The following is a 57,671-nucleotide window of genomic DNA, read 5'->3' as shown; positions in this document are numbered from 1 at the left end:
GATTTTTCTTTTTTTGGGCATTCTGTGGCGATGGGGGTGTCGCCTGTGAATAGCGAAGAAATGCTTCTTCGTCCTTCGAGAAAAGGGTTATTGCGAGGACAGCCACTGAAGCTGTTGCTCGTGCTTACGCTGTTCAACAGTGCGAATGCGCTGTCCGGTATATTCGTTCCAGTATATCTATTTAAAACGAATCAGTCCTACCTATTGGTCGGCGTGTTTTCATTATTGCAATATGCCGCTGGTGGATTGTGCGTGTGGTTGGTGGGCCCCTGGGTCAAGCGTAAAGGATTAGTCTCCTCACTACGAACTGGGCTTGCGCTGTCGGGAGTCTTTTATTTGGCCGTGCTGCTACTGGGGCAGCGGGCGGTGGATTGGGCGGCCGTCCTCGGCCTGGTTAGCGGTACCGCCAGCGGTTGTTTTTGGCTTGCTTACAATGTTCTCTATTTTGAAATTACCGAGAAAAATAACCGCGACGCCTACAACGGCATGGCTGGCTTGTTAGCCTCCGCCGTTGGCATGGCAGCCCCATTCCTATCGGGATTAATTATCGGCGCTAGTCGGGGGAATGTCGGTTATACGTTTATTTTCAGCATATCGCTTGCCCTGTTTGCAACCGCGGCAATTGTCAGTGCAAGCATCCGCAAACGACCCCCACAAGGCAAGTACAGCTGGAGCTTCCCGATTAAGGAGCTTCGCATTGGGAACAGTCCTTGGCGGAGGTTTACACCTGCCATCGTTCTTCAAGGGCTGAGGGATGGTGTATTTATGTTTGTACTTGGCTTGGCGGTTTATGCCGCAACTGGTGCGGAGCAAAAGGTCGGTACGTTTTATCTCGTCACGTCGTTAGTTGCAATGGCGACCTTCTGGCTGTGCGGGCGCTGGCTGAAGCCTTCTCGCCGCAAATGGGCAATGCTTGGCGGCACGCTGGCGCTTGCCGGAGTCATCCTACCTTTGCTGGGAGGCATGTCCTATTCCAACCTGCTCCTGCTTGGCATCGGCACCTCACTGTTTGCGCCGTTGTACATGATTCCGATGACATCGTCCGTCTTCGATCTGATGGGAAGAAATGAAGAGGCCGTGCAGAGCAGGGTGGAGCTTACTGTACTTCGGGAAGCAGCACTGACAGTCGGTCGGCTGATTGGGACGACGGTTTTTCTGATTGTGGCCGGATCGGCTGCAGGAGAGAGTGGATTCCCCTGGCTGCTGTTAGCGCTTGGATCGGCTCCGATTTTCGGCTGGTGGTGGATTCGGAACATGCTGGATACCGGAACCGGTTCCGGTTCCGGTTCCGGCACAACAGCAGGCGGGACGCGGAGAGCATAAAGCCAAATGTTTGTATCCGGGTCATCCCTCAATCCCTTTTACACGAACGCGCGCCGGCATTACGGAAGATAGAGCGCCTTGCCAACGCTTAAGCTCATGCAAAATAATGAGCTTTCTTTCCTCCATGTAGCGGCGGATGAACAGTGTTTCTTCGCTGAATAAGCTTTTTGTTGCGAAGCGACTGGAGTCTACACGAACCGCCGGCGCAAGTCGCCTATGCAGTTCGTCGATAACAGGTCCGACCTGCTCGTTCGTAAATTCCTCCTCCAGCATTTTTTCCAGCTTAAGTGCATAGTCGCGCTTCAAGTCTGGAAATTGAAGCAGGCGGCGTGTCAGGCCGTTGTAACCTTCAATACGCACCGTCCCGGCAGAGCAAGGTTTGCCGTAACAGTTGCGGCCCCATGTGCCCTCGTAATCCCAAGGTAGGATGTTGTATTTACGCTCTCCCGCTTCCTCATACAGCGCATAATTCTGCTCGAAGCCGTCAAAGTTGCCGGTGAGCACAACTCCAGACAGCCAGTTGAAATAAGCCGGAATGTCCACATACTCCTCCAGCAGATCGCGGAGCTTATCTCCCTTCTGACGGTGGATGTCACGAATGAAGGTGCATAACCGAGAAATCGTTTCTCCGTCACCTTCCATGAACTCATAGCCCTCCGAGAGATCCTGTTTGCGTCCTCCCGAATCGCTGTGGGTACGCTCGAAGTTGGCGCTGTCATTGGCTGCATAGAGCAGAGAGCGATAAGGAATGTTCCGCAGGGCAAAAAAACGCGAATTCACGGCCTCAATCTCAAGGTAGAGTCCCATCGTTTCTCCATTGATGTCCAGCCAAACATGCCTTGTACGAGGGGCCGGCACGCCGATCTGCTCCATGAAGCGGAAAGATAGAGCGTTGCGAATCATCGAGGGATCATCCGATTCGGCATTCCAATGCAGCACGAGTCCTCCATCCAACTGAATTTCATAGGATTTCTTAGGATACTCGCGGGTGTGTCCCCCCCGATACCGGATCCGGGCTCCGGTAGTTCGACCTCCTGCTGTTAACTGTACGGGAATAAATCTGCGGCTCCACGCGTCTTTGGCCAGCTCAGCCTGACCATTGGCACTAATATAGACTGATCTGACTGGCAATCCAGCTCTCATACCCGTCTGCCTCCCTTGCCTATGCCTGCCCTGGCATTTGCCTATGCGATAAACTATTCTGCAAGGCTCCAGTTGGTTCGGATGCAAAGCAGGCCAAGAGTTCGCGGCAAATCCCCATGCGGGCGGCAGACAGGCTGCATAGAATGGGGCAAAGGAATGGATGGCGGCGCTGCAACCTGAGGAGCGCTTGTCTGTGGAGGAGCGATTGTTTTGAGCGTAAAAAATGTATGGCTGCATAGGCGGATAAAGATTCAATTAGAAGGCTGGGAAACGGAAGGGATCTTGAAAGCATGGCATAAGGATCTGCTCGTGCTGGATGACGAAGTAAGGGGCAGAGAGGTTTTCATCCCGCTTCATCAGGTCAAAGACATTCAGATGCTGGAGCCGACGGAGATCGGAGCTGAGACTGATGCTGCCGGAGTGGGAGGTAAAGAATCATCAAGCAACAGCGAAGGGAGCAACAAAGGAAGCGGGTTAGAAAGCAGTGCAAGCCATAGAGGTAAAAGTTTTTCCGGGTACCGCCCGGCACTAATGGCTGCCAAAGGAGTCTTTTCTGAAGCGAGGCTGTCTGCTTCCCATGTACTGCATGGTTATTTGGCTGGTTTGATGACCGATTTCGTTATCTTCTGTACGCCGCTGCATGGAGCTGTGTTAATTCCGTTGCAGCATTTGCAGGCGCTATCCCTCTATTCTCCAGGGATGTCTCCCTACGGGCTCAGTCCCGAGCAGTTCCCGCTCCGTCCTCTTTCGCTCGGTCTGGCGAGGCAATTCGAGCAGCAGTTAATAAGGCTGGAGGGTGAGATGGCGGTCATTTGCCGCGGAGCGCTACCGGATGTAGCAGGGGTGCTTGGTCACGTCGAGGAAGGATTCGTTTTTATGACTGGAGCCGATGGTCAGCAGTTGATGCTGCCTCTATCCGCAATTCATGCTTTATTCATTTGAAGCCGCGGAGGCGATGAAAGCGCCTGTTCCGCGTACATATCCTTTCCCTGCCTGGGCATGCTATCCCTTGGAAACTTAAACCTTGACCTAAGGGAGGCACTACCATGCTGCAGCCGATATCCGGAAAAGAACTGGAGTACATCGCCGACTCCATGTCCAATGAAGACCTTCTCATGAAACAATGCGCTTGCGCTGCTACTAGCATCAGCGATGCCGGAGTTAGCCAACTTTTGTCCCAAATGGTCACGACGCATGGGCAGAACTACAGTACGCTGATGAACGCCTTGAACCAGCATCAATCGCTTGCCCCGACATCTCCACAAAATTGAACTATTCCAACACTAGGAGGTCTTACTTATGAATCAACAGAATGGGATGCAGCTGCCTAAGCTTCCGGATGCTGACTGGGCGTACACCGTACTCTCTGATTTGAAGCGGGTCGTTCGTGAATACGCAACGGCGGCGACGGAATCAACCTGTCCCGATGTCCGCAAGATGTTCACGGATCTGACGAACAGCAGCCTGCAGATGCAAGGTGACCTCTATAACGCCATGCAATCGGCCAATATGTACGATACTTCCTCGCCGGTGCTCCGTCAGGAGATTCAAAAGCAAATTCAGACGTACACGCAAACGCAGCAGCAGACGCAGCAATTCATCGGGCAGCGCCTTAGCGGTCTGAATCCGACGCAGCCGTTCATGGCGCAGCCGATGGGGCAGCAGCAATCCGACGCGCCGCTTTATAACTAAAAGTCATTACAAAAGGCCGGATGCCCCCATCCGGCCTTTTGTACATAACACGGGTTGTAAGGGCCTACAGCCGTTGCCTTTCCTTATTTCGCTTTCCAAACGACTTGTTTACGTTGTAAAATGTTCTTTATACCGCTTCAGGAAGGGAGTTATAACGACGATGGATGATAAGAAACTTAAGGTGCTCGAACTGCTGAAAGAAGACGCGCGCAGGAGCCCACAACTGATCGCAACAATGCTCGGACAACCACAGAATGAGGTGGAGCAAGCGATCGCGGAACTTGAACAGGATCACGTCATCGTCAAATACGCGCCCGTAATTAACTGGAGCAAAGTGGACGATCAGAAGGTCACCGCCTTAATCGAGGTTCAAATTACGCCGGAGAGAGGACGCGGCTTTGAAGGCATTGCCGAGCGCATTTACCTGTATCCGGAAGTAAAGAGCGTATATTTGATGTCTGGAGCCTACGATCTGCTCGTTGAAGTGGAAGGACGCACGCTCAACGAGGTCGCCAATTTTGTATCGGGCAAGCTTTCGCCTATTGATTCCGTACTTTCCACAAAAACCTTTTTTATTTTGAAGAAATACAAGCAGGACGGCATAATCTTAGAAGAAAAAGAAGGCGATCAGCGGCTGCTGGTTACGCCATAACGAGGGTGAGCCGACATGAGTCTATCCAAAGAATTCATTAAAAGCAGCCCTCAGGGAACGGTCGTGCGCAGCATGTCCGAATACTTATCCCCGCAGGTGCGGGAAATGAAGCCATCCGGTATCCGCCGTTTCTTCGATCTGGCGAGCAGCCGCAAGGATGTCATCACGCTCGGCGTAGGCGAGCCGGACTTTGTCACCCCATGGCATGTGCGCGATGCTTGCGTGGCCGCGCTGGAAGCGGGCAAAACGCAATATACGTCCAATGCCGGTACTATTGAGCTGCGCGGCGCGATCGGCCAGTATTTGAGCGATGGCTTCGGCGTAGACTACGATCCCGGTAAAGAGATTCTCGTCACGGTGGGGGGCAGCGAAGCGATCGATTTGGCGCTACGTGCGCTGATTACCCCTGGCGACGAGATTTTGATTCCTGAGCCTAGCTATATTTCCTATTCGCCGATCACCTCTCTCTCGGGAGGTGTTGCGGTCGGCATCGAGACGTTCGCGCGTGATTCTTTCAAGCTGAAGGCGGAATCACTCAAAGCCGTTATCACTCCACGCTCCAAGGTGCTCGTGCTCAGCTATCCGAGCAACCCGACCGGAGGCACGATGACCCTTGAGGACTGGCTGCCAATCGCCAAGATCGTAGAGGAGCATGATCTGATCGTCATCTCCGATGAAATCTATGCAGAGCTTACCTACGGAAGTAAACATGTAAGCTTCGCCGCGATTCCTGGAATGAAGGATCGTACTATTCTCGTCAGTGGTTTTTCCAAGGCGTTTGCAATGACGGGCTGGAGGATCGGTTATGCTTGTGGACATCATGAGATAATCGCAGCGATGCTCAAAATTCATCAGTACACCGTCATGTGCGCGTCCAATATGGCTCAGGTAGCCGCTTATGAGGCGCTGACGAACGGCTTGGAAGAGATGCAGCGGATGATGGAATCCTACAACCAACGGCGTAGACTCGTCGTCAGCGGACTTCGCGAGATTGGTCTGGAATGTCATGAGCCGCAAGGAGCGTTTTACGCTTTCCCGTCCATCGTGAGCACAGGCTTGACCTCGGAGCAATTCGCGGAACGGCTCGTACAGGAGCATGGCGTTGCAGCCGTACCTGGTAATGTGTTCGGATTAGGCGGAGAAGGGCATTTGAGATGTTCTTACGCGACGTCGGTGGCTCAGCTGACAGAGGCGCTAGATCGTATAGGTACATTTGTAAATAAACTTAAAAATTAAAAAAACATCATCATTATGTCCCTTACACAGTAGGCAATAAGAGGAACTTTTGGTATAATGAGCTAGATTCATTTACAATATTTTATAATTATGTCCTACAATAGGTATGAAACGAGTTTTTCTGCAGCCGAGTATGACTGGGAGGGATGCCGTATGACGACAGGGATAGAAGCCGGTTTTGTTGCTGAAGCGGAGTCCAAGTCATTGTCGGCCGGTAGCTGGACCCCGTTCTTGCGCGATCTTGCGGAGGAGATTGACGAGCTTCGCAAGGAGATGGAACAAACTTACGAGCAGGGATCAGGGTTCCAGTCGGAGCATCTTCTCGCCATTAGTCAAAAACTAGATCTCAAAATCAATGAATTCTTGCATCATCGTTTGAGCTAATCCTCATTCGACAAGGACGAGAATGATCGTTTTAACCGGCTTTTCTCATGGTTGCGCCATTAGCGGCGCATCTATGGGGAAGGCCTTTTTTGTTGTTGTCTTTATGCCGGGTTGGTTGGTGAATATGGTATACTTATAGCTCCACTTACAGGAGACGGGAAGGGATAGTATTGAAGTTATATACGAGAACAGGCGATACCGGACAGACTTCCCTAATCGGCGGTCGTGCCAATAAGGACGATGTCCAGGTTGAGGCTTATGGCACAATAGATGAACTGAATGCATACACAGGGGCAGCCCGCGCAGCAGCTGCAGAAGATTCAAGAATGGCCGGGCTGGCCGCGATGTTGGAAGAAATTCAGCATGAGCTGTTCGACTGCGGCTCCGATCTCAGCTATGCGAATCCGAGGCCGGAGCAGCTCAAAGTAACCGATGAGATGAACAAGCGGCTGGAGAGCTGGATCGATGAGCTGGACGGTGAGTGCCCGCCTATCAAACGATTCATTTTGCCCGGTGGGACCGCTCTGGCTGCATCATTGCATATATGTCGCACGGTATGCCGTCGCGCGGAGCGCAGAACGGTTGCGCTGGCTGCCGCTAAGGATATTAATCCAGCGGTGATTCGCTATTTAAATAGGCTGTCGGATTTCTTTTTTGCGGCTTCCAGGGCGGCAAACTTCCGTGCGGGACAGCAGGATACCGAATACGTGCGTGGGGCGGATGTGTTTCGTGGCGACAGCTAGGACGAACCCCCGGTACGTACAAGGAACGGTGCCGCCACTCGGCTACTACGAGCCGATTGCGGTGACCGCTGGTGAGGCGGAGCAGGGCTGGAAATTGTCCAAGCTGTTGGAGAGGCGTCTGGGCGTCTCTCGCAAGTTGCTCTCCCGACTTAAGCTGACGGAACAAGGCCTCATGATCAACGGTAAACGAGCTTATTCCGGCGATCCAGTAGCGGCTGGAGATGTTTGCGAGATTCGTATGGAGCAGGAGCGCTCCGAAGATATTTTGGCTCAGCCACTGCCGCTGAATATCGTCTATGAGGATCGCTGGCTGCTGCTCCTGAACAAACCTTCTGGTACGGTTGTGCATCCGACGCATGGTCACTATACGGGTACACTTGCTAACGCCGCTGTTCATCATTGGCAAGAGCAGGGCCAGAATGTGCGCTTCCGGCCTGTGCATCGACTGGACGAGGATACGTCGGGCCTTGTGCTGATCGCCAAAAATCCGTATGTGCATCAACAGCTGTCGGAGCAACATGGCGATGGGCGCATTCGCAAAGGTTATTTGGCGTATGCCTATGGCGCACCGGCGATAGCGGAAGGACGCGTCGATGCTCCGATTGACCGTGATCCGGCAGCGCCGCATTACCGAATTGTAACTCCCATCGGTTATCCGTCCGCGACGCGTTATGAGAAGGTCGAGACCTATGCGGGCGGGACAGCCTGCAAGCTCCGACTGCGGCTGGAAACCGGCCGTACACACCAGATCCGTGTCCATATGGGCTGGATCGGTTGCTCGCTCATCGGCGACCGCATGTACGGTCCAGGTGTGGATGGCACTGGCTGTGAAGCATGGGAGCAGGCGGCGGGTCGCCAGGCGCTGCATGCCGAGCGGTTAAGCTTCCATCACCCCATGACGGGGGAAGAGATGAGCTTTTCGGCGGCGCTGCCGCCGGAACTTAAAGAATTAGAAAAGCTGCTGCAGGCGTGGCAGCCTGATGAGCCGGTTAACCGAGCTTTGTAAGTTATGCGAGCTGGCGCTATTGGTCGTGCGACCAATCGTTTCAATATCTAGAAAGGCGTGAATACCTTGAGTAAGCAAGATTTAACCATCTATGAATATAGCAAGTGTGGTACTTGCCGCAAAGCCATCAAGGATTTGGAAGAGGGTGGCCGCGAGCTGCATCGCATTCCGGTTTTTGACGAGCCCCCTACCAAGGAACAGCTTCGCGAGCTCGTTCACAAGAGCGGTCTTCCGCTGAAAAAGTTCTACAATACCTCAGGTGAGGTTTACAAAGAGCTCGGTCTCAAGGACAAGCTTGGCGACATGAGCGAGGAGGAGCAGCTCCAGCTGCTTGCTTCCAATGGAAGGCTGCTGAAGCGGCCTATCGTGACCGACGGCAGTAAGGTGACCGTTGGTTATAAGCCGGAGGAATACCGGGAAGTATGGCATGGCTGATCGTATCGGAGCGGACAAGCTGACGCGCCTTGGCTCCTCGATTTTTGACGAGGTAGCGGCCTGCCGGGCTGCAGCTGCTGCGGCTGGACAGGATGTCATCGACCTCAGCATTGGCAGTCCTGACTTGCCACCGAGCACGCGTGTCATGCAGGCTTTGAGCGAGGCGGCGCTTAAGCCGGCCTCCTATCGCTATCCGACGTCGCATGGCAGCGAGGAGTTCCGACGCAAAGCCGCGGAGTGGATGAGCTTCCGCTTCGATGCGAAGATTGATGCATATGACGGCTTGGCAACGCTGATGGGCTCGCAGGATGGGCTTGCCCACCTCGCGCTGGCGCTTTGCAATCCAGGCGACAAAGCGATTGTGCCCGATCCCGGCTATCCAGTATATGCGGCATCGCTGGCCGTTGCCGGTGTAGAGCCTGTCGGGCTCAAGCTGCGCCCGGAGAACGGCTTTTTGCCCCATCCGGACGACCTGCCGGATGAGGTGTGGGATGAAGCCCGTTTTGTGCTGCTTGGGTTGCCGGGTAATCCCGTTGGAGCGGCATCCAGCCGAGAGTTGCTGGAACGGCTGCTGGCCAAATGCCGCAAGCACAATACGATCCTCGTCCATGATCTGGCCTATTCTGAGATGGGCTATGCCGGCTATCGGCCACAGTCTGTACTCGCTTTGCCTGGAGCGTTGGACATTGCCGTTGAGTTCCATTCCATGTCCAAGAGCTTTCATATGGCGGGATGCCGTATCGGCTTCCTAGCTGGCAATCCAGAGGCAGTCAGTGCGCTGCGCAGGCTGAAAGCGAACATCGATTACGGCGTGTTCAGCGCCGTGCAGCAAGCTGCAATCGTGGCACTCGATGAGGTGATGGAGCCTGGTTATGTCGGTTATGGCCGCATTTACGAGAGTCGCAGAGATGCGCTGGTGCGGGCTCTGAATGATGCGGGCTGGCCGGTGGAACCGCCAGCAGCAACGATGTTTATATGGGCTGCCGTACCGCAGCCGCCGCAAGGCGGCAAGCGCTGGAGCAGTCGCGCTTTTGCGGAGCGCTTGTTAATGGATACGGGCGTTGCGGTCGTGCCTGGAGATGCATTCGGAAGCGAAGGCGAAGGATATGTGCGGATTGCATTTGTTGAGCAAGAAGAACGGTTAATTGAGGCAGCAGAGCGGATCGCTCGTTGGTTGCCGGTATTTTGGAAGGGAGAGGGTTAGGCATGGATCTGTTCACCTGGAATGAAGAGGAGAAGTCGGCCGAAATGGCTGCCGTAGTAGCAGCGGAGCTGCCGGAACGTTCGCGGCTGTTGCTTGTGGATGGCATGGCCATTCTGTTCCGCGCTTACTTCGCCACCGCCTATGGTGGCAGCGTCAGGCGTACAAGTGCGGGGCTGCCGGTTAATGCTGTGCATGGCTTCGTGCGTTATTTCATGGACGCGATCCGTAAGTTCGAACCAACCCATGTAGCTTGTTGCTGGGATCTCGGCAGCGGCACGTTCCGTTCGGAGGAGTTTTCGCTGTACAAGGCGAATCGGCCTGATGCACCGGATGATTTGATTCCCCAGTTCGATCTCGTCAAAGAGGTTGTAGCGAGCTTCGGCGTGCCAAACATTGGAGCTCCTGGTTATGAAGCGGATGACTGCATCGGAACGCTGGCAAGGCTGCATGGTCAGGAGCATGAGGTGTTTGTGCTTACGGGCGATCATGATTTGCTGCAGCTGGTGGACGAACGGATCTCGGTGATCATCATGAAAAAGGGTCACGGCAATTACATGCTCTATACGCCGGATAGCTTGATGGAGGAGCGGGGGCTGACGCCGCCGCAAATTATCGACGTCAAAGGGCTGATGGGCGATGCAAGCGACAATTATCCCGGTGTAAAAGGGATTGGCGAGAAAACTGCCATGAAGCTTGTGCAGGAGTACGGTTCTATCGACGAGATACTAGCTAATCTGGACGGAATCTCCAAGACGATCCGCGCCAAGATCGAAGCGGATCTCGACATGCTGCATCTGTCGCGCCGACTGGCGACGATTCACTGTGAAGCGCCGGTGCTGCTGGCGATGAATGATTGTTGCTGGGCCGTTGATCGGCATGCGGTCGAGCGCAAGTTTGAGGAGCTGGAGTTCCGCAGTCTGATCAGCCTGATCAGCTAATCCGGTTTAAACGTTTATAGGAGATGGTTCCTGTGCTGAACAGGAACCATCTTTTTTATATAAGTTGAACTAGTTGGTTCGCACAGCGATTCTACTGTTACCTTTCTATTTTCAACTTAAATAATAGGCATTCCCTACTCAAGACAGCCGCCGCGACTATGAAACAGTAGCTAGAATAGGATATACGAATGTTGCAATAGGAGGAGCTTTCCAGATGAACATTTGTATCGTTGGCGCTGGTTATGTAGGGATAACCACTGCTGCCGTCTTGTCTGAACTTGGGCATATTGTCTATTGCACGGATCGGATCGCCAGCAAGATTGCTAGGCTGAATAAAGGTGAGATTCCAATCTATGAGCCGGGGTTGGAAGAGCTCGTGGCACGTGGAATACAGAACGGAACATTATTTTTTGATACAGAGGTTCGCGCTCATATGGCTGCTTGTCCGATCGTCATGATTGCAGTTGGAACGCCTCCACGAAGGGATGGCAGCGCCGATATGTCCTATCTGGACAGTGTCGTAGCAGACTTGGCGGCTTCAATCAAGTCGCACACCATCGTCATTGTGAAGAGCACTGTACCTCCAGGCCAATCGGACTGGATCGAGAGTCGACTACATGAAGCTGGAGTACCCGAGCAATGGGTTGATGTTGTCTCCAATCCAGAGTTTCTTCGAGAAGGGACAGCGCTGCAGGATTCGATCCACCCGGACCGTATCGTCATCGGTGCAAAAAGGGAGCAGGCATCGAGAGTTGTGAAGGAGATGTACAGGTCGATTGAGTCCGAATACGTCCTCACGGAGCGGATTGACGCTGAGATGATCAAGTACGTATCCAATGCTTTCCTCGCTATCAAAATATCGTTCATAAACGAGATAGCCCGCGTATGTGAAGCTTTCGGCGCGGATGTGACGACGGTTGCCAAAGGGGTTGGCCTTGATCAGCGAATTGGGCCGCGATTTCTGCAAGCAGGCTTGGGCTACGGCGGATCTTGCTTGCCCAAAGATATTAACGCGCTCAGCTATGTCGCTGGCACAAAGGGAGTTAAGCTTAAAATGCTGCATGCAGCACGTACTATTAACCGAACACAACTGGATGTTTATTTGCATAAGCTGAAACAGGCATTGGATGGAAACGATCAGCCGACAATTGCTGTGTGGGGCGCGACTTTTAAGGAAAATACTGATGATACCCGATTTTCGCAGGCGATTGCTTTTATGAAAAAGCTTGTGCGTCAAGGTTGGAAGGTGAAAGCTTACGACCCGCTTGTTTCACCGCCAATTCGTGGCGTTTCATGGTCACAGCATCCTTATGAGGCAATCGTAGGGGCTGATGCGCTTGTGCTCGCGACAGGCTGGGATGAGCTGATCCATGCCGATTGGGCATCTGTGAGCGAGCAGATGAAGGGCAATGTTGTGCTGGATGGACGAAACTTGCTTGATTCAACTCTTTTAGAGGCCGCAGGACTGCGCTATGTGGGAGTCGGGCGCTCTTGAAGATTCTCATTACCGGGGTAGCGGGTTTTATTGCTTCGCATCTGTGCGAATATTTTTTGAATGAAACCGAGCATGAAGTTGTTGGTGTTGATGGATTCGTCCGTGAGGAGCTTCAGATAATTGGAACACGCAATATGATCTCTTTCCTGCATCATCCCCGATTCACTCTCATCAAGGAAAATATGCTGCAGCTGGATTGGACAAAAAGACTCGCAGATGTCGATATCATCTATCATTTGGCGGGTATTCCAGGCGTCAGATCGAGCTTTGGCAGCTCATTCTCCGAATATGTTAACAGCAATATTTTGGCCACTCAGCAAATACTCAAAGCTTGTCGTGGCACAGGAGTCCAGAAACTGATTTTTGCTTCAACTTCATCCGTATACGGCGAAAAAATAGGCCAAGTATCCGAAGAGGCAGAGTTGTCGCCGCTATCGCCATACGGCATTACGAAACAGAGCGGTGAGCAGTTATGCCGTGTTTATCGGGTCAATGATGGTGTGCCAACGGTCGTTCTCCGGTTTTTTACGGTATACGGTCCAAGGCAGCGATCCGATATGGCTTTTCACCTTTTCATTCGCCGCATGCTTGCCGACGAGCCAATTCACGTATATGGGGACGGCACGCAAACGAGAGATTTTACCTTTATTCAAGACTGCATTCAAGGAACTGCTGCTGCCGGCCTGCGACCAGGCTTGATTGGAGAAACGATCAATATCGGAGGCGCCGAGCGCGCATCTGTGAACGAGATCATTAGTAGGCTGGAGACGCTGATCGGACGCAAGGCTAAAGTCATCTATACCGGGACAACGCATGGTGAACCTAAGCATACATGGGCGGATATTTCCAAAGCGAGTCGGCTACTCGGTTACAAACCGGAAGTGACGCTTGATAAAGGATTGCCTCTGGAAATGTACGATCTCATGAAGCTATACAGTTGACCTAGGGGAGGCAGATAGAAAAATGAGGCTGGCATTTGTTTGCACCGAGAAGCTTCCTAGCCCTGCAGTCAAGGGTGGAGCGATTCAAATCATGATTGACGGTATCTTGCCAATTCTGTCGAAAAAGCATGAGATAACCGTGTACTCCATTACAGATGAGAAGCTGTCCAATTATGAAATCATTCATGGTGTGACCTACTACCGCTATCCGCGGGAGAGATACATTACGAAAGTAGCTGAATCAATCAAGCAGTTTAAGTATGATGTTGTGCATGTGTATAATCGTCCTAAAAATCTGATTAAACTGAAAGCCGCAAGTCCTTCCAGTCGCTTTGTTGTCAGCCTGCATAACGAGATGTTTGCCACCCACAAACTATCCGATGCAGATGCGGAGCTATGTGTGAATTATGCTTCCAAAATTACGACGGTCAGCGAATTTATTAAAAAGACGGTGACCGATCGGGTCGCCGGTTCTGGAAATAAAGTCAAGGCGGTTTATTCAGGTTTTGATCCCTCTACTTTTCATCCTCGCTGGACAGATAAAGGTAAGGAGATACGCAGGGAGCTGCGTGCCAAATATGATCTGAAAAATAAAAAGGTCATTTTATTTGTCGGTCGCCTCAGCGTCAAAAAAGGCCCGCATCTGCTCATCCAGGCGATGGATTCGGTTTTAAAAAAACATCCCAACGCGGTTTTAGTTATCGTCGGAGGAAAATGGTTCAGCGACGACGCGGTGGACAATTACGGACGGATTTTAAAGCAGCTTGCTAAGCCTTATGGAGACAAGGTTATTTTTACCAAATATGTCCCTTCGGATGAGATTCAAAATTATTTCTTGATGGGTGATGTGTTTGTTTGCAGCTCGCAATGGCAGGAGCCGCTGGCGCGTGTGCTGTACGAAGCGATGGCTGCTGGAACGCCTGTTATTACGACGGATCGCGGTGGCAATAGCGAGGTCATCTCGCATGGAGTCAATGGATATATCGTAAAGGAATATAATAAGGCGGAGTCATTCGCAAGCGCCATCGATGTTATGCTGACGGATAAAGAGGAAGCAGCAAACATGGCGCGCCAAGGAAGGGAAGTTGTAGACACTGCCTTCACCTTTACTCATGTGGCCAATCGGTTCAATAAAGTTTACATGGAAGCTTATAATAGTGAACCGACAAAGATGGGCGTATTGCGTAAACCAGTTAAAAGAGGACAACGCAAAGTGACATCTAAAACGGGCAAACCGAAGCAGAAGAAGCCGAAGCCGAAGCAGCAAACATCCAAGCGAAAGCTTAAGGGTTGATAGATAATATGGAGAACGAGTCCAATGTTAAAACGATTCTGTCCCAATACCCTCTGAGTGTTAAAAATATTCATGTCATTAATGACAAAGGGAAAAAAGCAGCCTGGAGTATTGAAACGTCCTCAGGGACGAAGATTTTAAAAAAATCACCGGCTGAAAAAGATCGTCTGCTCTTCCTCTTACAAGCGACCAAACATCTGCAAAAAAACGGTGCGAGAATTCCGAAAATTGTAAGTACGCGCTCAGGTGCAGACTTTGCCGATGATGTCAGCGGTGGCAGCTACGTTCTTTCTGACGCGGTTTCAGGTATATCACCCAAGAGTTATACGCCTAGGCAAATGAATTTGATTATGCGAGAGATGGGCCGATTTCATAAAGCTTCCCGAGGGTTTCATTCCCAATCTGATACCAAAGAACGCAGTCATCTCGGCCGCTGGGAGAGCTCTTACCAGAGTCATCTGGACAATCTTGAATTGTACAAAGCCGTAGCAAAATTAAATAATAACGCTTTCTCAAAGCTCTATTTGAAACATGTCGACCGATTTATAGCTCAAGGTAAAGAGGCACTGAGCATCATCCAAGGAAAAGCGTATCGAAATTGGGTGAATAAAGTATCGGTACAACGCAATTTATGCCATCAGGATTTTGCGGCTGGAAACTTGATCAAGGCTCGCAGAGGCTACCACGTAATTGACTTGGATTCACTGACCATTGATCTTCCTGCAAGGGATATCCGCAAAATATTTAATAAGATCATGAAGAAAAAAGGATGGGGCATTATCAAAGCAACATCCATGCTGCGTGCGTATCATCAGATTCATCCCCTTAGACCAGAAGAGTGTAGAGTTATTTATGCGGATTTGCTTTATCCCCACTTGTTTTACGGCTTAGCCAGTAAATACTTTAACAATCGCTTGGAGTGGGATTTGACCACTTCGTATGAGAAATTTGAGGCTCTTATTCAAAACGATATAAGTCGCATGCGAATGCTGCTTTCCTGGAACAGGATCGTAAGGAATGCGCTCAAATAGTCCGGTTATAAGGGGCGCCAGAGGCGTCTCTTTTTATATTGAACTGGGGATTGTAAAAATACTCCATATCTTCTATTCTAATACGATAGATTGCGATGGAGGGATTATGAATGGCTGGAGGATTTGGTGATGATCCGATGTTTAATTTCGTGGAAAAGTTTGGACCTATCTTTATAGGCCTTGTTTTTGTGCTCATTATAGGAACGTTTGTCTTCGTAATTGGCAAAGGATTGCTGACTTGGGGCCGCAATAATGCTTCGCCAGTCATAACTGTACCATGCCGTATTGCTGATAAGCGTACGGAGGTATGGGGCGGAAGCGGAGACTCATCCGCCAATACCAGTTATTTTGTAACCTTCGAATTTGGAGATGGTAGCCGTAAAGAAATCCCCGTTCCGGATAATCAATATGGTTTGCTCGTTGTGGGAGATCAGGGAGAACTGACCTATCAGGGAACTCGGTTCCAAGGGTTCAACCGCCTCGCTCAGCCCTACAGCCAAGGGAATTAAAGCTAGCAGACTTCTGTGATATAATGCAAGGTACAACTCATTACATTACCGGAGGTTTTCATGTTATCTTTCCAAGAAAAACTAGAACTCTTTACTTCCTTCCCGAAGCTGACGCGCAACGATGTGTCGATGGGCAGGGTTAATTTTCATTTTGAAGGAAGTCTTCACGAGAAAAAGACTGTTGTATATCGTTTGCATCCCAACGGCAGCGGTTATATATTCGCCGGTCTGCTGGACGGTTATGAAACGGATGATAAGGGTTACACCAGCATCCGGGATATGGACGCGGAAGAGCTGCGCCGCTTGACCTCGGCCTCAATCGCCTCCCTCTCTAAAGCTCCATCTGCTCCTGCTCAGGAGCCGGGACAGAGCCGTGCTGCAAGGCGCAGACGGATGACTAAGAGTCACTGGATGAATGCCGAAGGCAACTCACTTGAGCTGCGTAATGAAGAAGATCTCTGGTACCTTTACGCGGGTCTGAATTTGGAAATGGCTTTTGAAACCTATGATGAAGCAGAAGAGTATCTCTTGGAAGAGGGATTCAAACCCCAAGCTTAAGCTTAAATTGGAGCTGTCATACGATCCATCTATTCAGCATCATTCTCCATGGCGGCTCTGCAGCGGCTCCGGCTAAAGTGAAGAAAAGCTTTCACGGGGGTATGCGACATGGAACAGTACAGGGAAGAGGAAAACAACGGGAATAGACTTGAAGAGTCTGCCGATAGCAGTCCTGTTAGCGAGGAACTTGGGCGCAAATCTCTCCAGGTTGTCCAGGCATTGAATGCTGATGCCGGGATGGAAGAAGAGCTGTCCCGGCTTTTTCACCACTATCGGCAATTTTATGGTCATCCGGACACGCAGGAGCAGAGGGATGACGCGCGTTTGTTCATCCAAGAGAGGCTTCAGTGGCAGGATTCTATTATTCTAGTTGCGATATTCGGAGATGAGCGGATTGGCTTTGCGCAGCTCTACCCGGTGTTCTCCTCTCTTTCTATGCGCCGCGCGTGGATTCTGAACGACTTGTACATAGATGAAAATTGGCGCGGCCAAGGAGCAGCACGCAAGCTGCCGAGCAGCATGCGAGGGACACGGGAGCGGCCTACATCCAACTGTCGACAGCACCGGATAATGCGAAGGCCAGAGGGTTGTACGAGTCCGCCGGTTATGTGCTTGAACAGCATTTTTTGACCTATGAGCTGGGAATTGATTAACAGGAGGGAGATTCCTGAACATGAGCAAACGTCCCATGACGGTTCGGCGCCTGGCCGATCATTTCAAGCTGGAGGTGCTGGCGGGAGAGGGAAATCTCGACTGCGAAGTGACTAAGCCAGGAGGTCATCGGCCAGGGCTGGAGTTTGTCGGTTATTTTGATTATTTTCCGATGGAGCGGGTTCAGGTACTTGGCATTAAGGAGATCACTTATCTACATAAGCTCACGGAGCTGGAGCGCAATCTTCATATCCGTAATATCGTCAAATACCATCCGCCTTGCTTCATCATTACTGCGGGTCAGGATGGTCTGAAATACTTGATGCGTTATTGTGAGGAGGAAGGTATTCCTCTCCTGCGTACGAGTCAGTCCACAGCAGAGTTTATGGCGATGATGGATGCTTATCTGGTCAAAGAGCTGGCCGAGCATATCGGGATCCATGGCGTTTGTGTCAATGTGTCAGGCATTGGCATTTTGCTAAGGGGAGCTTCCGGCGCTGGTAAAAGTGAAACCGCCCACTCTCTGATCAGACGGGGCCATCGACTAGTAGCTGATGATGTGATCGTGCTCAAAAAGCTGAGTCCGAGGACGCTGCTTGGCACGCATAACGGCAAAACGAAAGAGTTCCTCGCGCTGCGGAGCATCGGACTTATCAATGTTGTAAGGCTTTATGGGCGCAAAGCTTTCCAGGAGGAGACTCGTATCGCGCTTGATATTGAGTTGACCAAATGGCAGGACAACGACCTGAACAACGATCTTGAAGTAGAGGAAAGGTACACCGATTATATGGGCGTCAAAATCCCGCATATTCAAATTCAACTGCAGCCGGGCCGCGACGTGGCAAGCCTAGTGGAGGCTGCCGCTAACAACTGGTATTTGCAACAGCAGGGCTACAGCGCAGTAGAGGAATTCATGAGCCGGCTTCAGGAGGATTGATCTCCTGGCGGCTTTTTTTATTTTGCAAAATGTACCTGTCCGGCTGCCATTTAAGGCGGAGGACAGGCTTTTTTTGTCGAGATGGCTGTCCACAACCGGTAAAAAAGCCTAGCCTCGTGCATATAGTAGCTCTGATGATGTCGGAATCGAAGGAGAGGACTATGGCAAACAACCGGAAGGGCAAGCTGCCGAAGCCACGTAAGAAGATTTTACAGGTGGAAAATCCGTCTTACTCGGAAATCGAGTGGATTGATGAAATGAAGTACGGTCAGAAGCAGCTCCAAATCAGCAGGGTGGAGGCACTGCCTGCGCCGGCAGAGCTGGAAATTGAAGATGAGCTGCTGCCGACTGATGAAGATCCAGCTGTACTGGAAGAAACTGCGGAGGGCGCAGTGCAGGAGCAGGCTGAACCGAGCGGTGAGGCTGAGACGAACGAAATGCTGGTCGCAATGCTGGAGGAGAGGCGCGCACCGGGAAGCGCCATTCCACTTGTATTCGGATCCGATCTTGCGGATGGAACAGTAGTGTCTGAAAAGCTAGCCGCTCGGAGCGTAACGTCCGGCAAGCTGGCGAAGGAAGCGGTTAATGAGGCTTCACTTGCTGATGGCTCGGTAAGCTCAATCAAGCTTCGGGAGGGCGCTGTCACCTCAAGCAAGCTTGCTTCGGAGTCTATATTTGAGGAACATTTGGCCGACGGTGCTGTCGGCGGCAGCAAGCTGCAAGATGGCAGTATCACGGTCTCTAAAATTAGAGACGGCAGCATTACGCCTGAGAAGCTGGCGGATCGCAGCTTCCCTGGCCATAAACTGCAGGATGGCTCTGTAGAGGCTCGTCATATCAAACCGCGCTCCTTGACAGCGGAATTTCTTGCAGATGAAAGCCTGACATACCGTCTCTATGGACCGGAATCGATTGGTGCATCGGCGCTTGCAAGCGGTTCGGTCGACAATGCCAAGCTCGGCGAACAGGCAGTATCGACCTCCAAGCTGCAGGATGGATCGGTAACGGCTGAGAAGCTGCAGGATGGAGTCGTTCAATCACGGCATTTAGAAGCCGGCGCAGTCGGTTCGGAGCAAATCCAAGAAGGCTCTGTGAAGGGCAGTCACTTGGAGGAAGCCAGCATCGGGCCCAGACATCTGGTAGAGGGAGCCGTAGGCGCCCGTGAACTGGGAGCAGGCAGCGTCGGCCAAGAAGCGATTGCTCAAGAAGCGGTCGGCGGCGAGCAGCTGAGGACGGATGGGGTGGAAGGCCGCCATATTTCACCGGGCGCTATCAGCAGTCGTCAATTGAGAGAAGAGAGCGTCAGCTCGGAGAAGCTGCAGGCGGACTCGGTGACAACAAGCAAGCTGTCCGATCAAGCAGTGACAGCGGAAAAGCTAGCGGATGTCAGCGTCAGCTCAGCTAAGCTGGCCAATGAATCGGTACAGACGCGTCATCTTGCCGCAGGCAGCGTTAGCTCCGACAAATTGCAAGCGGGTGCTGTGCAGGCGGCACATCTCGCACCGGAATCAATCAGCGCGAGCTGTATTGCGGAGCAGGCAGTAGCCAATCACCATATGGCGGACGGAATAGTGGACGGACGCGTGTTGTCCGGGAGATCAGTTACGGCTCGTCACTTGGCTGATTATATGGTCAGCTCACTCAAGCTTTCCCCGGAATCAGTGTCGACGGAGAAATTGATGGAAGGCGCAGTGACGCAGGAAAAGCTGGCGGACCAAAGCGTTTCTAACGCTAAGCTCGCTCCAGGAGCGGTAGGGCAGGCGCAGTTGCAGCTTCGCTCTGTTGGAGCGGCCCATATTCAGGACGGAGCGGTTGAGCGGAGCCGATTGGCAAGCGGCTCCGTTGGATCGGAGCAGATAGAGGAAGGCAGCGTCGGTTCTAAGCAGTTGGCCGAATCTTCTGTTCAGACTCGCCATCTTGCCCCCGGCAGCGTCGGATCGGCTGCTCTTGAGGCAGGATCGGTGCATAACGGTCATCTGGAGAGAGGCAGTGTGCTCAGCGACCATATCGCTGCCGAAGCGGTGCAGAGCCATCATTTGGCCAAAGCAGCCGTGCAATCCCAGCATCTTGCGCATCAATCGCTGACTACAGAGCATTTGCAGGAAGCTTCGATCGGCCAGAAGCAATTGAAGCCCCACTCCGTCGGGCCGGTGCATATAGCTCCGGAATCCGTACAACCGCATCATATTGCGGGAGGAAGCATCTCATCGGCTCATCTGGAGCCGAATGCGGTAGGCCGGGATCAACTGGATCTGGAAGCGGTAGGCAGCGGCCAACTAGCGGATGGAGCCGTAACTGACAGTAAGCTGTCGGCCGGAGCCGTGACAGGAGAGAAGCTTGCTCCGGATTCGATCAGCGGCAAGCATCTTCAGCCGCAGTCAGTCGGCACGGAGCAACTGCAGGATGAAGCGGTCGCTTCTCGTCATTTGGCACCGGGCAGTGTAGGTGCTGCGCAACTGCAAGTCGGTTCGATCAGCCTGGTGTCTCTCAGCGAGGAGATTACGTTGGAGCTCCGGCGTGTCGCAGTAGAGGGCAAAGAAGAGCTGCAGCGTGAGCTGGCGGTTCTTGGAGCGCAGTGCGAGGAGCTCACGGCAGAGCTTACTGCGTTCGAATCTCGCCATCATGTCGCACAGGTAAGTCTGGAGGCGCGATGTATCGAGCTGGCTGCTGAGGCAGCTCGGGCAGCGGAAGTGAACACGCGCTATGAGCAGGAACAGACGAGGCTGGAGGCGCGATGTATCGAGCTGGCCGCTGAGGCGGCTCGGTCGGCGGAAGTTGCTGCGCGCCAGGAGCAGGAGCAGGCGAGCCTTGAGGCGAGATGCAGCGAACTGGCTGTTGAGGCGGCTCGGTCGGCGGAAGCGACCGCGCGCCAGGAGCAGGCGCAAGCGAGTCTTGAGGCGAGATGCAGCGAACTGGCTGCTGAGGCGGCTCGGTCGGCGGAAGCGACCGCACGCCAGGAGCAGGCGCAAGCGAGTCTTGAGGCGAGATGCGATGAGCTGGCCGCCGAGGCGGACAGGACGGCGGAGGCGAATGCCCGATACGTGCAGGCGCAGGCCAGCCTTGAGGGTAGATATAATGAGCTGGCCGCAGAGGCAGCGGACGCGAATGCCCGATATTTGCTCGCCCAGGCAAGCCTTGAGGCGAGATGCGACGAGCTGGCTACTGTGGTAGCCCAATCTGAAGAGGCGAATTCTCGCCTTGTGAACACTCAAGCAGGCTTTAAGGCAAAATGCGATGAGTTGGCAGCTGAAGCAGCAAAAGCGAATGCTCGCCATCTAAACGCGCAGGCTGGCTTTAAGGCAAGATGTGAGGAGCTTGCGGCAGAGCTCGCTGCGAGTCAGTCGCGTCAAGAGCAAGCGCAAGCGGGCTTTGCGGCTAGGTACGACGGGCTGACGGCAGAGCTATCCGCATTTGAGTCCCGCTGTCTGATGCGCGTAGAGGAGCTGCGCGAAGCGGTAAGTAATCCAATTCAGCCAATCGTACAGCCGATAAATTCCGCTCAGCCTAAGTTTGGGCTTGTTGCCTTTGCCTTTGAGGAAACGGCAGGAGAAGTAGAACTTCCTATCCACTTCCCCGAAAGCTTCGACCATACCGCTTACGCACTGACGGCTTCCTGTGATCATCCTTCATGCAGTGTTATTATCCGCAGCAAGTCGGCCGATGGAGCTGTACTTGCCATTGTCCGCACGCGCTTCGGCCCAGCACCGAGCGGAACGGTGAACTGGATCGCTGTCGGCTGAGTGATGCTTAGCTGCCGATAGCTGGCTAAAAGCTGTGGCAGCCCGATACTCGCTGCGCTAGTCCTGACACTAGCTATGCAAGTCCGACACTCGCTGTGTCGGTTTCGAGACTTGCGAGTAGTCCTGACAGCCGGTACTCTGTCAAAATAAGGCCGCAGCTTGCTGCGGCCTTATTTTATTTGCCAACTGGGTAATTTTCGATTCTGCTGTAATTTGGGTATAATCAGAAATAGAAGCTAAAAGCCGAATCGGGGGAACGTCAATGAAAACCAGATACGCGGCCGGCGCCTCGCTGGCGGTTATGGCAGCAGGGTTTGCCGTTACGACGGCATTTATGAATGATGAGCGTCTGGCGCTGCAGTTGCTGCAGGGCGGATTCGAGGCGGGAGTGGTCGGGGGTATCGCCGACTGGTTCGCGGTAACCGCGTTGTTCCGCCATCCACTGGGGCTGAAAATTCCCCACACCAATCTGATTGTCAAAAACAAGCCGAAGATCATCAACGCGCTTGTGTCCTCTTTGGAAACCGAGTTGCTGAACAAGGAGAGCATCAGCGCACGACTGCGCAAACTCAACTTGATCCAAGGCGCAGGACAGTTGATTGTGCGACAGCTGGCTAAGCGCTCCAACAGGGAGGCAGTGCTGACAGCACTCCAGGCAGTCGTAGAAAGACTGCCTTTGGACAAGGTGGCAGGCTCATTGCTGCAAGGAGCGGCAGGTTATGCCCGCCGGGCTGACTTGAAGCTAGGAGTGGAAAAGGTAGCAACAACTGTTATTCGCGAGAAACTGGATGAGAAGGCACTAGACTATGCCCTAGATCAGGCTGTTGACTGGATTGCCAAGCCTTCTACTGGCAAGATGCTTGGCGAGATGGCTCAGAACAAGCTGCAGGAATTGCAGGTCGGCGGTTTTATGGGATTTGCGGTGCAAGCATTTGCCGGTTTCATGAACGAGGACAAAATGGGCGCTATGCTCCAGCATATGCTTCTTTCTGGAGTGAAGGATCTGACGACTCCCGGCAGTCGTCAACGGGATGAGCTGCTGCTGCAGCTTCGTTCCAGGCTGATTGGTCTGGCCGAGGATGAAGAGAGCCTTGAGAAGGCTAAGGAGTGGGCTGCTTCCAAACTGGAAGCGCCTGAAGTCGGTGAATTCGCCAGTGCTAAGGCGTTGGAGTTACAGCGCAAGCTGTTGGATTGGCTGGAGCAAGACAAACAACAGGGTGGTAAACTGGTCGTCGCAGCGGTGAGGGCGGTCAGTGACAGGCTGAGCAAAGAGGGGGATCTGGTTCGCCATTGGGAGGACCGCTTGTCCGCTATGGTCGTTCAGGTCATCGAGAAAAACCATTATCGCATTGGACTTCTCGTACGCGAGAATCTGAATAAACTGGATGACAAGGATCTGGTCGACATGCTGGAGACCAAGGTTGGAAGTGACCTGCAATGGATTCGCGTCAACGGCGCGGTTTGCGGTTTCTTGATCGGCATTGTGCTGACTCTGTTCAGCTGGATTTAGCCAGCAGCCAGCTATTGTAGGTCAGGTGCCAAGGCTAAGCAGGTAGGGTGAAAATAACAAAGCCGTGCGACCCTTGATTCAAGGGCTGCACGGCTTTTTGTCGAGCTTAAAGTGCTGTAGAGCTTGAGTTGCGTTATGCCCAACGCGTTAAGCCTGCTGCGTCCCCTCTGGCACAGAGCCGTTGCCGGCTCCGCTGCGGTCATCTCCAGGGTAATCACGTTCTTGTTCACCATGCAGGCGGTGATTCTCGTAGCCAAAACGGTTCGGCTGTCGCTGCTCAGGTCTCCAAGGCGTCTCTTTGGTCGCCTCTTCCGGGTGGAAGCTGGCTCCGTAAGGGCCTTCGGGGAATTCCTCGAACGTGAGGTCATTTCGGCTGGATTCCACTGTGGATAGATCGGTGTATTTCTCTTGGCGAGACTCTTCGGTGGCTGGATCGGTGTCGGGCCTTCCGATAAATTTGCCATCTTCCTGTTCATTCAACATCGTACAGCAACCTCCTCAAAAGGGGGCGGACACGCCGCTCCCAGCTTGGCATGCTGTAGTAGCTTAACCCGCTTAGTCGGTAAAATTCACTTCGCCGACAACGAGCGACAGAAATCCGGCCAACTCGGAAGCTTCTTCCTCATCGAGCTTGAACACATGTTCAAGATAACCTTCTTCTTCGAGATCGTCCTGACCAATAATGGCGGTGCGACCGCCCTGTAAATCTGTGACGAGCTTTTTGCCATAAAAGCGATTGGTCGTTGTGACTGCCAGGTCAAAGCGCTTGAGGCCAGGTGTAATAAAAGTTACAAAGCGGGTCGAGGTTTGTTCCGTCGAGTCCGACATGAAATCATAATCCTTCAGCTGCATGCTGTCGTTCCCTCCATATTCGCTTACAATTAGTGGCGGACTTTCGTCCGCTTAGTGCTGTAAGTATACCACGGATTCAGCGGCTTGCCCTGCCGGTTAAGTACTCATTAAATTTGCAATTGCAGGAGCAGAGCCTGCTGTGCTAGGATAAAGTTACCAGATAAGGATTGATCGAGAGGAAGCACCTCTCTTGCCTGTGGCTCACAGGCGGGAGAGGTGCTTTTTGTCGTTTTAGCTCCTTGCTGGCCTAAAACCTGGAGGTGTGACAAGCATGCAGATCGTATTTTTGAATTCATTTGAAAAACCGCTTGGAGATGGCAGGCTGGACGATGCTCAGCTGACGATCTGTGAGCAGCAGGGGATGTGGTCGGTCGTTTGGAATGGAAGCCAGCATGGCAGCGCTGAATCCGCGGATTTGTGGTATGAAGGCTCTTCCTGGGAGGAAATGATGAATGCGTTCCGCCATGGAGTGGCAGTGCGTATGGGAGAGGGCTTTACTCCACTAATCGACGGTATGCTGGACGAGCGTCCGGTGGGCAATGGCGGCTTCGTAAGTTTGCTTCAATGTTACGGAGAGCTCCATGGGGATACGGCTCTCTACGAGTCGTTGCGTGACTGGCGCCGTGTCCAAGCTTCTTCGGACAAAAAGTCGGCGTTTCTGGTCGCAACGAACCGGACGCTGATGATGATTAGCGCTTTCGTGCCTCAGACGGCGGAAGAGCTCTCGCAAATTCCTGGATGGGGACCTAGCAAGAGCGCTAGCTACAGCGCAGAGGTGTTGGCTATTACCTTAGGCTTTCTTCAGCCAAGGGCCTTTCCGCTCGACTGGGTACAGGAGTCACTTGATCCCAAAGCTTATATTCAGTGGCTGTACAAACAGAAGGAAAACAAGTATAAAAACCGCTTGGACCGCCAGCAGTCCAGTCGCATGATTTTAGAAGGCATACAGTCGGAAAAAACGCTTGAGCAGTTGCAGGCTGATACAGGCCTGGCAAGGCGTGAGCTGATGGAACGGATCGAGCAACTGGATCAGGAAGGTTATGATTTGGAGCCACTGATTGCAAGAGAGCTGGAAGGAGTTCCGCAAGAGGAGCTGCTACGCATCCGCGAGGTGATGAGGAACGATGGGGACAAGTATCTCAAGCCGATCTTGCAAAAGGTTTATGGTACGGAGCCTGTTGCCGGGCTGAAGGTAGAACTGATTTATGACCGTCTGCGTCTCGTCCGTATGCGCAGTCGGAGGGAGGGGACTTCGGATAACCAGGAGGCTATGTAGCCTAGCTGGCAGGAGACATTTAGTCGAAGCGAAAGCTTGGCGTATCTAAGCTCTAAGCGGCCAGTCTGCAGTCGGGCCGCTTAGCGGCTGCTGAGTTTTTCCAACCATGCGGCAGCCGTGCCGCGCAAATCTGCTTCATGCCACAGTACATCTTCAGAAGCCGTGGCTATTTCCAGACCGACCGACTACTCCAACGAATCGCATCGCAAGCAGGAGGCGCGTAGCCAATCATCGTCGCTGAAAAGCTTGTTCATCGTATAGTAAAGGATAAAACCGGCAGCATATAGTCCACTCCTTGACAGTCGAGGTAGAACAGTTTTTCCTTCTGGATTTCCGAAATCAGTCGAAGCTCACCCAGGTCCTCAAGCACCTTGTGTCCGAAGAAAATACGGTCTGAATGCCTGCTCATTACCGATTCCTCCAGTTCCAAAATTAGATCCATAATAGGGTTGACAATGTAGGTCTTTAGTAGTGTAAATGCAACTATTGGTATACTTGTCCTGGGTTATTTAGTATAATAGCTCCTATACATAAGTGTGTTAAACTCGATCGATAAGGAGCGAAATGGCGCTGATGAAAGCTGAATTTATCAATCCTTTCCTGGAATCTGCGGTTATGGTACTAGAGCAGGTCGTACAAATTAAGCCGCAGACGGGACCTGTAGGTCTCAAGGAGCTACGAGGTCAATCAGGATTTATTTGGATTCAAATTCAGCTGATCGGTCAGGTCAATGGAGAAATCGTGTTTGGATTGAGCGAAGACTCGGCACTCAAAATCGTGTCGGCCATGATGGGTGGCTTCGAGATTTCAGTTCTCGATGAGATGGGGAAGAGCGCGATCTCCGAGCTCAGCAACATGATTAGCGGTAATGCCAGCACGAGGCTGTCCAACCAGGGCGTTCATGTAGACATTACGCCGCCAGCGTTTCTGCAAGGATATCAGATACAGCTGCTTGAGGCGCGTAAAGCGATTACCGTGCCCGTAATCATAGATGGGATCGGCCAGATGGATATACAGGTTCTATTGGCATCGTAACATGGACAAAGCTCCCGCGGGGAGCTTTTTTTCGTATGGGGGGTCTGCAAAGTAGGGCTGACAGGCATGGAGGTATGGACCAGGAATGATTAAGGAATAATCAAGGGATCATCGAGGAATTAACGAAGAACGATCGAGAAACTAATTAGGATCGAGTTTTTGCTATGGAGCGGCGGATAAAGTAAACTTGGGTCAGGTGGTTTCTAATGAAAAAGAGAAACGGGCAGGGTGACTTATGATGGAAAAAAACAAGGTTGTAGTTATAACTGGTGCTTCAAGCGGCATCGGATCGCTAGTAGCTTATCATCTTGCTATGGCTGGAGCGGTGCCTGTGCTCTGCGGTCGGAACGAGGAAAGGCTGCGCGACGCCGCCCAAAAAATTCCTTCTCGTTGCGGAATAAGACTGCTGGATGTAACGGATGATGCATCGGTAGCTTCGACATTTAAGAGCATTCGCGAGGAGTTCGGCCGTGTCGACGTTCTGATCAACAACGCTGGTTTCGGATTTTTTAAGAAGTTCGAAGATTCTCCGGTGGAGGATTTTAAGGCGATGATGGATACCAATTACTTGGGCATGGTTCGTTGTATAAAAGCTGTTCTCCCGGACATGCGTGAGCGGCGCAGCGGTCATATCATCAACGTGGCTTCGATTGCAGGCAAGATGGCGACCGCTAAGTCAAGCGGGTATTCTGCGAGCAAACATGCTGTGCTTGGGATGACCAACGCGCTCCGCCAGGAGCTGTCCGGCAGCGGTATTTATGTATCGGCAGTCAATCCAGGGCCGATTGATACGCCTTTTTTTGCTCAGGCTGATCCAGGAGGCACTTATGCACGTAATATTAGCTCGCTCATGATGAAACCGGAAAAAGTGGCCAAGCGAATCGTCGGGGTGGTCGAACGGCCGCGTGCTGAGATCAACATCCCGTGGCCTTTTGCCGTCGGCACTAAGATTTATCAGCTATTCCCGAGAATTACGGATCGTATCGCTGGACCAATGCTCAACAAAAAATAGCAGGTTTGAAGGAGAAGTTTATTCATGTCACTTGAAAGCTGGAAATCTCTCGGTTTGGCCGAGGCAGCTTGCGAACGATTCGCGGAGAACGGGATCGGAGAACCGACCCCTATTCAGGAGCAGGCCATCCCGTCGCTGCTGAGTGGAAAGGATATATCAGCAGGTTCCCAGACAGGGACCGGCAAAACGCTGGCCTATTTGCTGCCGTTGCTGCAACGTCTGGACCCTCAGAGCAAGGCGGTTCAGGCTATCGTCCTGTCGCCGACCCAAGAGCTCGCGATGCAGCTCGTGCGAGTCGCTCAGGAATACGGAGAGCCACTGGGCATCCGGACGCAGCAACTGATTGGAGGGGCGGCCGTGAAGCGGCAGCTCGAGAAGCTCAAGCTGAACCCGCAGTTGGTTATTGGCACGCCAGGTAGGCTGAACGAACTGGTTAAGTCCAAAAAGCTGAAGCTGAATCAAGCCACAATAGTTGTGGTGGACGAGGCGGATCAGGTGTTCGCGCTCGGCTCAACGACGGAAGTCGAGACGATTTTGTGGGCGACGCCTAAGAGCAAGCAGATCGCCTTTTTCAGCGCTACCTACCCGGATATTATGAAAACGCTGGAGAAGCGTTGGATGAAAGATCCCGTACGTATCGATATCGAGCCGGAGCAACGTGTGTCGGAGACGATCTCCCATTACTTTGTTGTATGTGACTGGCGTGACAAGCTGGATACGGCTCGCAAGCTGCTGCGGCTTCTGGAGCCTTCCTCGGCTTTGCTGTTCATCAACAACACGGATCTAATCGCTAACTATGAGTCGAAGCTTGCTTATGAGGGGTTCGCGGTAGAAACGTTGTATGGCGATGCCGATAAGCAAAAACGGGCCGCGACGCTTGCGCGCTTCCGCGATGGACGCTGTAAACTGCTGGTCGCTACCGATGTTGCGGCGCGAGGTCTCGATATTCCAGGACTGCCGCTCGTCGTAAACCTAGAGCCTCCGGCTGATGCAGATCAGTATGTACATCGCGCTGGACGCACCGGTCGTATGGGACGCGTAGGTACGGTGCTTTCGATTGTCGCGCCGAACGAGAAGTATCACATTGAAAAATACGAGCGCAAGCTAGGAATCAAGTTTATGGAACGTGTCCTTTACAAGGGCAAGCTGTGGGATCCTGCAGATCTGCCGCGTCATGCTATCGCGAGCGGAAGTCGCGGTGCGCGAGGCGACAACAATAGATCGGATGTTTCGAGTAAAGGTGCAAGAGGGGGATCGGATAGCAGTAAAGCTGCTGACAGGCAGTCGTTTGGTGGGACATCTGCTGCTGGATATAGCTCCTCTGCATCGTCCGCTCCAAGCGGCGCTGGAAGCAGAACACGCGAAGCTGTGGCAAGCCAGTCGTCTGGTGCAGCTGCACCAACTGCAGCTACTGGCGCTGGACGGGTTATAGGCCAGCCAACTGACAGATCGGCTGGAGGAACAGACGGATCAGGTGCTGCAAGCACTGTTAGAGCTGGAGTTGCAGGAGTAGGGAGATCTGGAAGCTCTGCAGGCACGGGGAAAGCTGGAAATGCGGGGGCGCCAAGAGCTGGAGATACTTCAGGAGCTGTGAGAGCAGCTGGAGGTACAGCAGGCACTGGGAAGCCGAGCCAGAATCGGGCTTCGGTGTCGGCAAAGACGGCTGGAGCTGCGGGCAAACCCTCTAAGCCACGCACAGCCAAGGCTGACAAAAACAAAGGCGCTCCAAAATGGCTTAAGGCCAAAAGGGACCAAGACGGACCAGCGAAGAGCTGATTGATAGGAGGTAGCGCAAGATGGACCAAGAGCGGTTCGGAGATGAGGTACTTCATGTGAAGGGGTTGACCGGCGGATACAGTCCCCGCCGTCCCGTCCTTCATGAGCTGGACTTTAAGGTTCGGGCAGGCGAGATGATGGGGCTGATCGGCCTCAACGGCGCCGGTAAAAGCACAACGGTCAAACATCTGCTCGGGCTGATGGCTCCGCAGCGCGGCGAGGTGCTTATTGCTGGCAAGACGCTTCATCAGGATCCCGAACGATATCGTGGAGCTTTTGCCTATGTGCCGGAGGTTCCCGTACTGTTCGAGGAATTGACTGTTGAGGAGCATCTGAGACTGACTGCAATGGCGTATGGCCTCGAAGAGCAGGAATATCGGGAACGTTCCGAGCAACTGCTGGACGAGTTCCGCATGACGCCCAAAAAGTCAGCTCGTGCCGCTCATCTCTCCAAAGGGATGAAACAGAAGGTAATGCTGATGAATGCACTGCTGGCTCGACCTGCTTTGTATATCATCGATGAGCCTTTTCTCGGACTGGACCCACTTGGAATCCGTTCTCTGCTGGATCGACTTATGTTGGAACGGAGTAGAGGCGCGGCGATTCTGATGAGCACGCATATTCTGTCCACGGTTGAAACCTATTGTGACCAATTCATCTTGCTGCATGGAGGCAGGATTCAGGAAATGGGAACAATGGATCAGGTGAGAACGTCACGAGGGCAGGAGGGGGATTCCCTGGAGGAAATCTTCTATCGTGTCGTGGAGGAGAGTGACGCTGATGGACGAGGCGCTTGAAAAAGAATGGCGCCGAAGAGCCGGCGTCTTCTTCCGCAGTTGTCTGCCTTATTTGGGAGATATGGCACGTAGTGGCTTGCCGCTCGTGCTGTTCGCACTGATTATTACCGGTTCCGCCTTTTATACTGACTTTATTGACCGGATTCCGGCTAATTATCCAGCGGCAGCGGTTGGTACGCTGCTGCTTGCTCCTGTCCTTTACTGGAATCCGATGCGCACCTGGCTGCAGCCGGCGGACTTGGTGTTTCTCACGCGCAGAGAGTCATCCATGGGCGGTTATATTCGCCGTTCTTGGCGGCATACGTTGCCGGGAGGGCTTTTGCTGGCAGCAGCTGTACTGCTCTTGTACTGGCCGATTCGTTCTCATGTGCCGGAGGATGCTGTTTCGGGCTGGACGCCGAGCCTTATCACTGTGCTGGTGGTTGTCCTTGCGCTCAAGCTGCTCGGAAGCGGCGCCGCTTGGCGTGAACGCCAGACGGCGTGGCCGGCCAGCCGCCGCTTGCTGAAACTGCTCAGATTGCTGTTGACCGTGTGTATGCTCTATTCCTGGCTGTCCGCCGAACCATTGAAAGCTCTCTTGGTAACGATACCGTCCATCATTTTGTGGTGGCAAGCCTCCCGGATTCCGGCGCGGCTTCGGCTGCCGTGGGAGCAGTTGATTCGCGAAGAGGAGCGGACAGCGGGTCGTTACAATCGCTTTTTCGGCTGGTTCACGGATGTTCCCTCACAGCCTTCCAGTGTGCGGTCTCGACCGTATTTCTCCTGGATCGCTTCGAGAATCCCGCTGCGCCGCCGAAGCACCTATACTTATCTGTATAGTCTTAGCATTGCCCGTACTGAGCTTGGAGGCATGCTGCTGCGCTTGACGCTGCTGGGTATGCTTAGCAGCTACTGGCTTGGTGAAGCGCAGTGGCTGCAAGGCTGGGGAGCTGCCGCATGTGTGCTGCTCTTCCTGGTTATTGCCGGTTTGCAGTCTGGAGCGCTTGCCTCTTGGCATCGGCATACTGTATGGCGTCATGTGTATCCGCTGCCGGAGAGCGGCAGGTTGCGCTCTGCGGCAGTCGTAGATCGCTTCGCGCTCATCGTTATCTTGGCGCTGTTATGGCTAGCCGGCTGCTTGCCGCTATTAATTGCAGGTGTGGTCATTCCGGCGGTAGCGGCCGCGTTGCTGGCCATACTCTATTTGCTGCTGCGGCCGCGCCGTATGCTGCGCAGGCAGATGCTTGAGGAAGAAGAGGACTAACGTCCTCAGCCATGCTATCGTCGGCCCCTCCAATTTAACTGCCGCTGCTGACCTAAAAATTAAGGGGCCGCCCCTAAGTCATCTAACGATGGCTTTTTGGGACGGCCCCATTACTATTACCAGCTTATGAAGATTGCCGGGTTTGAAGCTGCGAGACATAAAGCAAGGCTTAAGCCTGCTTAACGTCCTCCACCGCTTTGTAGATACAATCAAACAGCTCTTCCAGGTTCGCTTCCTCTGTGCAGGAGAAAGCAACGCGCAGATCACTCTCGCCGAGAGCGATCGTGCCAACGCCGTATGCTTCGAGCAGACGCTGGCGGACGGACTCGGCGTTTACGCCATTAAGGCGCAGGCACATGAAGTAGCCGGAGTTAAATGGATAATAAGTCCAGGCCCCTTCTTCAAAACGATCGCTGTCCAGGAGTTGTTTCACGCGGTTGGCACGGCTTTTCATGATGGCGTATTTCTCAGCCTTCTGATTCTCAAAGTCTGGATCCTTTAGAGCACGCAGGATAAAGGTTTGAGAAGGATGCGGCCCGCTGGAAATGGTGGAGCGAATGATGCCAAGCGTCTTCTGCTCCAGAGCAGCGAGCACTTCCGGCGATTCCGATGCGTAAGTAACAAAGCCGACGCGGAAGCCCCATACATACTCTTCCTTGGTGGCCCCATCGACTTTGATCGGGAGGATGCGCTCATGCAGACCAGCGAGGCGTCCGAACAGCGACTCATGCACGGAATCCTCGAAAAATAGACCGAAGTAAGCATCATCTGTAACGGCTACAACAAGAATACCTTCATCGGCAGCAGCCTTGAGTGCTGCTACGATCTCGTCACATTCTTCGCGGCCTGGCGTATAGCCGGTCGGGTTGTTCGGGAAGTTCAGGATGACAATAGCTTTGCCTTTGTCACGCTGAGCCAAGAGAGCCTCGCGAAGGCCGGCGGCATTGAAGCGATTGTCGCTGTTGTAAAGCGGGTATTCAACGATTTGCGCTCCGCGGCGGATGCCGAAGGTCAGCTCGTAATTTTCCCAATTCTTATCCGGGATGATGACCGCATCTCCGGTGTCGGCGAATAGGTCCGCCACAATGCTGAGACCATGCGTCAGCGCATTAGTCGTAATCGGATTGCCGAAGGAACGACCATTCAGGGAAGGGTTCTCCTGAATCATCTTCTCGCGCCATGCCGTACGCAGCTCCGGCTTGCCCGCAGGAGGAGCATACTCATACAGATCCTTGGGATCATACGCGGATAGCGTGTCCTGAATCGACTTTAAATGCATCGGAACACCGTTCTCCGTAGCGATACCGATGGTAGCATTGAACTTTGTGGCTTTAACTTTAGCTTCGGCCGATTGGCTCAGAATGCCTACCTTCGGAAAATACAGCTGCTGTCCAAGATTTGACAGCATGGCAAAGACATGGGCGTTGCCTTTTTCCAGCGCAGTATTCAACTGCTGGGCGAGTGGGTTCATGATTCCTCTTCCGTCCTTCCGGGGATCGATGTGTCCGGGCCGCGTCGGTGCAGGTCCCGGCAGGCGTTGAACGTTCGGGTGTCATTATACCATTATTTGATCAATGGCGGGAGACATAAAAAGCAAACTTTCTCTGCCTTGCCGCAAGCCTAGTCGCTGGGTTATGATGACGAAAATAAATGAATTGCCTAAAATTCGGGAGGCTTGCATGCTGCGCGTACCGCCCTCATCTTTTGTTTTGTTGCCGTCCTTCGCCAAGATCGTCTGCGAGCCAGGCTGGAAATGGCCTCGCCGCGAAAAGCCGATGGCGAATTATGACCTGTTCTATGTCTGGAGCGGGGAAGGAGAATTGATGCTGAACAACGAGCCTTATCCGCTCGAAAAGGGCAGCTGTTTTCTTTTTCGCCCAGGCGATTATACAAGTGCCGTCCACAATCCGCAGAAGCCGCTTGTACTCACTTACATCCACTTCGATGTTGAAGGTGATTCGGGTGAGGTGCCGGAGCGGCATCGTGTTCTGGAGGATACGGTGGAATTCGAGTATCTCTTGTCGCGTTACGTCCGCCTGTTTCTCGTGAACCTGTTCGCGGCAGAGGAGGAAGCGCGGCTCATTCTCAAGCAGGTGATTATCCATCTGCTTCGGCATGACCAGCAAGCGCCAGTGGAGCGCAAAGCGAGCAACCAGCTTACGGAGGCGATTCAGGAAATCGCCAACTTCATCCGCCAAAACCCAGGTATATCCCACCGGGTGGAAGATCTGGCTGGACGAGCTGGGCTTTCGCCGCGTTATTTTAGCATCAAGTTCAAGGAGATTATCGGTATCCCGGTGCAAACGTATATGATCCGCACACGCATCGAGCGCGCCCAGCATCTGCTCATGCATGGAGGGATGAATGTGACCGAGGTGGCCGATGCACTGGGGTATCGGGATATCTTTTTCTTCAGCAGACAGTTCAAGCAATACACGGGTAAAAGCCCGTCGGAGATCCGGTAAATGCCGGATCTTTTTTTATTTTCAGCTGGAATCGTATCATCGAGCTTATCGGGCAAAATTATAAAATAACCGAACCTTGGGAATATTTAGAGGAGGTAACGGCTTTTTCCGGCATCCCTTCATTTGGGTGACGCGAAAAGGCCAGTCAATCCATGCAACCCAGGGGGACTCATGACGACGATGGAAGTATACATCAAGGCGGCTCGGCAGCTCGCCCTGATTCAGGATACGGCAAGAGGGCGCTCGCCAGGCCGACAGCAGCGAGAGCTTGCGAGGCGGTTAGCCTCCATGCAGGACTTCGCAGATCAGCTGCGCGCCGCTGGCAGCTCGCAAAATTGTGCGCAGCCCGCAGCAGAGTGGCTGCTCGATCATGCCGAATTTATCGAGGAGCAGGGCTATCATGCACGAATGGAGCTGCGCGAGGGAGGGCTGAGCCGTCTACCCTGGATTCGGCGCTCTGGTCATACCCGAGTTGAAGCCGTCTGTGACGGCTATTTGGATGCGGGCTCAGGCCAATACTCCCTGCCGTCTTTCAGAGCATTCATAGATGCCTATCAGGAGGTGTCCGTGCTTTCGTTGGCGGAAATATGGTCTTTGTCGCTTGCGCTCCGCTGCTGTATCTTTCGCAGGTTAGCGGAAGTATTCCATGAAGTGAGGCAGCGCCATGACGCCTGCATGAGCGTAGAAGGCATTCTGCGCAGCGCGATCTCGGCTGGCGGCCGGCCGGACACACAGTCGTTGACGGAAGCTTTGGACCGAAGGGGTCGCGACGTCATGTTGTCCGGTGCTGTCATCGCCCATCTAGTGTCCCGACTGTCGGAGTGGGCGGATGATTCAGAAGAAGTGCGCCAGTGGCTGCTATTGCGGCTGGACAACGGCAGCGAGAGCCTGTCCAGACTGAATGCGTACGAAACCCGGCTGCAAGCTTCTTATCAGATGGAGGCTGGACGGCTAATCGGGAGCTTGCGAGCGGCCGAGCGTACCTCATGGGAAAAAGAGCTGGAGACGCTCAGTCTGACGGAGCAAGTGCTGCGGACAGAAGCGAGCGGTATGTACGGCTTGCTTGACTCGGAGAGCCGAGCTACGCTGCGATCCGCAGCCGCCCGGCTTGCAGCTAGGCTGGGCCTGCCGGAGAAGCTGACCGCTGAGTACGCGGTCAAGCTGTCGGCAGAGCAGCTTGAAGCTTGGCGCAGCGGCTCCAAGTCGACTACTGGTGAAGTCGGTAACGGTGCGGCTTCTGCCGCGAGTGGCGGAACTGGGGCAAAAGATGGAACTGCGGCGAGCGACGCAGCTTCTGCCGCCGCTTCGCTTCCGCATGGAGAACTGCCGCCCCGCGCCGCTTATGCCGCCTATTATTTGCTGGAGCCAGAGGGTCGGCATAAACTCCAGCAAGCGGTATCAGGCTCCATCCGCTCCCGCCGCCTTCCCGAAAGCGGCCTAATGCGGCGGAGGTCAGGCGTTTACCTGTCGCTGCTTGGTCTCTTTTTCGTCGTGCTGGCAGTTGCACTTTTGCTCGCTATCGGAGGCGCATCGGGTAATGCTCTCTATGCCTGGGGCTGGGTGCTGGCCGGTGTTCTGGTGTTGCTGCCTGCATCGGAATGGGCAGTCGCGCTTCTGCATGGCCTGATTGGCCGCACAATGCCAACACGACCGCTGCTTCGTTATGATTTTGCTTCTGGAGTGCCGGATGATGCTTCCACGATGATCGTCATTCCTGTCATTTGGTCAAGCTCAACCGAAGTACGGGAAATGGCCAAACGTCTAGAGCTGCATTATTTAGCCAATCGTAATGATCGCTTTCACTTCGCGCTGTTAGGGGATTTCCCGGATGCTGCAGCAGAAGAAACGGAAGATGATCGGGTGCTTGTGGAGGAAGCTGCACAGGCGATCCGTGAACTGAATGAGAAGTACAGCCGTCCAGGAGGTACGACGTTCCATCTGTTGCAACGATCACGCAGCTGGAACGAGTTGGAAAACGTCTGGATGGGCTGGGAGCGCAAGCGTGGCAAAGTGGTCGAGTTCGCTCGGCTCCTGGATGGCCAGTCTGCAACCAGCTTCAAACATGTGGAATCTGACACGTCTATATATAGCCGTATTGCTTATGTCATTACGCTGGACGCGGATACCCAGCTGCCGATTGGCAGCGCGCAGCGCATGGTTGGCACGATGCATTTGCCGTACAATGCGCCGAGACTCAACTCTTCCAAAACAAGAGTGTCAGAAGGTTACGCTGTGCTGCAGCCGAGAATCGCCATCAGCAGCGGGTCGGCTTCGGAATCACGACTGGCTGCGCTTTGGGCAGGCAATCCCGGCATCGATCCTTATGCTTTTGCCGTTTCTGATCCTTATCAGGACGGCGTGGGGCAAGGTATTTTTACAGGCAAAGGAATTTTCCATGCGGGAATGTTCCGCGAGCTGCTAAGTAGCCGTATCCCGGACAACACGGTGCTTAGCCATGATCTGCTGGAGGGCGGTTTCCTCAGAGGGGGATTGCTTTCGGATATCGAGCTAGTGGATGGGCATCCCGCCACGTTCCGCTCCTGGCAAATGCGCCTGCATCGCTGGGTGCGCGGTGACTGGCAATTGCTCTGCTGGCTGAAACGGCAGGTGCGCGACTGCGCAGGAACGCCTAGACCCGTTGATCTCGGCGCGATTACACGTTGGCAGATCGTGGACAATCTACGGCGCAGCTTAATGTCGCCGGGACTTTATTTCATCGTGCTGTTGGCACCGCTGCTGCCTACCGGAACAAGAGGGGCGCTGCTAACTGTCGCTATACTGACAGCTGTGCTTCCGATGTTACAGTCGCTGCTGGCACCGGCTTATCTGCTCCGCCATCCCGGCCGATTCGGCTCGGCGCTGCTGCAGTCGCTGCTCACCGCGCTGACGCTGCCCTATCAGGCGTCTCTGCAGGTTGATGCGATTTTCCGCACGCTGTACCGGACTGGAGTGAGTCGCCGCAAGCTGCTTGAATGGACAAGCGCTGCAGATACGGACCGCGCTTCAGATCGCAGGCTGCTGGCCTTTCACTCCCCGGGAGCGCTGCTCGCTTTAATCGCGCCGACAGTGGCGTTTGCTGCAGGTTTGTCCGGCGGCTGGCTCACGATTTACGTGTTAGTAGCGGTTTTGTGGCTTGCCGCTCCGCTTTTGGTGACGTATTTGAATGGCCGGCCAGCTGTGGAAACGGCAAAGCCGACGGAGGAGCAAGGGCAAGAGCTGCGCGGACTGGCGGCCAGCATCTGGGCCTACTATGCCGATTATGCAGGCGAAGAAGATAATTGGCTCCCGCCCGACAATGTGCAGCTAGAGCCTGACAAAGGCGCGGCTCATCGCACGTCGCCGACCAATATCGGGCTAATGCTGGCCTGCACGGTGACGGCGCGAGACTTCGGTTTCATCAGCTCCGCTGAAATGGTGGAGCGGATGTCACGCACGATGGATACGCTGGAGCAGATGGAGCGCTGGCATGGGCATCTTTTCAACTGGTATGAGACAACCACTTTAAAACCGCTCCCGCCGAAGTATGTTTCAACGGTTGATTCCGGCAATCTGGTCGCCTATCTGATCGCCGCGCGGCAGGGAGTGAAGGATCATCTGGAGCTTGAGAAGGGAAGCTGGCATGATGGGGCTGTTCGGCTTATGGAGCGTCTGGAAACCTTCATGCAGGAAACGGATTTCCGTCCGCTTTACAACAGCGAATCCCAACTGCTGGCGCTCGGCTACCATGCTGATCAAGACCGGCGCGACGAGATTCTATATGATTTGCTCGCCTCTGAGGCACGGCAGGCTAGCTTTCTTGCCATTGCTCAAGGCCAGCTTCCAGCCTCGCACTGGTTCCGGCTTGGCCGGGGGCTGACTCGCATCGGACGCCGCCCAGCGCTGCTCAGCTGGTCAGGCACAATGTTCGAGTATCTCATGCCCGCACTCCTGATGCGTACGTATCGGGGCTCTCTTTGGGACAGCACGTACCGCGCCGTTGTACAAAGACAGAAGGATTACGCTCGCGAGAAGGGTGTTCCATACGGCATTTCGGAATCCGGGTACTATGGTTTTGATTACGATATGAACTATCAGTATCGAGCTTTTGGTGTACCGGGTTTGGGCTTCCAACGGGGGCTGGAGAAGGATCTTGTACTGGCACCTTATGCGGCCGTCATGGCGCTGCCTTGGGATATGGAAGAAGGTATGGCCAACCTCAAGCTGTACGAGGAGATGGGGGCCAGAGGCAAATATGGCTTTTATGAGGCGGTTGACCTAACTGCGTCGCGTTTGCCGGAGGGCTCCCCTTATCGTGTAGTTCGCAGCTTCATGGCGCATCATCAGGGGATGAGCTTGCTGACGCTCGGCAACATGCTGCTCGATCGCTCCATGGTGGAACGATTCCACGCCGATCCTCGCGTTGAGGCAGCAGAGTTGATTCTTCAAGAGCGGCTACCGGAAAAAGCTTCCGTCATCGCACCGCAAGCGCTCAAGGCAGGTGCATCCCGCAGCGCTCCGGTCGAGGAGGCTCGTCCAGCCCGCGAGTTCAATCATCCGGTGACTCCTGTGCCGGAGGTGTGCGTCCTATCCAATGGTTCGTTCACCTCTGTCGTAACCGCTTCGGGAAGCGGGCTGATTCGCAGCGAAGGTGTGTCACTTACCCGTTGGAGGGAGGAGGCACTGACCGATAGTTATGGACCCGCTGTGTACATCCGCGATTTAACCGGAGGACTCCTCTGGTCGCCGACCTTTTATCCAATTGGCAGCGAGGGTAGCGGAGCTTCGGCCCGCTTCCGTTTGGACAAGGCCGAGTTCCGCCGCCGGGAGGGCGGGATCGCCTCCAGTATGGACATCGTCGTAGCGCCGGAACATTCCGCGGAGCTTCGCATCATTACATTGGAAAATGAAAGTCGCGAAACGCGTCTGCTAGAAGTAACCACCTATCTGGAACTGGCGCTCGCGCCGCCATCCGTAGACGATGCGCATCCTGCCTTCAGCAAGCTGTTCGTGCAGACCTCGCATGACGAGACGAGCGGTGCCTTGCTCGCCTGGAGACGACCGCGCTCACCGGAGGATAAACCGCTCTGGGCCGTGCATATTCTGCATGCGGGTTCCGAGGAAGTCGGTCCCGTGGAATACGAGACGGATCGCGCCCGCTTCCTTGGCCGCGGGCATTCGCTGGCATCGCCGCGCTGCGCGGGCGAGCGGCTCAGCGGCTCCACAGGAGCGGTGCTGGACCCCGCTTTTGTGATGCGGCGCAAAATCCGCCTGGAGCCGGGTGAAAGAGCGACGCTAACCGCAGTCAGTGGCATGGCCGCCTCGCGCGGAGAGGCGCTGCAGCTCGTCCGTGAGCTGCTTGCGCCTGGCAAGCGCGAAGCCGCCTCCGAGCTTGCTTGGACGCTGAGCGTCATTTCGCTCCGCCAGCATGGCCTGAATCAGGCCGAGGCTGCCGCGATGCAGAAGCTTGCCGGACGCATCCTTTATACTCCGCCGCTATCCAGAGAGCGCGCGGAAGCTGTCCGGGCTAATCGCCTAGGCCAGTCCGGACTGTGGGCGCTGGGCCTCTCGGGCGACCTGCCAATTGTACTACTGCGGGTCGGAGATTTGGCTGACATGGCTTTTGCTCGCAGGATGGTGAATGGACATGGCTACTTGCGTCGGCTGGGGCTAGCCTTCGACCTTGTGCTGCTAAACGAGAGCAGCGAGGGTTACCAGCAGGAACTGCAGGATGCTCTTCAGGGGACGATTCAGGCTGCAGCCTCGTATCCGCCTTTCACTGTTGGGGGCGGAATGTATCCAATCGCCTCGTCCCGGTTATCGCCGGAGCAAGCGGCGCTGCTTGGAACAGCGGCAAGGGTGTCGCTGCGCGCAGACGGGTCAAGCCTCGGAGCGCAGCTTCGTGAACGAGCAGTTGAGGCGAGGGGGCCGGTAATAAAGGCATCTTCAGCCGACGGTCGAGTTGCTGATATTGTTTATTCAAAACGAGAATATTTAATGGAAGGAAAAAATGAAATTCCCAGCTCAATCACTCGTGATTCGAGAAATGCTGAGCAAGATGCTGTTCAGGATTTGCCGCCGGACGGCCTCGCGGTGCAGCTTGTCGATTGGGATACGGCTTCGCATCAAACTCGCAGGCGCACGGGCATTTCGGTTCAGCCGTTGGAGCCGGAGGCGGAAGATCTACTATTCTTTAATGGATGGGGAGGTTTCCAGCCGAGTGATGGCAACTATGTCATTCGCCTGCGCGAAGGTCATCCACTGGCCGTGCCGTGGAGCAATGTCATGGCGAATCCAAAGTTCGGCACATTAGTTACGGAGCGTGGAACCGGCTATTCCTGGTGGAGCAACAGCCGCGAGTTTAAGCTGAGTCCGTGGTCCAACGATCCGGTGCTGGATGCACCGGGCGAGCTGCTTTATGTCCGCGACGAAGACAGCGGCAAGTTCTGGACATCTTCTCCAGCTCCCGGCGAGCCTCGGGATTTCCGGGTCGAGCATGGCAAAGGTTTCAGCCGACTGCTTACCCGAATGGAGGGGCTGACTCAGGAAGCGAGCATCGCCGTGCATCCGGAGGATGCGGTCAAGGTTACGGAGCTGAGACTTCGCAATGACAGCGACCGAGTCCGAAGCCTGTCGGCGACTGCTTACTGCGCTTTGGTATTGGGCGTCAGTCGGGAAAGCAGCTCTTCAACGATCGTCACGGATTGGGACGTTGAAGCTGAGGCGCTCATTGCTCGTAATGCGTACCAGGAAACTTTCCAGGACGCTTCGGCGTTCCTGATGGTGACGCCGGATGGCAAAGGGGACCGGACACCGGCGGACTATACCTGCGATCGGCGTGAATTTATCGGTCCGGGACATGGACCGTACTGCCCGGCGGCGATGGGCCGCCGGACGCTGAGCGGCAGCTCCGGCACGTTTGCGGACAGTTGCGCCTCGGTCCGCCGCAGCATCGTGCTGGCGCCGGGTGAGGAGCGGCGAGTGTACGTCGTGCTGGGGGCGGCCGGCACTGGCGATGAGGCGGCAGCTTTGGCTCGCAAGTACGCATCCGCCGCAGCCTGCGCGGCTGTCCTTCCCGCAGCGAAAAAGCATTGGCAGGAGCTGCTCGGTCAGATCGAGGTCGAGACTCCGGACAAAGAGATGAACTTGCTGCTCAACGGTTGGCTTCTCTACCAGGCGCTTAGCTGCCGGGTATGGGCGCGAACAGCCTTTTTCCAGGCGGGTGGTGCTTACGGCTTCCGCGATCAGCTGCAGGATTCCTTGTCTCTGCTCAACGCTCGGCCGGATCTGTCGCGCCGCCAACTGCTGCTGAACGCCTCGCATCAATACGAGGAGGGAGATGTGCAGCATTGGTGGCATGAGGAGACGCATAAAGGCATCCGCACGAAGTATACGGATGACTTGCTCTGGTTGCCGTATGCGTCAGCTCGTTATGTGGTTCATACGGGGGATTGGGATGTATTTTCCGAAAAAGCTCCTTTTATCACGAGTAGCACTTTGACAGAAGAGGAACATGAGCGCTACGAGGCAACCGTGCTCTCTGGTAATGAGGGCACGCTGTATGAACATTGCATGCGCGCAATCGATAAAGGGCTGACGTCCGGGCGTCACGGCATTCCGCTTATGGGTATCGGTGACTGGAATGACGGCATGAACTCCATCGGTGACGAGGGTCGAGGAGAGAGTGTATGGCTTGGTTGGTTCCTTTGCGTCGTGCTGGAAAAGTTCGCTCCGATCTGCGACAAGCTCGGGGACGAGCTGCGGGCGGCCCATTATCGCAAGGAGAGGGAGCGGATTATGTCCGCTCTCAACGAACATGCATGGGATGGCGAGTGGTATCGCCGCGCCTGCACGGATGAAGGGAAATGGATTGGGACCAACTCCGGCAAAGAGTGCCGAATCGACGCCATCGCACAATCTTGGTCCGTCATCTCGGGCGGTGCTCCGCCTGAGCGGGCTCGCAAAGCGATGGGTTCCTTTGATCGGGAGCTTGTCGACCGCAACTTAATGCTCGCAAGGCTGCTGACGCCACCTTTTGACAAGACGGAGCCGAGTCCAGGTTATATCCAGGGCTACCCACCGGGTCTCAGGGAAAATGGAGCGCAGTACACGCACGGTGTGATCTGGAGTATCGTGGCTTGGTGCGTCCTTGGCGAAGGAGACAAGGCGACGGAGCTGTACCGGCTGTTGAATCCGGTCAGTCACGCTAAGTCGCCCGGCGATGTGCGCCGTTATGGCGCAGAGCCTTATGTCATGGCGGCAGATGTTTACACGACGGACACCTATGGCGGCAAAGCCGGCTGGACCTGGTACACGGGCGCATCCGGTTGGATGTACCAGGCGGGGCTGGAGTGGATTCTTGGAATCACTCGTGAGGGTAATGAATTGGTAGTACGGCCTTGCATTCCAGCGGAATGGCCATCGTACAGCGTACGCTACCGCCATGAAGGGGCAGAGTTGGACATTCGTGTACTCAACCCTCACAGGCTGAAATCTGTAGATGCAGTTCTATGCCTGAACGGCGAACGACCTGATGCGGGACAATCCGAGATGCGCTTGCCGTTGCCTAAAGAGGGTTCCGTAAAAAGTATTACCTTGATAATGGAACAACGTGTTGCAGAAGAGAATAATTCGAAAATGCATAAAATTTGAACAAAATTTCAGAAGGCGATGAACAACCTTGCAACGCTTATGGGCGTTTCGAGGTTGTTTTTGTTAGGAATATAGCTATATTACAAACGCTTAAAATAAAAATAATGTCATTTACTTTCAAAATGAAAAATGTTTATTATCGTATTTTTATGCATTTCCAAAATGTACTTACTGCTCAATTCGGAGCAAAATTCGACACGATGATATTTTTCTTTACATAACCTTTGTGAATATTTTATGATCTCTATGAATTTCGAATTTCTTCGGCTGTTATAATGTCGAAGTACGAAATGAAAAAGGGAGGATTCATTAAAGATGAGATGGAGTCCAAAATGGAACAAACCGACGGCATCCGTGCTGGCGGCATCCGTGCTGTCCGCGCAAGTGTTAGGCGGAGCTTTCCTGTTTGCAGGAGAGGCTGAGGCTGCGGCGGGAGATGCAACGGTTGATCTTCGTTTGCTAAGTACGACAGACGTACACACCAATGTGTATGGTTGGGATTACTTCAAAAATGCTCCTTCTATCACTGTAGGTCTTGACCGGACAGCATCTGTCATTGCTCAAGCCAGAACGGAAAATGAGAATAACCTGCTATTGGACAATGGTGACTTGATTCAAGGTACACCATTGGGAACTTATATGGCGAAGTTTTCCGATCTAGAGAGCAATCCTGCTGCTATCCATCCTATGATGGCGGTTATGAATTACCTCAACTATGATGCGGCAACTTTCGGCAATCATGAGTTCAACTACGGACTTCAATTTTTGAACCGAACTCTCGGAGATAAAACGAATGGACTTCCAGGTGCTAACTTCCCTTATGTAAACGCAAACATTTATAAGGTTGACGGCGACAACGACAAGAATAATGACCAGAATGCGTTTAAACCTTATGTTCTGATTCCCAAAACGGTCAGAGATTCCTCAGGCACCGAACACCAGATTGAAGTTGGTGTCATTGGCCTAGTCACTCCACAAATTATGGAGTGGGACAAAGTCAATTTAGAGGGTAAAGTTTATGCCGAAGATATCAGTACAACAGCAGCAAAATTCGTGCCGCAAATGCGGGCTGAAGGCGCTGACGTCATTGTAGCGTTAGCACACACCGGATTTGATGCCGCATCTACAGAAGGTGCTGGTGAGGAAAATGCGATCAACGCACTGACTAAAGTAGCGGGCATTGACGCTGTAACTTTCTCTCATTCCCACAAAGTATTCCCGGCTGCTACGGAAGCAGCTCTTGATGGCAGCTTTAAGGATCCAAACACAAAAGCTCCTTACAACACGCCGACTGCCCAAGTAGATAATGTTAACGGCAGAATTAATGGCACGCCGGCTGTACAAGCTGGTTTCGGGGGCAATAACCTTGGCCTAATTGATCTTAAGCTCGCTTTTGACGGTAGCAATTGGACGGTGGACAAGAATATCTCCAAAGCTTCCACTCGTTCCATTTTCAGAGTTGAGGTTCAAAATGGGAAAAATGTCAATGTCCCAAATGTGAGTCCTGACCTGAATGTCCAGAATCTTGCTGCTGAGGCTCATGAAGCCACTATTGATTACACCGGACAAAGGCTCGGCACGACATCTGCGCCGATGAACAGCTTCTTCTCGATGGTTCAAGACGATCCAACCGTGGAAGTAGTTACTGATGCACAGAAGTGGTTTGTACAAAACTATTTGAATGAGAAGAAGCCTGAGTATAAGGATTTGCCAATTTTAAGTGTAGGCGCTCCGTTCAAGGCTGGTCGCAACGGTCCAGCTGAATACACAGATATTAAGCAAGGCGATCTGACGATTCGCAGCGCGAGCGATCTATATCTGTATGACAATACGCTGAAGGCAATCAAGATCAAGGGCTCTGTCGTAAAAGAGTGGTTGGAAATGAGCGCAGGGGCGTTCAATACAATCAGTCCTCGTATTACGACGCCGCAGGCTCTGTTGAATTCGAAGTTCCAAGTATTCAACTTCGATATTATCGATGGCGTCAGCTACAAGTACGATGTAACCAAAAAGCCTAAATATGATCCAAACGGAAACGTCATTAATCCTACGTCCAGCCGTGTAACGGATCTGACTTACAATGGAACAGCGCTTGATCTCAACCAAGATTTTATCGTAGTGACGAATAACTACCGTCAAAGCGGTGGCGGCAATTTCCCAGGCGTTAAGGGATCTGAACTCGTCGTAGATTCCCAAGATGAAAACCGTCAGGTCCTGATGGATTACATCGTGGCTGAAGGACTAATTAATCCTGCGGTCGATAACAACTGGTCGTTGAAGCCGATTGAAGCGAACGTTAATGTTACATTCACTTCAACTCCAAGTGCAGCAGCTGTGCTGCCGGAAGGCATATCTTCTACGGGAGAGACGAATGCACTTGGCTTCGAGGTGTTCAAGCTTGATCGTTTAAAAGTTAAGCATGAGCCAGCTACCTCTGACGTTGAAGTCCACCTAATCGGTATTAATGACTTCCACGGCCAGATGGATACAGTATCCACAGTAAGCGGCAAGCCTGCTGGATCAGCAGCTTACGTAGCAGCTCATGTGAAAAAAGCTCGTGAGCAATATGAGAATATGCTTCTGTTCCACAACGGTGATTCGGTCGGTGCATCCGCTCCGGTATCCGCTCTTGAGCGCGACAAACCGACGCTGGAATGGATGAACATGATGCAGTTTGATGTTGGCTCCCTTGGCAACCATGAATTTGACCAAGGTATTGGAGCCCTGAAAGCTCAACTCTACGGCGGTAAAGATCCTAAGGACGGTAATATTGTGCATGGCGGAGTTGACTTCGACTATGTAAATGCTAACGTTATCGACACCGCTACGAATAAACCACTCATCTCTCCTTATGTTATTAAAGAGGTGGGCGGAGTGAAAATCGGCTTTATCGGCCTTGTTACCAAAGCAACGCCAAACAAGGTATCACCGTCCGGCACAGCTGGAGTGAAATTCCTGTCGGCTGATGAAGAAGTTGCAGCTGTAAATAATTATGCGATTGAGCTGCAGAAGCAAGGTGTAGAAACGATTGTTGTTCTGGCGCATGATCCTGCTAAAACCTCCAAGGTTGATGGTAAGGATGTAACCGTTGGAGAATCTGTGGACTTGGCTAATAAGCTATCTGCGGATTCACCGGTTGACGTTATCGTCGCTGGCGATGATCATGCTTTTGCTAATCAAGTCATTAATGGCAAGCTGATTGTACAAGCCTATTCTTACGGATCTGCTTACGATGATATCAAATTGATCATCGATCCTATTACCGGCGATGTAAAAGAAAAATCGGCTGTTATTAAAACACTCTTCCATGAAGGCATGACTCCAGATCAGGCAACATTGGATCTCGTCAAGTCTTACATCGACAAACATCCTGAGCTGACGGAATCTGTTGGTTCGACGGATGGTACTATTACACGCACGGATTCATACAACAATGAATCTGCCCTTGGTAACCTGATTGCTGATGCAATGCGTAATGCTTCGTTCGAAGGTTATGCTACAGCAGCTGATTTTGCCTTCATGAACCCGGGCGGCATCCGCGCCGATCTGCCTAAAGGCTCCATTACTTACGGCGATCTGGCAAAAGTTCAACCGTTCGGCAACATGCTCGTTAAGCTGACCCTGACTGGCGCGCAAGTTAAAACGTTGCTCAAGCAGCAATGGGGTCTGAACGCGAACGGAACGCCTAACACTAAAACTCTGCAAATTTCCGGTCTGAAATATACGGCTGACTTCAATCTTCCGGTTGAAAGCCGCATCACAAGTATTACGACCGAAAATGGAGCACCGATTGAAGATAACAAAACGTATACGGCCGTTGTCAATGATTTCATGGCAGGCGGCGGTGACAACTACAAAGTATTAACTGAAGCAACAAACAAAGTTGTTGGAGACAGCGACTTGAAAGGCTTTACAAACTACGTTCTCGCTAAGTTCAATAAAGGCGCAATTACGGCTAAAGTTGAAGGGCGTATTACGAACATCAAGGCTGCAACGCCAACGCCAACACCGGTGCCAACGCCAACACCAGAACCAACCGTAACGCCAGAACCAACCGTAACACCAGAACCAACGGTAACACCGGAACCAACAGCAACACCAAAGCCGGCTGAAACACCGACGCCTTGGTACCCAATGCCAACGGCAACACCAGCACCAACGGCTATTCCTTCGGCTACGCCTGCACCTAGCGCGACTCCAGCGCCAAGCGCAACGCCTACGCCAGCTCCGGTCTTCAATGACATTGCTAATCTGGCTTGGGCCAAAGCAGCAATTGAAGAGCTAACGGCAAAAGGTATCATCAAAGGCATGACAGACGGCAAGTTTGCTCCAGCTGAAGAAGTTACGCGTGCGCAATTCGTGACGATGATCGTTCGCGCTCTCGGCCTGACTGACTCCACGTCTTCGGCTTCCTTCTCTGATGTAAAATCAGGTGCATGGTATGGGGATTCAGTTGCCATCGCAGTGAAAGCAGGTTTCGTTAAAGGCAGCGGCAATGGCAAGTTTGAGCCAAGCCGTGACATCACTCGTGAGGAAATGGCGATTATGATCGCTAATGTCCTCAAGTACCTCGACAAGCAACCGACGGTAGATAAAAACGCCGAACTTGCTAAATTCGAGGACAGGGCAAAAATCGCTTCCTACGCACAAGAAGCTGTGGCTCAGCTCCTGAGCTCTGGCATTCTTAATGGTATGGACGCGGATTCCTTCGCTCCAAAAGGTCTGGCTACCCGCGCTCAAGCTGCGGTTATTCTTTCCCGTATGCTTGCGAAAACAGCTTAATTCAACTGCTTAAAACAAAAGCTTCGCTCTCACCTTCGGGTGGGAGCGGAGCTTTTTTGAATTCTATTCCTATGTTTCATCCAAGCCGCCTACCGAAGGAGCATACTTCCGCATCAGCCCGGCTGTCTCGTGGTCGAATGGGCAGCCTCTTTGCTCCAGCTTATCAGCGAGCTTCTCGCGTTCTTCCTCCTTGAGGTTCTGCCCAAACTTGAACTTGGCGCTCACTTCCGATACGGTCAGCCGTACTACGGCTACACCTTTCAGATTGCCCTGGTATCTCTCATCATCCGCCGCAATCGGCAAATGCCCGCCTTCTGGCTGGAGCTTGGCCATCATGGCTTGCAGAGCTTCCGCTTTTTCGACGAGATCCTCGACAGGAGCGGCTGTGCCCCGTAGCAGCACCGACTTGAAGTAGGCCGTTGCCGGACAGGCAAGCTCTGAATCGTCAATGTAGTAGGACGGGATAAGCGCATATTCGCGGGCAACGCAGAAAGAAACTTCTTGATTTGCCTTTAGGTTCTTCATTTTCTCCCCAGCGCGGCTGCCGTGAAAATAAATATTGCCATTCAGGTAAACAAAATTCAGTGGCGTTATGCCAGGTGAACCATCCGGTCGGACGACTGCCAAAAAGCCGAAGCTCATCTCATGCAAAAACTGCTGCAGCTCTGCAGTGTCGCGGCTTTCATCGAATTCTTTTCTTCTCATCCCAATCATCCCCCTGGAAGTCTATGCTCGTTTTCTCTTGTACTCTTGTCTCTTAAGGTTTACATTAAGGGGAAATTGGCAGTAGAAGAAGATCCGATTTTCACTAATTTGAATAGACCACTTTGGAGTAACTCAACAAGGGGCATGGAAAATGGATATCAGGCTATCTTATGAAAGAAGGCTTGAGCAGAGCGCCAGTAAAAGGGAAGCTTTATATGAATCGCTCAAGGAGCTCATTCTGAATGGTGGTCTTCCAAGCGGTGAGCGGCTGCCAAGTTCGCGCAAGCTGGCGGAGCTGTACGGCCTTTCCCGAGGTACGGTAAGCCAGGCTTACGATATGTTATATGCCGAAGGTTATGTACGGGGCGAGCAGGGAAGCGGGACGTATGTAGCCTTTCGTCGATCCGATGTTGGAGGACGAGCTCAGGCGCATGAGGAGGCGCATGAGGATGCTGCAAAAGAGGGAGTGGACTCAGGCAGCAACTCCTTAAGGTCGACCGAAAACTCAGAAGGCCCATCTTTCGTAATGAGCGAATGGTACCGCCGCTTAGAGGCGGCAGGAACTCTATATCCGGGGAGAACGTCCTCTTACGGAATTGAAGGCTGGACAGGAACGGAACGGATACCAGTCATTCAAACAGAAGAAGCTAAGGAGCCACTGCTAGGGAGACTGGGACGTAATGCCTCGTTATTCGCTTCGGGACAGACGGATTTCCGGCTATTTCCTACTCGGGAATGGAAGCAGTCCCTGCATGCCGCTGTGCGTGACTCGCTGGAGCGGCCGATGGAGGACGGTTATCGGGAATTGCCTGGCGTTGGGAGCTTGCGGTTACGCGAAGCGATAGCCTCCATGCTGCTGAGGGAAAGAGGAATCACGGCCCGTCCAGAGGAGATTGTAGTCACGAGCGGGTCTAAGCAGGGGCTTGCTCTAATTTTGCAAATGCTGGCTGGCCCGGGAAGCGCCATTGTTTTGGAAAACCCTTGTTATACCGGTATCAAGGAGGCTGCGGCCGCAGCCGGTGCTTCCATCATTCATGCCGAGGTGGATGAGCATGGCATCATTCCTGGCGATTGGGACGCCGTGCTCGCTGCGGTGACTCCGAATCGGCAGTTCCCAACAGGAGCTGTGCTACCTGCTTCTAGACGTTCGGAACTGCTGGCTTGGGCAGAGAAGCGCGGGGCGCTGCTGCTGGAAGATGACTATGACGGAGAATTCCGCTACACGGGGCGACCCGGAGAGCCGCTTAAGTCGCTTGACCGTAGTGGACGCGTCATCTACCTGGGCAGCTTCTCCCGCACGATGTACAGCGGGCTTCGCATCGGCTATATAGTTGCACCGGCTTGGCTCGTGCCGCGACTAGTCCGGGCCAAAACCTTTTACGAGCCCTATGCATCCGGGCAGCTGGAGCAGCTTGCAATGGCCCGGTTCATACAGGAAGGCCGCTATGCTCGACATCTAGGACGCATCCGCAGAGAGTACAGGCGTCGCCTCGCAGCGCTGCATCATGGACTGGAATCGCTTCCTGGTAAACCTTTCCGCTGGCGACCGGCCCATGCCGGACTGCATCAGTATGCGGTATGGAGCGGCTCCCAAGAGAGTTATGATGGGCTGCTGGAACAAGCGCGTAGGCTAGGCTTGGCCTGGGCCGACGGCAGGAGGTATCAGGAAGTGGCGGACAAGGCGGCAGTTTTGGCGCCTGGTGCTTTGTTTGGTTTTGCTCATTTAACCGAGGAGGAAATTAAGCAAGGGATGAAGCAACTGGCTGAGGCTTGTTGGAGTTAGAAGTGGATGGGTCAAAAAGTTTGAAAGTGGATGGTGTTGGCCGCTGGCCCTTTCATTATAATGAGGTCATTCTAAGGGAATGAAGGGGGAATCCGGTATGGGTTCGATCATTCTTATCCTTCTCGTTATGCTTGCCGGAACTGCTGCAACAATCATGATCGGGCAATCCAAGAGCAACAAAGAAGCAAATACGGGTTATTCCGAGCATTCCGGGAAAAAATGGGCAAGGTTAAGCTGGATTTACGTGGTGAGTGTCGTGCTTATCGCCATTATCCTCTTATTTGCAATTTAGTGAAATGAAGTTGCATCAGCAGCAAAAACGAAACGAACCGCCTTCCAGAGAAGGCGGTTAATTGTGCTTCCCTCATCAGAAAAGATCCAACTTCTCAGCGGCCTCTCGAAGCGCTGCAATGCCCCGATCAATATCACCTGCATTTGCTCGTCCAAACGTAAGCCGGAGACAGCCCGGCTCTGAGCCGTAAACACTGCCCGGACCAAATACAAAACCGTTGCGGATCGATTGTTCCAACAGTCGGTTTTCGTTGTAATCGGCTCCGATTTTGCACCATAGATGTATTCCGCCGCGAGGCTCTAGAAACTCCGCCCTACCTTGAAACTCTCTGCGCAAGGCTGCTGTTACCATGTCTCGCTTGAACTGGAGTTCTCTGCGCAATCGCTCCAGATGTGGAACGAACTGAGGCGAGTCCAGAAAGGTGGCAACAACCTGCTGTGGAATGACGCTCAAGCCAAAGTCCATCTGCTGCCTGGCATCCGCCAATCTCTCCACAATAGCGCGCGGAGCGGCCATCCAGCCGATTCTCAGGCCTGAGGCAGCGATTTTGGAGAAGGATCCGATATAGATGACGGAACCGGTCGTGTCCAGCGCCTTCAGCGGAGCGGGTGGCTCGCCGTCATAGGCGGTCAAGCTGTACGGATCATCCTCGATGATCGGAAGCGCAAGTTCGCTGGCAATGTCCAGTACTTTGCGCCGGCGCTCCTCGGAGAGCAGAGTCCCTGTCGGGTTCTGGTAATTTGGATTGAGGAAGACCATTTTGATCCGATGCTTTTTATATAATTGACGGATGTCCTCGGGTTGAACACCATGTTGATCGAGGGGCAGCCGGAACACGCGAAGCCCTGCAGTCTGGAACATAGGCAGCGAGAAGCAGTACGAAGGGTCTTCAATGGCGACGGCGTCCCCAGGTGACAGCAGACAGCGGATGATCAAGTAAAGCGACTGCTGCGAACCTGAGGTGATGAGCAGCGATGATTCGGTCGTGTCGATACCTCGGTGACGGTTGAGATAGCGGACAAGAGCTTCCCGCAGAGGCGGGTAACCCTGTGGATTGTCATAACCGAGATAGGACATAGGTCTGTTCTGGCTCATGATCTCGGCAATTTCCTGAGTTGGGGCGAGATCACCCGAGAGTTGGCCGCTGGCCATATCGATAAGCTCGGGGTTTTGCTGCAGCGCTTCGCTTATTTTTCTTAGAAAAGGCGGATTCCGCACCATGCTGCTGTCGTCTGCATATTGGCTCCAGTTCGGCGTATGTTTCGGAGTCTCCTCGCTGTCCGCTAGGCTCACTCTAGTTCCGCTTCCGCTGCGGCTTTCAATTAAGCCGATTGAGCGAAGTTCGCTGAACGCCAGTACGACTGTGCTGCGGTTAACACCGAGCTGTCCAGCCAGCTTTCTTTCGGAAGGAAGCCCGCTGCCGGGAGGGAATTCTCCGCAACGAATCTTTTGCGCCAGATGTTCCGCGATTTGCATATATAAGGTTGTCCCGCTGTTGCGGTCAGGACTCCACATGAAGTTCACCTTTTCCGAGTTTGTTCTACAAAACTAGCCTTGGTCCGGCGTTGCGCCGTAACAAGGCTAGTTGGTGGTTGTACGTCATCATCCTGGCTCAGGGAGCCAGCTGGCCTAGCTTCTCGCCCATGCGGACCTTCAGGCCGACGGCGAGATCTTTTCTCGGGATGAAGCTATCGTCTTCGAACAATAGGACTACCGTAGAACCGAATTCAAAGTAGGCGAGCTCATCTCCCTTAGCTACCTGCTCCCGCTGCGGTTCCGTATACTGGATGCTGCTCACATTCAACGCGCCGACTTTTACTACTGCAAGCTCTGAGGAGCCATGCGACATATAAGTGACGAGCCGCTCGTTGCGGCTGAGAACGCGAGTCATGCGGGTAAGCCCGAACTCGTTGACCGGGTATACCCGGCCGGGAAGATGCTCCCTCTCTATAATCGTCCCATCCACGGGGGCATGAATGCGGTGATAATCTGTCGGGCTTAGATAAAGAACGGCATAATAACCATTCAAGTAGTTGCCGGTACGCGGCGAACGGTTCAACAGCTCATCTACTGTGTAATCCTGTCCCTTGATGCCGAGCATTGTACCTTCTTTGATGAAGCCCGCTCCAGTTACCAAGGCATCGACGGGACTTGCCACGGCGTCCGGGCTGTCATCGATGACTCGCATACCGGGCTTCAGCCGGCGGGTGAAAAAATCGTTGAGCGTCGCGTATTCATCAAGAGCCTTCTCGGCCTCTTCCGTGCGAATCCCATAGGTGCGGGCAAAACGGGGGATGAAGCCCCGGCTGGCTCGGGATTTGGCTAGTCTGCCCGTTGTGCGGGAGAGCCATTTGCGAGAGCCAAGCTCCGTCATATTTCGGAATAACCAGGTCCACATGCCTCCGAAGTCACGTCCTTTCGCGGCCGTCACTCCTGGAATCTAGCACTTGATTCCTGAGGATAGGCCATCCCGACTAGTTTGCCATATTTGCCGGGAAGAAGCAATTCCGCGCTAGAGGCGACACTGGCGGCAGCGACGCCAAACTTGAATAAGAGAGGAGGCGAGGAGCAGCGCGACAAGGGTCCAACTAAGAGTAGAAGCATCACTTGGAATTCCTTCTTTGATCGCGATACCGCTCAGCGCCCAGGCTTGCACAAGTCCGAAGAACGGATCACGGTATAGCCAGCTTATCAAAATACCTACGAGAGCGGCTGCAACCAGGCCTATAATTAGCCATGTTTTATCGTCTAATCCAAAGCCGCTCCAGTCGAGATCATAGAGGAGCACCGTCACATTGACAATGGTCGCCACCGAGATCCAGCCTAGATAGAGGCTGAATGGCAATTGGACGAGAAAGACTGTTCCTGGCCCAGCCGTCCCACCGGTAGGTGCATAAGCACCTCTACCTGTTGCGGCCGACCGTCCACTCCGCTGAACGCGGTGATAAATCACGATGAGCGTAAGCAGCAGGAGAAGCATAATGAGGACGCTAAGGGCGAGCTGTTCATAATGCCAAGCGACGATCCAACCTGCGTTCAATAGCGTGTTAACGAAAAACCAGCAACGGATTCCTTTAACTGAACCTTTGGATGCACCTGTGCGGGTCCACTGATAAACAATAAAACCAGCTAGCAGCACATAAATGACGCTCCAGATGGAAAACACGTAGCCAGGTGGCGTTATCAGCACCGGGTATTTGTCGGACAGCTCACCGGTCGTTTTGCCCGCTAGGGGCAGAAGCTGAGCGAGCGCGTTCACTGCGATCATGAGAATGAAGCCGACAGTGTTCAGTAACCGGAGCCGTACAGGAATCGTGATGTCTTGCTGCTGGGGCGATTTCATAAGTCTCCTCCTTGGGAACGATGTGCAAAAAAGGTCGTTTGAACGTTTGTTACGCAAACGTACACTTTAATAAATATTCACCTTGCCAGAGTTTCATTAACCAATCTTAATGTTAACTGTCAAAACGTGTCACCCCACCGCGCACTGGGAGCCGCGCCGTATTCAAGAAAGGATTGTCCCTTCAAGGCGGATGCCCGTTGCCAGCGAGGGAATGGGAGAATAACTTATATCTAGCTGGGTTAAGCGGATTTAAGCAGATCCAATAAGATTTAAGCAGATGCGATAAGATGCAAGCATATGAAGTCAGAGGAAGCGGAATCGGTAAGATGCATTCATATGCAATCCTCCATGCGGGCGGTTAAGGAGAGCGGCAATGTGGCGAAGCTTAAAATTGCAATTGTGACACCGGGATCTTATCCGATTCCTTCTGCAGGCAGCAGTTCAGTCGAGCGAGTAGTGGAGAAAATGGTTCCCCTAACCGCGCATGCCGTCGAGCCGGTCATTTACGGGCGGAGCGCGAAGGGGCTTGGGCCAGTCGGCCAAATCGGAGGGGTAAGCTGCTATCGTTATCCGGCAGTCGACAAGTCGGCTTATGTTAAGCAGGTGAGTATGTCTGTTCGGAAGCACGCGCCGGACCTGATCGAGGTAGAGAATCGACCAGGTTATGTTTTGGCGCTGGGTAAAAATCACCCCGGGGCGAGAATATGGCTGAACCTGCACTCCTCTTCGTTCATCGGGACAGGAACGATCAGCCGCGAGCGATTGCGCGCAAGCTTCCAGAGGGCGGAAAAAATCATCGTCAATAGCGAGTTCCTACGTGACGAGGTCATCCGCAGAGTACCTGAGGCAGCGCCTAAGCTGCGCGTGGTTCACATTGGCGTGGAGACGGAGCGCTTCCTGTCCCGCTGGGAGTTGGAGGGGACGCTCCAACGGGAGCGGCTGCGCTTGCAGCGCGGCTGGGCGGGCCGCGATGTGATCCTGTTCATGGGGCGGCTGATCCCGCTCAAAGGAGTTCATCATTTGCTGAACGTGATGCCACGCATCATTCAAGAGCATCCACAGACGCTGCTTGTCGTTGTCGGCAGCCCTTTTTACGGATCACATCGTTCAACAAGCTACAGCCGGATGCTGTTGCGCATGGGGGAGAGCTATAGGCGGCATATCCAATTCGTGCCTTACGTTCCTTATACGGAAGTTCCGGATTGGTTTCTCGCGGCAGATGTAGCCGCAGTGCCTTCCGGTGCGAGGGAGGCATTCGGACTCGTGAACGTCGAGGCGATGTCCTGCGGCATTCCCGTCGTTGCTTCGCGGGCTGGCGGCATTAAGGAGATTGTTGTCGACGGCGAGACCGGTTATCTCGTTGATCCCGAGAGGCTTGAGATGGAGCTAGGCGATCGGCTGCTTCAACTGCTTAAAGACCCGTCGCTGCGCGAAGAGCTGGGCCGGCGCGCCCGGGAGCGCGTGGAGGAGCAGTTTACTTGGCAGGCGGCGGCGGAGCGCTGGTTGAAGCTTTTGGAGGAGTAGAGAGATTTGGGGGCAGGCTTTAGAACGAGGAATACTCGGATGTTGTATGTATAACTCTCCAAGTCGTTACTTTTTCGTTACCCGATTGGAGAGTTATTAATTTAGAGAGTTCAACTTACTCAACGATCACTGTATAGCCGAGACCTCTTGCACTGACCGGCCCAGTCGTAGTGATTCGGGTAATATAGAAATCTCCTATTGATCCATTCATCTGGAACTGGACAGAACCCAAATGCTCGCCACTTGAGTTATCTACCCCATAGTGGGCGGTGGCACTGGCTTCCCAAGGGAATGAGACCGTCAGCTCGAAGCGGGATGTTTGGCCGGGAAGGACAATTTGCGGATAAGGAGCGGGTGCGCTTCCCACGACCCAATCGAAATGGAGTGTGAGGTTCGTCGTTCTATTGTCAACTATAAATCTTTGCGTGGCTGCGATAGAGGACGAACCGTCATCCAGTGAGCCGATACCGGCTTGAGCTTTGGAAAAAGTACAATAACGATGACGAGCAGAATAAACAGAACCAAAATCATACCTATGCTTGATCCTTTAAAATTACTGATTTTTACAACTTCGTGCCTACTATCCATGTTAATCTATCTCCTTTTAATACAATGATGGAACTTCTATTAACATGGTATGAGGTAGAAAGGTATGGGGACCCTAACATCTGCCCCAATAGAATTTGGAGAGAAGACAGTGTGGGCTACAAAATTGTTTTTTTGACATTGATGGCACGTTAATTAATGAGCATAAGGAAATACCGGCGGATACGATTAAGGCGATTGCGGAGTTGTAGGAAAGCGGCGTAGAATCAGTTATTGCAACGGGCAGAGCCCCGTACTTCATTAAGCCGCTCGGGATTGAATCATTTGTTTGTTGAAATGGTGGACAATCATACAATCAACTCTACTTATATCACATATAATATATTATTCCACCATAATTAGGAGATGATTGAATGAAGCCTAAAGTACCGGCGAAAAAGCTAGTGAAGGGTCAAGCAAAGAAACCAGCAAAGAGCAGCATGATGCAAATGAAATTGAACAACCTGTTGAAAAAACATGTACGGATGAGTCAACAATCGAGTGGAAACAAGTCGGGGCAGCAAGGCCGCTCCGTAATTCGCAGCACGGGCGTTCTCAAAAAAAATCCAACCATAAAGGAGGCCCAAATCGATTTTATGAACCGCCGCTCTTCGGAAGTAACGGCAACTATTTTGTATATTAATTGGGATTCTAATAATCCGCAACTTATTGCGACCCAGAGCGATATCGTACCGTCTAATACCCTTGCTCAATTCAGCAATCCAATTCTTGATGTAGAGTTTCATTACGAGATAGTGGTTATTCAGTCCCATACTGCTAACGTAATCGTTAATTACTTTGGAAGCGACATTGTGAGTGCTCCGCAAACCGGGAATGTTGTTTTGGATCGGGACCTTATTCCAATTAAATTATTGTAAGCTTGGCATTTAAGAAATAAGCGGCTAGCGGCATATTAAGGAGCGGTTCCAACGGGAACTGCTCTTTTTCAACCAAGGCTTGCCCGAATCCAATTCTCTCTTGAGTGCCAAGCGGACCCGCTTGCACAAGAAAGAAGGTTGAACAACTTTTCCGAAAAATATATTATACATGACGGATTGTAATATGAAGTGCGACACCTAGAAAACAAAAAGGCCCATGCTGGTTTCGTGTAAAATGGAAGTTACCAGACCACCATTTTCTACAGGAGAACCCAACATGAGCTACTCCCATTTTAGCCTAATTGAAGGTGGACAACTAGAAGCCCTGCATCGGCTAGGCTGGTCAACCCGAGCTATCGTGTCGGAAACCTGGTCGCCCGAGCAAGTCGCAGAGAAACGACGAGTCGAGGGCAGCACCTTCGTGTCCTTCAAGACCATTTACAGGTAGCTCTATTGCGGGCTTGTTGCAGCCGGCAAGATGAAGGTACTGCGGCATAAAGGAAAACGTCAGAAGCCAGTGGAGACGCGTGGCCGCTTTCGGATTGGAAGCTCCATCAGCCAACGTCCAAAAGGGGTTCGCACACGTACCTCTTTTGGCCATTGGGAGCTGGATACGGTGGTTTCAAGCCGTGGAAAAAGCCGTGCCTGCGCAGCGACCTTCACCGAACGGAAGACGCGCCTTTACGTAGCCGTCAATATGCCCGATCGGACGGCTCATTCCATGGAAATCGCCTTGGGTGTAGTCGCGAGCCAATACCAGCAGGGAATATCTCAAACGGCGACAACGGACCGAGGAAAAGAGTTCGCTTGCTACAAGAATATGGAGGCTTTTCACGATGTGAAGGTCTATTTCGCAGACCCCTATTCTTCTTGGCAGCGTGGCTCTAATGAGAACGCAAACGGCCTTCTCCGAGAGTTTTTTCCTAAAGGACACGACTTTGCGGATGTCACCGATGAACAACTGGCGGACGCATTCCGGGTGTCGTACTTAGCTTTACAATCCGTCGATTCAAATAAAAATAAATTAGATTATCTCTAAGTTCAATTTCCCTCTCGAAACTTAATTTCTTAAGTAAATTTATTGACCTTTCATTCTCCGGCTCAACAGTTGCATCAATAATCGTTAGCCCCATCGTATTAAATCCAAAATCAATTACTGCTTCTATTACTTCATACATAAGACCTCTGCCCCAGTGTTGCTTAGATAAATCAAACCCGACCTCTGCTGTAAAGTCATCATTAGTGTTTCTTAAATAGTGAAATCCACATGTGC

The 57,671-nt window shown here is 53.0% G+C and carries 44 protein-coding genes and 4 pseudogenes (1 of these 48 only partly in view); 37 read left to right on the top strand and 11 right to left on the bottom strand.

Features of this window, described 5'->3' with window-relative positions; all coding sequences use genetic code 11:
• The first annotated feature begins 45 nt into the window (after positions 1-45).
• A complete protein-coding gene (locus tag CGZ75_RS11305) occupies positions 46-1,323 on the top strand; it encodes an MFS transporter (RefSeq protein ID WP_176444771.1) in 1,278 nt (425 codons plus the stop codon).
• A 21-nt stretch (positions 1,324-1,344) separates the two neighbouring features.
• On the opposite strand, the gene CGZ75_RS11300 is transcribed toward CGZ75_RS11305, so the two are convergent.
• The gene (locus tag CGZ75_RS11300) at positions 1,345-2,466 is read right to left on the bottom strand and encodes a CotH kinase family protein (protein ID WP_089524247.1); all 1,122 of its coding nucleotides are present in this window, start codon (positions 2,464-2,466) and stop codon (positions 1,345-1,347) included.
• 210 nt (positions 2,467-2,676) lie between these two features.
• Here CGZ75_RS11300 and CGZ75_RS11295 point away from each other — a divergent pair, with 210 nt between their 5' ends.
• The 21 genes and pseudogenes from CGZ75_RS11295 (at position 2,677) to CGZ75_RS11195 (ending at position 23,422) form a co-directional block, all read left to right on the top strand.
• Positions 2,677-3,408, top strand: a complete 732-nt coding sequence (locus CGZ75_RS11295) for a hypothetical protein (RefSeq protein ID WP_089524246.1) — start codon at positions 2,677-2,679, stop codon at positions 3,406-3,408.
• A gap of 104 nt (positions 3,409-3,512) precedes the next feature.
• Entirely contained in the window at positions 3,513-3,737 is a 225-nt protein-coding gene (locus CGZ75_RS11290; RefSeq protein ID WP_089524245.1) for a hypothetical protein, read from the top strand.
• A gap of 28 nt (positions 3,738-3,765) precedes the next feature.
• Complete coding sequence (locus tag CGZ75_RS11285; RefSeq protein WP_245850784.1) at positions 3,766-4,158, top strand: spore coat protein; 393 nt, start codon at positions 3,766-3,768, stop codon at positions 4,156-4,158.
• Between the two features lie 160 nt (positions 4,159-4,318).
• Positions 4,319-4,810, top strand: a complete 492-nt coding sequence (locus tag CGZ75_RS11280; RefSeq protein ID WP_425436470.1) for an Lrp/AsnC family transcriptional regulator — start codon at positions 4,319-4,321, stop codon at positions 4,808-4,810.
• 15 nt (positions 4,811-4,825) lie between these two features.
• Positions 4,826-6,046 carry an aminotransferase class I/II-fold pyridoxal phosphate-dependent enzyme gene (locus CGZ75_RS11275; protein WP_089524244.1) on the top strand — a complete coding sequence of 407 codons (1,221 nt, stop codon included), beginning with the start codon at positions 4,826-4,828 and terminating at the stop codon, positions 6,044-6,046.
• Positions 6,047-6,199: 153 nt separating this feature from the next.
• Positions 6,200-6,430 (top strand): aspartyl-phosphate phosphatase Spo0E family protein, encoded by a 231-nt coding sequence (locus tag CGZ75_RS11270; protein ID WP_176444770.1) that lies wholly within the window; start codon positions 6,200-6,202, stop codon positions 6,428-6,430.
• A 170-nt stretch (positions 6,431-6,600) separates the two neighbouring features.
• On the top strand, positions 6,601-7,173 hold the full coding sequence (locus tag CGZ75_RS11265; RefSeq protein ID WP_089524242.1) for a cob(I)yrinic acid a,c-diamide adenosyltransferase: 573 nt from the start codon (positions 6,601-6,603) through the stop codon (positions 7,171-7,173).
• Positions 7,160-8,179: an RluA family pseudouridine synthase gene (locus CGZ75_RS11260; RefSeq protein ID WP_245850783.1), complete on the top strand. Its 1,020-nt coding sequence runs from the start codon at positions 7,160-7,162 to the stop codon at positions 8,177-8,179. Before CGZ75_RS11265 ends, CGZ75_RS11260 begins: the two co-directional genes overlap by 14 nt.
• A gap of 66 nt (positions 8,180-8,245) precedes the next feature.
• The gene (locus CGZ75_RS11255; RefSeq protein ID WP_089524240.1) at positions 8,246-8,614 is read left to right on the top strand and encodes an arsenate reductase family protein; all 369 of its coding nucleotides are present in this window, start codon (positions 8,246-8,248) and stop codon (positions 8,612-8,614) included.
• On the top strand, positions 8,607-9,818 hold the full coding sequence (locus CGZ75_RS11250; RefSeq protein WP_089524239.1) for an aminotransferase class I/II-fold pyridoxal phosphate-dependent enzyme: 1,212 nt from the start codon (positions 8,607-8,609) through the stop codon (positions 9,816-9,818). The genes CGZ75_RS11255 and CGZ75_RS11250 overlap by 8 nt, the downstream gene beginning before the upstream one ends.
• 44 nt (positions 9,819-9,862) lie before the next feature.
• Entirely contained in the window at positions 9,863-10,756 is an 894-nt protein-coding gene (locus CGZ75_RS11245; RefSeq protein WP_089524670.1) for a 5'-3' exonuclease, read from the top strand.
• 214 nt (positions 10,757-10,970) lie between these two features.
• Positions 10,971-12,251, top strand: coding sequence for a UDP-glucose dehydrogenase family protein (locus tag CGZ75_RS11240; protein ID WP_089524238.1), 1,281 nt, complete (start codon positions 10,971-10,973; stop codon positions 12,249-12,251).
• Entirely contained in the window at positions 12,248-13,192 is a 945-nt protein-coding gene (locus CGZ75_RS11235) for an NAD-dependent epimerase/dehydratase family protein (protein ID WP_089524237.1), read from the top strand. Before CGZ75_RS11240 ends, CGZ75_RS11235 begins: the two co-directional genes overlap by 4 nt.
• A gap of 22 nt (positions 13,193-13,214) precedes the next feature.
• Entirely contained in the window at positions 13,215-14,486 is a 1,272-nt protein-coding gene (locus tag CGZ75_RS11230) for a glycosyltransferase family 4 protein (protein ID WP_089524236.1), read from the top strand.
• An 8-nt stretch (positions 14,487-14,494) separates the two neighbouring features.
• Positions 14,495-15,517, top strand: a complete 1,023-nt coding sequence (locus CGZ75_RS11225) for a CotS family spore coat protein (RefSeq protein WP_089524235.1) — start codon at positions 14,495-14,497, stop codon at positions 15,515-15,517.
• 110 nt (positions 15,518-15,627) lie between these two features.
• Positions 15,628-16,026 carry a DUF2500 domain-containing protein gene (locus CGZ75_RS11220; protein WP_245850782.1) on the top strand — a complete coding sequence of 133 codons (399 nt, stop codon included), beginning with the start codon at positions 15,628-15,630 and terminating at the stop codon, positions 16,024-16,026.
• Positions 16,027-16,086: 60 nt separating this feature from the next.
• On the top strand, positions 16,087-16,584 hold the full coding sequence (locus tag CGZ75_RS11215; RefSeq protein ID WP_089524234.1) for a hypothetical protein: 498 nt from the start codon (positions 16,087-16,089) through the stop codon (positions 16,582-16,584).
• A gap of 108 nt (positions 16,585-16,692) precedes the next feature.
• Positions 16,693-17,237 (top strand): annotated as a pseudogene (locus tag CGZ75_RS11210) (N-acetyltransferase family protein).
• A 20-nt stretch (positions 17,238-17,257) separates the two neighbouring features.
• Positions 17,258-18,172 carry an HPr(Ser) kinase/phosphatase gene (hprK, locus tag CGZ75_RS11205; protein ID WP_089524233.1) on the top strand — a complete coding sequence of 305 codons (915 nt, stop codon included), beginning with the start codon at positions 17,258-17,260 and terminating at the stop codon, positions 18,170-18,172.
• Between the two features lie 161 nt (positions 18,173-18,333).
• Entirely contained in the window at positions 18,334-21,912 is a 3,579-nt protein-coding gene (locus CGZ75_RS11200; RefSeq protein ID WP_089524232.1) for a WIAG-tail domain, read from the top strand.
• A gap of 262 nt (positions 21,913-22,174) precedes the next feature.
• Positions 22,175-23,422 (top strand): DUF445 domain-containing protein, encoded by a 1,248-nt coding sequence (locus tag CGZ75_RS11195; protein WP_089524231.1) that lies wholly within the window; start codon positions 22,175-22,177, stop codon positions 23,420-23,422.
• Positions 23,423-23,569: 147 nt separating this feature from the next.
• Here the strand turns inward: CGZ75_RS11195 and CGZ75_RS11190 are convergent, their stop codons facing one another.
• Both CGZ75_RS11190 and CGZ75_RS11185 read right to left on the bottom strand, forming a co-directional pair.
• The gene (locus tag CGZ75_RS11190) at positions 23,570-23,905 is read right to left on the bottom strand and encodes a hypothetical protein (RefSeq protein ID WP_176444769.1); all 336 of its coding nucleotides are present in this window, start codon (positions 23,903-23,905) and stop codon (positions 23,570-23,572) included.
• Between the two features lie 72 nt (positions 23,906-23,977).
• Positions 23,978-24,274 (bottom strand): DUF3055 domain-containing protein, encoded by a 297-nt coding sequence (locus CGZ75_RS11185; RefSeq protein ID WP_176444768.1) that lies wholly within the window; start codon positions 24,272-24,274, stop codon positions 23,978-23,980.
• Between the two features lie 271 nt (positions 24,275-24,545).
• Between CGZ75_RS11185 and CGZ75_RS11180 the strand changes: the two genes are divergently transcribed.
• Complete coding sequence (locus CGZ75_RS11180) at positions 24,546-25,550, top strand: HRDC domain-containing protein (RefSeq protein WP_089524230.1); 1,005 nt, start codon at positions 24,546-24,548, stop codon at positions 25,548-25,550.
• Positions 25,551-25,800: 250 nt separating this feature from the next.
• Here CGZ75_RS11180 and CGZ75_RS25205 read toward each other — a convergent pair whose 3' ends face one another.
• Positions 25,801-25,959 (bottom strand): hypothetical protein, encoded by a 159-nt coding sequence (locus CGZ75_RS25205; RefSeq protein WP_176444767.1) that lies wholly within the window; start codon positions 25,957-25,959, stop codon positions 25,801-25,803.
• Between the two features lie 164 nt (positions 25,960-26,123).
• On the opposite strand from CGZ75_RS25205, the gene CGZ75_RS11175 reads away from it, so the two are divergent.
• The 5 genes from CGZ75_RS11175 (at position 26,124) to CGZ75_RS11155 (ending at position 31,413) form a co-directional block, all read left to right on the top strand.
• Positions 26,124-26,585 carry a chemotaxis protein CheX gene (locus CGZ75_RS11175; protein WP_089524666.1) on the top strand — a complete coding sequence of 154 codons (462 nt, stop codon included), beginning with the start codon at positions 26,124-26,126 and terminating at the stop codon, positions 26,583-26,585.
• Between the two features lie 235 nt (positions 26,586-26,820).
• Complete coding sequence (locus CGZ75_RS11170) at positions 26,821-27,597, top strand: SDR family NAD(P)-dependent oxidoreductase (RefSeq protein ID WP_089524229.1); 777 nt, start codon at positions 26,821-26,823, stop codon at positions 27,595-27,597.
• 24 nt (positions 27,598-27,621) lie between these two features.
• Positions 27,622-29,373 carry a DEAD/DEAH box helicase gene (locus CGZ75_RS11165; RefSeq protein WP_089524228.1) on the top strand — a complete coding sequence of 584 codons (1,752 nt, stop codon included), beginning with the start codon at positions 27,622-27,624 and terminating at the stop codon, positions 29,371-29,373.
• 20 nt (positions 29,374-29,393) lie between these two features.
• Positions 29,394-30,170 (top strand): ABC transporter ATP-binding protein, encoded by a 777-nt coding sequence (locus CGZ75_RS11160; protein ID WP_089524227.1) that lies wholly within the window; start codon positions 29,394-29,396, stop codon positions 30,168-30,170.
• Positions 30,130-31,413, top strand: coding sequence for an ABC transporter permease (locus CGZ75_RS11155; protein ID WP_141136720.1), 1,284 nt, complete (start codon positions 30,130-30,132; stop codon positions 31,411-31,413). Before CGZ75_RS11160 ends, CGZ75_RS11155 begins: the two co-directional genes overlap by 41 nt.
• A 169-nt stretch (positions 31,414-31,582) precedes the next feature.
• Here the strand turns inward: CGZ75_RS11155 and CGZ75_RS11150 are convergent, their stop codons facing one another.
• On the bottom strand, positions 31,583-32,884 hold the full coding sequence (locus CGZ75_RS11150; protein WP_089524225.1) for an aminotransferase class I/II-fold pyridoxal phosphate-dependent enzyme: 1,302 nt from the start codon (positions 32,882-32,884) through the stop codon (positions 31,583-31,585).
• 208 nt (positions 32,885-33,092) lie between these two features.
• On the opposite strand from CGZ75_RS11150, the gene CGZ75_RS11145 reads away from it, so the two are divergent.
• The 3 genes from CGZ75_RS11145 to CGZ75_RS11130 all read left to right on the top strand — a co-directional run bounded on the left by CGZ75_RS11145 (position 33,093) and on the right by CGZ75_RS11130 (position 47,288).
• On the top strand, positions 33,093-33,878 hold the full coding sequence (locus CGZ75_RS11145; RefSeq protein ID WP_089524224.1) for an AraC family transcriptional regulator: 786 nt from the start codon (positions 33,093-33,095) through the stop codon (positions 33,876-33,878).
• Positions 33,879-34,049: 171 nt separating this feature from the next.
• Complete coding sequence (locus tag CGZ75_RS11140) at positions 34,050-42,506, top strand: glycoside hydrolase family 94 protein (protein ID WP_089524223.1); 8,457 nt, start codon at positions 34,050-34,052, stop codon at positions 42,504-42,506.
• A 315-nt stretch (positions 42,507-42,821) separates the two neighbouring features.
• Positions 42,822-47,288 carry a bifunctional 2',3'-cyclic-nucleotide 2'-phosphodiesterase/3'-nucleotidase gene (locus CGZ75_RS11130; protein WP_089524221.1) on the top strand — a complete coding sequence of 1,489 codons (4,467 nt, stop codon included), beginning with the start codon at positions 42,822-42,824 and terminating at the stop codon, positions 47,286-47,288.
• 69 nt (positions 47,289-47,357) lie between these two features.
• Here the strand turns inward: CGZ75_RS11130 and CGZ75_RS11125 are convergent, their stop codons facing one another.
• The gene (locus CGZ75_RS11125) at positions 47,358-47,993 is read right to left on the bottom strand and encodes a pyridoxamine 5'-phosphate oxidase family protein (protein WP_089524220.1); all 636 of its coding nucleotides are present in this window, start codon (positions 47,991-47,993) and stop codon (positions 47,358-47,360) included.
• A 151-nt stretch (positions 47,994-48,144) separates the two neighbouring features.
• On the opposite strand from CGZ75_RS11125, the gene CGZ75_RS11120 reads away from it, so the two are divergent.
• Positions 48,145-49,776 (top strand): aminotransferase-like domain-containing protein, encoded by a 1,632-nt coding sequence (locus CGZ75_RS11120; protein ID WP_089524219.1) that lies wholly within the window; start codon positions 48,145-48,147, stop codon positions 49,774-49,776.
• A 97-nt stretch (positions 49,777-49,873) separates the two neighbouring features.
• Positions 49,874-50,068: a hypothetical protein gene (locus CGZ75_RS11115; protein ID WP_089524218.1), complete on the top strand. Its 195-nt coding sequence runs from the start codon at positions 49,874-49,876 to the stop codon at positions 50,066-50,068.
• A gap of 75 nt (positions 50,069-50,143) precedes the next feature.
• On the opposite strand, the gene pdxR is transcribed toward CGZ75_RS11115, so the two are convergent.
• The 3 genes from pdxR to CGZ75_RS11100 all read right to left on the bottom strand — a co-directional run bounded on the left by pdxR (position 50,144) and on the right by CGZ75_RS11100 (position 53,411).
• Positions 50,144-51,583, bottom strand: coding sequence for a MocR-like pyridoxine biosynthesis transcription factor PdxR (gene pdxR / locus CGZ75_RS11110; RefSeq protein ID WP_089524217.1), 1,440 nt, complete (start codon positions 51,581-51,583; stop codon positions 50,144-50,146).
• A gap of 97 nt (positions 51,584-51,680) precedes the next feature.
• Positions 51,681-52,466 carry an archaetidylserine decarboxylase gene (gene asd / locus CGZ75_RS11105; RefSeq protein ID WP_089524216.1) on the bottom strand — a complete coding sequence of 262 codons (786 nt, stop codon included), beginning with the start codon at positions 52,464-52,466 and terminating at the stop codon, positions 51,681-51,683.
• A gap of 114 nt (positions 52,467-52,580) precedes the next feature.
• Positions 52,581-53,411 carry a tryptophan-rich sensory protein gene (locus CGZ75_RS11100; protein WP_245850780.1) on the bottom strand — a complete coding sequence of 277 codons (831 nt, stop codon included), beginning with the start codon at positions 53,409-53,411 and terminating at the stop codon, positions 52,581-52,583.
• A gap of 375 nt (positions 53,412-53,786) precedes the next feature.
• Between CGZ75_RS11100 and CGZ75_RS11095 the strand changes: the two genes are divergently transcribed.
• Positions 53,787-54,935 (top strand): glycosyltransferase family 4 protein, encoded by a 1,149-nt coding sequence (locus CGZ75_RS11095; RefSeq protein ID WP_089524664.1) that lies wholly within the window; start codon positions 53,787-53,789, stop codon positions 54,933-54,935.
• 411 nt (positions 54,936-55,346) lie between these two features.
• On the opposite strand, the gene CGZ75_RS25200 is transcribed toward CGZ75_RS11095, so the two are convergent.
• Complete coding sequence (locus CGZ75_RS25200) at positions 55,347-55,523, bottom strand: hypothetical protein (protein ID WP_176444766.1); 177 nt, start codon at positions 55,521-55,523, stop codon at positions 55,347-55,349.
• Positions 55,524-55,618: 95 nt separating this feature from the next.
• Here CGZ75_RS25200 and CGZ75_RS11090 point away from each other — a divergent pair.
• From CGZ75_RS11090 to CGZ75_RS25790, 3 genes and pseudogenes are all read left to right on the top strand, one after another.
• Positions 55,619-55,810 (top strand): annotated as a pseudogene (locus CGZ75_RS11090) (HAD hydrolase family protein); the annotation flags it as partial.
• An 84-nt stretch (positions 55,811-55,894) separates the two neighbouring features.
• A complete protein-coding gene (locus CGZ75_RS11085) occupies positions 55,895-56,398 on the top strand; it encodes a hypothetical protein (protein WP_089524215.1) in 504 nt (167 codons plus the stop codon).
• A gap of 277 nt (positions 56,399-56,675) precedes the next feature.
• Positions 56,676-57,380: pseudogene (locus tag CGZ75_RS25790) on the top strand (IS30 family transposase); the annotation flags it as partial.
• Here the strand turns inward: CGZ75_RS25790 and CGZ75_RS11075 are convergent.
• Positions 57,346-57,671, bottom strand: a pseudogene (locus tag CGZ75_RS11075) (GNAT family N-acetyltransferase) (it continues 274 nt past the right edge of the window). The pseudogenes CGZ75_RS25790 and CGZ75_RS11075 overlap by 35 nt on opposite strands.

This window comes from Paenibacillus herberti (genome assembly GCF_002233675.1).
In the GTDB taxonomy this organism is placed as follows: domain Bacteria; phylum Bacillota; class Bacilli; order Paenibacillales; family Paenibacillaceae; genus Paenibacillus_O; species Paenibacillus_O herberti.
The sequence above is the reverse complement of the archived record's forward strand: the minus strand, read 5'-3'. Positions and strand labels throughout refer to the sequence as shown.

Coding starts and splice junctions, on each gene's coding strand:
- CGZ75_RS11300 (WP_089524247.1), bottom strand. CDS start 2,466: ATGAGAGCTGGATTGCCAGTCAGATCAGTCTATATTAGTGCCAATGGT.
- CGZ75_RS11290 (WP_089524245.1), top strand. CDS start 3,513: ATGCTGCAGCCGATATCCGGAAAAGAACTGGAGTACATCGCCGACTCC.
- CGZ75_RS11285 (WP_245850784.1), top strand. CDS start 3,766: ATGAATCAACAGAATGGGATGCAGCTGCCTAAGCTTCCGGATGCTGAC.
- CGZ75_RS11280 (WP_425436470.1), top strand. CDS start 4,319: ATGGATGATAAGAAACTTAAGGTGCTCGAACTGCTGAAAGAAGACGCG.
- CGZ75_RS11275 (WP_089524244.1), top strand. CDS start 4,826: ATGAGTCTATCCAAAGAATTCATTAAAAGCAGCCCTCAGGGAACGGTC.
- CGZ75_RS11270 (WP_176444770.1), top strand. CDS start 6,200: ATGACGACAGGGATAGAAGCCGGTTTTGTTGCTGAAGCGGAGTCCAAG.
- CGZ75_RS11250 (WP_089524239.1), top strand. CDS start 8,607: ATGGCTGATCGTATCGGAGCGGACAAGCTGACGCGCCTTGGCTCCTCG.
- CGZ75_RS11245 (WP_089524670.1), top strand. CDS start 9,863: ATGGCTGCCGTAGTAGCAGCGGAGCTGCCGGAACGTTCGCGGCTGTTG.
- CGZ75_RS11240 (WP_089524238.1), top strand. CDS start 10,971: ATGAACATTTGTATCGTTGGCGCTGGTTATGTAGGGATAACCACTGCT.
- CGZ75_RS11230 (WP_089524236.1), top strand. CDS start 13,215: ATGAGGCTGGCATTTGTTTGCACCGAGAAGCTTCCTAGCCCTGCAGTC.
- CGZ75_RS11225 (WP_089524235.1), top strand. CDS start 14,495: ATGGAGAACGAGTCCAATGTTAAAACGATTCTGTCCCAATACCCTCTG.
- CGZ75_RS11220 (WP_245850782.1), top strand. CDS start 15,628: ATGGCTGGAGGATTTGGTGATGATCCGATGTTTAATTTCGTGGAAAAG.
- CGZ75_RS11215 (WP_089524234.1), top strand. CDS start 16,087: ATGTTATCTTTCCAAGAAAAACTAGAACTCTTTACTTCCTTCCCGAAG.
- hprK (WP_089524233.1), top strand. CDS start 17,258: ATGAGCAAACGTCCCATGACGGTTCGGCGCCTGGCCGATCATTTCAAG.
- CGZ75_RS11200 (WP_089524232.1), top strand. CDS start 18,334: ATGGCAAACAACCGGAAGGGCAAGCTGCCGAAGCCACGTAAGAAGATT.
- CGZ75_RS11195 (WP_089524231.1), top strand. CDS start 22,175: ATGAAAACCAGATACGCGGCCGGCGCCTCGCTGGCGGTTATGGCAGCA.
- CGZ75_RS11190 (WP_176444769.1), bottom strand. CDS start 23,905: ATGTTGAATGAACAGGAAGATGGCAAATTTATCGGAAGGCCCGACACC.
- CGZ75_RS11185 (WP_176444768.1), bottom strand. CDS start 24,274: ATGCAGCTGAAGGATTATGATTTCATGTCGGACTCGACGGAACAAACC.
- CGZ75_RS11180 (WP_089524230.1), top strand. CDS start 24,546: ATGCAGATCGTATTTTTGAATTCATTTGAAAAACCGCTTGGAGATGGC.
- CGZ75_RS25205 (WP_176444767.1), bottom strand. CDS start 25,959: ATGAGCAGGCATTCAGACCGTATTTTCTTCGGACACAAGGTGCTTGAG.
- CGZ75_RS11175 (WP_089524666.1), top strand. CDS start 26,124: ATGAAAGCTGAATTTATCAATCCTTTCCTGGAATCTGCGGTTATGGTA.
- CGZ75_RS11170 (WP_089524229.1), top strand. CDS start 26,821: ATGATGGAAAAAAACAAGGTTGTAGTTATAACTGGTGCTTCAAGCGGC.
- CGZ75_RS11165 (WP_089524228.1), top strand. CDS start 27,622: ATGTCACTTGAAAGCTGGAAATCTCTCGGTTTGGCCGAGGCAGCTTGC.
- CGZ75_RS11160 (WP_089524227.1), top strand. CDS start 29,394: ATGGACCAAGAGCGGTTCGGAGATGAGGTACTTCATGTGAAGGGGTTG.
- CGZ75_RS11150 (WP_089524225.1), bottom strand. CDS start 32,884: ATGAACCCACTCGCCCAGCAGTTGAATACTGCGCTGGAAAAAGGCAAC.
- CGZ75_RS11145 (WP_089524224.1), top strand. CDS start 33,093: ATGCTGCGCGTACCGCCCTCATCTTTTGTTTTGTTGCCGTCCTTCGCC.
- CGZ75_RS11140 (WP_089524223.1), top strand. CDS start 34,050: ATGACGACGATGGAAGTATACATCAAGGCGGCTCGGCAGCTCGCCCTG.
- CGZ75_RS11130 (WP_089524221.1), top strand. CDS start 42,822: ATGAGATGGAGTCCAAAATGGAACAAACCGACGGCATCCGTGCTGGCG.
- CGZ75_RS11125 (WP_089524220.1), bottom strand. CDS start 47,993: ATGAGAAGAAAAGAATTCGATGAAAGCCGCGACACTGCAGAGCTGCAG.
- CGZ75_RS11120 (WP_089524219.1), top strand. CDS start 48,145: ATGGATATCAGGCTATCTTATGAAAGAAGGCTTGAGCAGAGCGCCAGT.
- CGZ75_RS11115 (WP_089524218.1), top strand. CDS start 49,874: ATGGGTTCGATCATTCTTATCCTTCTCGTTATGCTTGCCGGAACTGCT.
- pdxR (WP_089524217.1), bottom strand. CDS start 51,583: ATGTGGAGTCCTGACCGCAACAGCGGGACAACCTTATATATGCAAATC.
- asd (WP_089524216.1), bottom strand. CDS start 52,466: ATGTGGACCTGGTTATTCCGAAATATGACGGAGCTTGGCTCTCGCAAA.
- CGZ75_RS11100 (WP_245850780.1), bottom strand. CDS start 53,411: ATGAAATCGCCCCAGCAGCAAGACATCACGATTCCTGTACGGCTCCGG.
- CGZ75_RS25200 (WP_176444766.1), bottom strand. CDS start 55,523: ATGGATAGTAGGCACGAAGTTGTAAAAATCAGTAATTTTAAAGGATCA.
- CGZ75_RS11085 (WP_089524215.1), top strand. CDS start 55,895: ATGAAGCCTAAAGTACCGGCGAAAAAGCTAGTGAAGGGTCAAGCAAAG.